Source organism: Bradyrhizobium sp. UFLA05-112 (assembly GCF_053572325.1).
The window spans coordinates 1-57,671 of sequence record NZ_JBANBK010000021.1 but is presented as its reverse complement, the minus strand read 5'-3'; the positions used below and the strand labels follow the sequence as shown (position 1 = coordinate 57,671).

48 protein-coding genes (1 of these 48 running past the window's edge) are annotated in these 57,671 nt (G+C 63.9%); 28 read left to right on the top strand and 20 right to left on the bottom strand.

The window, feature by feature from the left end; genetic code table 11:
- The 5 genes from SO180_RS14925 to SO180_RS14905 form a co-directional block, all read left to right on the top strand.
- Window positions 1-536 carry the 3' portion of an alpha/beta fold hydrolase gene (locus tag SO180_RS14925; RefSeq protein ID WP_449379586.1) on the top strand. The gene continues 358 nt to the left of window position 1, outside the view, so the window shows 536 of its 894 coding nt (coding positions 359-894); the start codon falls outside the window, past its left edge; the stop codon is at window positions 534-536.
- 116 nt (window positions 537-652) lie between these two features.
- Window positions 653-1,279: a GTP cyclohydrolase I FolE gene (gene folE, locus SO180_RS14920; RefSeq protein WP_449379585.1), complete on the top strand. Its 627-nt coding sequence runs from the start codon at window positions 653-655 to the stop codon at window positions 1,277-1,279.
- 25 nt (window positions 1,280-1,304) lie between these two features.
- Window positions 1,305-2,828 (top strand): FAD-dependent oxidoreductase, encoded by a 1,524-nt coding sequence (locus SO180_RS14915; RefSeq protein ID WP_449379584.1) that lies wholly within the window; start codon window positions 1,305-1,307, stop codon window positions 2,826-2,828.
- A 130-nt stretch (window positions 2,829-2,958) separates the two neighbouring features.
- A complete protein-coding gene (locus SO180_RS14910; RefSeq protein WP_449379583.1) occupies window positions 2,959-3,534 on the top strand; it encodes an HdeD family acid-resistance protein in 576 nt (191 codons plus the stop codon).
- Between the two features lie 74 nt (window positions 3,535-3,608).
- Entirely contained in the window at window positions 3,609-3,833 is a 225-nt protein-coding gene (locus SO180_RS14905) for a LapA family protein (protein WP_449379582.1), read from the top strand.
- A 9-nt stretch (window positions 3,834-3,842) separates the two neighbouring features.
- Here SO180_RS14905 and SO180_RS14900 read toward each other — a convergent pair whose 3' ends face one another.
- Window positions 3,843-5,582, bottom strand: coding sequence for a methyl-accepting chemotaxis protein (locus SO180_RS14900; protein WP_449379581.1), 1,740 nt, complete (start codon window positions 5,580-5,582; stop codon window positions 3,843-3,845).
- Between the two features lie 304 nt (window positions 5,583-5,886).
- On the opposite strand from SO180_RS14900, the gene SO180_RS14895 reads away from it, so the two are divergent.
- The 4 genes from SO180_RS14895 to SO180_RS14880 all read left to right on the top strand — a co-directional run bounded on the left by SO180_RS14895 (window position 5,887) and on the right by SO180_RS14880 (window position 12,389).
- Window positions 5,887-7,269, top strand: coding sequence for an ethanolamine ammonia-lyase subunit EutB (locus SO180_RS14895; protein WP_449379632.1), 1,383 nt, complete (start codon window positions 5,887-5,889; stop codon window positions 7,267-7,269).
- Window positions 7,270-7,442: 173 nt separating this feature from the next.
- Window positions 7,443-9,029 (top strand): B12-binding domain-containing radical SAM protein, encoded by a 1,587-nt coding sequence (locus tag SO180_RS14890; protein ID WP_449379580.1) that lies wholly within the window; start codon window positions 7,443-7,445, stop codon window positions 9,027-9,029.
- A gap of 6 nt (window positions 9,030-9,035) precedes the next feature.
- Entirely contained in the window at window positions 9,036-9,818 is a 783-nt protein-coding gene (gene eutC, locus SO180_RS14885; protein WP_449379579.1) for an ethanolamine ammonia-lyase subunit EutC, read from the top strand.
- A gap of 204 nt (window positions 9,819-10,022) precedes the next feature.
- The gene (locus SO180_RS14880; protein WP_449379578.1) at window positions 10,023-12,389 is read left to right on the top strand and encodes an efflux RND transporter permease subunit; all 2,367 of its coding nucleotides are present in this window, start codon (window positions 10,023-10,025) and stop codon (window positions 12,387-12,389) included.
- A gap of 305 nt (window positions 12,390-12,694) precedes the next feature.
- Here the strand turns inward: SO180_RS14880 and SO180_RS14875 are convergent, their stop codons facing one another.
- Window positions 12,695-13,192: a hypothetical protein gene (locus SO180_RS14875; protein WP_027528199.1), complete on the bottom strand. Its 498-nt coding sequence runs from the start codon at window positions 13,190-13,192 to the stop codon at window positions 12,695-12,697.
- A 460-nt stretch (window positions 13,193-13,652) separates the two neighbouring features.
- Between SO180_RS14875 and SO180_RS14870 the strand changes: the two genes are divergently transcribed.
- The 6 genes from SO180_RS14870 (at window position 13,653) to SO180_RS14845 (ending at window position 19,790) form a co-directional block, all read left to right on the top strand.
- Complete coding sequence (locus SO180_RS14870) at window positions 13,653-13,895, top strand: hypothetical protein (RefSeq protein WP_027528198.1); 243 nt, start codon at window positions 13,653-13,655, stop codon at window positions 13,893-13,895.
- Window positions 13,896-14,077: 182 nt separating this feature from the next.
- A complete protein-coding gene (gene hpnC / locus SO180_RS14865; protein ID WP_449379577.1) occupies window positions 14,078-14,962 on the top strand; it encodes a squalene synthase HpnC in 885 nt (294 codons plus the stop codon).
- Window positions 14,952-15,791: a presqualene diphosphate synthase HpnD gene (gene hpnD, locus SO180_RS14860; RefSeq protein ID WP_449379576.1), complete on the top strand. Its 840-nt coding sequence runs from the start codon at window positions 14,952-14,954 to the stop codon at window positions 15,789-15,791. Before hpnC ends, hpnD begins: the two co-directional genes overlap by 11 nt.
- On the top strand, window positions 15,791-17,047 hold the full coding sequence (gene hpnE, locus SO180_RS14855; RefSeq protein WP_449379575.1) for a hydroxysqualene dehydroxylase HpnE: 1,257 nt from the start codon (window positions 15,791-15,793) through the stop codon (window positions 17,045-17,047). The genes hpnD and hpnE overlap by 1 nt, the downstream gene beginning before the upstream one ends.
- 53 nt (window positions 17,048-17,100) lie before the next feature.
- A complete protein-coding gene (gene shc / locus SO180_RS14850) occupies window positions 17,101-19,059 on the top strand; it encodes a squalene--hopene cyclase (RefSeq protein ID WP_449379574.1) in 1,959 nt (652 codons plus the stop codon).
- Entirely contained in the window at window positions 19,056-19,790 is a 735-nt protein-coding gene (locus tag SO180_RS14845) for a phosphorylase (RefSeq protein ID WP_449379573.1), read from the top strand. Before shc ends, SO180_RS14845 begins: the two co-directional genes overlap by 4 nt.
- Window positions 19,791-19,876: 86 nt before the next feature.
- Here the strand turns inward: SO180_RS14845 and hpnH are convergent, their stop codons facing one another.
- Window positions 19,877-21,025, bottom strand: a complete 1,149-nt coding sequence (gene hpnH / locus SO180_RS14840) for an adenosyl-hopene transferase HpnH (protein ID WP_449379572.1) — start codon at window positions 21,023-21,025, stop codon at window positions 19,877-19,879.
- A gap of 35 nt (window positions 21,026-21,060) precedes the next feature.
- Window positions 21,061-21,987: a 4-hydroxy-3-methylbut-2-enyl diphosphate reductase gene (gene ispH / locus SO180_RS14835; RefSeq protein WP_449379631.1), complete on the bottom strand. Its 927-nt coding sequence runs from the start codon at window positions 21,985-21,987 to the stop codon at window positions 21,061-21,063.
- Window positions 21,988-22,417: 430 nt separating this feature from the next.
- Here ispH and hpnN point away from each other — a divergent pair, with 430 nt between their 5' ends.
- Window positions 22,418-25,006, top strand: coding sequence for a hopanoid transporter HpnN (gene hpnN, locus SO180_RS14830; RefSeq protein ID WP_449379571.1), 2,589 nt, complete (start codon window positions 22,418-22,420; stop codon window positions 25,004-25,006).
- Here hpnN and SO180_RS14825 read toward each other — a convergent pair.
- Window positions 24,974-25,588, bottom strand: coding sequence for a DUF2147 domain-containing protein (locus tag SO180_RS14825; protein ID WP_449379570.1), 615 nt, complete (start codon window positions 25,586-25,588; stop codon window positions 24,974-24,976). The genes hpnN and SO180_RS14825 overlap by 33 nt on opposite strands.
- 124 nt (window positions 25,589-25,712) lie before the next feature.
- Here SO180_RS14825 and hpnO point away from each other — a divergent pair, with 124 nt between their 5' ends.
- Together hpnO and SO180_RS14815 are read left to right on the top strand one after the other, a co-directional pair.
- A complete protein-coding gene (gene hpnO / locus SO180_RS14820) occupies window positions 25,713-27,104 on the top strand; it encodes an aminobacteriohopanetriol synthase HpnO (RefSeq protein WP_449379569.1) in 1,392 nt (463 codons plus the stop codon).
- A 30-nt stretch (window positions 27,105-27,134) separates the two neighbouring features.
- Entirely contained in the window at window positions 27,135-27,869 is a 735-nt protein-coding gene (locus SO180_RS14815) for a DUF1444 domain-containing protein (RefSeq protein ID WP_449379568.1), read from the top strand.
- Between the two features lie 69 nt (window positions 27,870-27,938).
- On the opposite strand, the gene SO180_RS14810 is transcribed toward SO180_RS14815, so the two are convergent.
- From SO180_RS14810 to SO180_RS14775, 8 genes are all read right to left on the bottom strand, one after another.
- Entirely contained in the window at window positions 27,939-28,244 is a 306-nt protein-coding gene (locus SO180_RS14810; RefSeq protein ID WP_449379567.1) for a HigA family addiction module antitoxin, read from the bottom strand.
- A gap of 10 nt (window positions 28,245-28,254) precedes the next feature.
- The gene (locus tag SO180_RS14805) at window positions 28,255-28,536 is read right to left on the bottom strand and encodes a type II toxin-antitoxin system RelE/ParE family toxin (protein WP_449379566.1); all 282 of its coding nucleotides are present in this window, start codon (window positions 28,534-28,536) and stop codon (window positions 28,255-28,257) included.
- 58 nt (window positions 28,537-28,594) lie between these two features.
- Window positions 28,595-29,356 carry an anti-sigma factor family protein gene (locus SO180_RS14800; RefSeq protein WP_449379565.1) on the bottom strand — a complete coding sequence of 254 codons (762 nt, stop codon included), beginning with the start codon at window positions 29,354-29,356 and terminating at the stop codon, window positions 28,595-28,597.
- Window positions 29,353-29,904 (bottom strand): sigma-70 family RNA polymerase sigma factor, encoded by a 552-nt coding sequence (locus tag SO180_RS14795; RefSeq protein WP_449379630.1) that lies wholly within the window; start codon window positions 29,902-29,904, stop codon window positions 29,353-29,355. Before SO180_RS14795 ends, SO180_RS14800 begins: the two co-directional genes overlap by 4 nt.
- Before the next feature lie 103 nt (window positions 29,905-30,007).
- Window positions 30,008-30,331, bottom strand: a complete 324-nt coding sequence (locus SO180_RS14790) for a cupredoxin domain-containing protein (protein WP_449379564.1) — start codon at window positions 30,329-30,331, stop codon at window positions 30,008-30,010.
- A 13-nt stretch (window positions 30,332-30,344) separates the two neighbouring features.
- A complete protein-coding gene (locus tag SO180_RS14785; protein ID WP_449379563.1) occupies window positions 30,345-31,283 on the bottom strand; it encodes a metallophosphoesterase family protein in 939 nt (312 codons plus the stop codon).
- A 127-nt stretch (window positions 31,284-31,410) separates the two neighbouring features.
- The gene (locus SO180_RS14780) at window positions 31,411-32,100 is read right to left on the bottom strand and encodes a DUF4336 domain-containing protein (protein WP_449379629.1); all 690 of its coding nucleotides are present in this window, start codon (window positions 32,098-32,100) and stop codon (window positions 31,411-31,413) included.
- A gap of 8 nt (window positions 32,101-32,108) precedes the next feature.
- Complete coding sequence (locus SO180_RS14775) at window positions 32,109-33,728, bottom strand: GMC family oxidoreductase (protein ID WP_449379562.1); 1,620 nt, start codon at window positions 33,726-33,728, stop codon at window positions 32,109-32,111.
- Window positions 33,729-33,884: 156 nt separating this feature from the next.
- On the opposite strand from SO180_RS14775, the gene SO180_RS14770 reads away from it, so the two are divergent.
- The gene (locus tag SO180_RS14770) at window positions 33,885-35,057 is read left to right on the top strand and encodes a M20 aminoacylase family protein (protein WP_449379561.1); all 1,173 of its coding nucleotides are present in this window, start codon (window positions 33,885-33,887) and stop codon (window positions 35,055-35,057) included.
- A 72-nt stretch (window positions 35,058-35,129) separates the two neighbouring features.
- Here the strand turns inward: SO180_RS14770 and SO180_RS14765 are convergent, their stop codons facing one another.
- Both SO180_RS14765 and SO180_RS14760 read right to left on the bottom strand, forming a co-directional pair.
- A complete protein-coding gene (locus SO180_RS14765) occupies window positions 35,130-36,752 on the bottom strand; it encodes an inorganic phosphate transporter (RefSeq protein WP_449379560.1) in 1,623 nt (540 codons plus the stop codon).
- A gap of 108 nt (window positions 36,753-36,860) precedes the next feature.
- Window positions 36,861-38,258, bottom strand: coding sequence for a UdgX family uracil-DNA binding protein (locus tag SO180_RS14760; protein WP_449379559.1), 1,398 nt, complete (start codon window positions 38,256-38,258; stop codon window positions 36,861-36,863).
- A gap of 166 nt (window positions 38,259-38,424) precedes the next feature.
- Between SO180_RS14760 and SO180_RS14755 the strand changes: the two genes are divergently transcribed.
- From SO180_RS14755 to SO180_RS14745, 3 genes are read left to right on the top strand one after another with little or no spacing between them, the layout of a single operon-like run.
- A complete protein-coding gene (locus SO180_RS14755; protein ID WP_449379558.1) occupies window positions 38,425-39,216 on the top strand; it encodes an ImuA family protein in 792 nt (263 codons plus the stop codon).
- Entirely contained in the window at window positions 39,107-40,759 is a 1,653-nt protein-coding gene (locus SO180_RS14750; RefSeq protein WP_449379557.1) for a Y-family DNA polymerase, read from the top strand. Before SO180_RS14755 ends, SO180_RS14750 begins: the two co-directional genes overlap by 110 nt.
- On the top strand, window positions 40,756-44,268 hold the full coding sequence (locus SO180_RS14745; protein WP_449379556.1) for an error-prone DNA polymerase: 3,513 nt from the start codon (window positions 40,756-40,758) through the stop codon (window positions 44,266-44,268). The genes SO180_RS14750 and SO180_RS14745 overlap by 4 nt, the downstream gene beginning before the upstream one ends.
- 154 nt (window positions 44,269-44,422) lie before the next feature.
- On the opposite strand, the gene SO180_RS14740 is transcribed toward SO180_RS14745, so the two are convergent.
- A complete protein-coding gene (locus SO180_RS14740) occupies window positions 44,423-45,193 on the bottom strand; it encodes an SDR family NAD(P)-dependent oxidoreductase (protein ID WP_449379555.1) in 771 nt (256 codons plus the stop codon).
- 204 nt (window positions 45,194-45,397) lie between these two features.
- Window positions 45,398-45,685, bottom strand: coding sequence for a hypothetical protein (locus SO180_RS14735; RefSeq protein ID WP_449379628.1), 288 nt, complete (start codon window positions 45,683-45,685; stop codon window positions 45,398-45,400).
- Between the two features lie 56 nt (window positions 45,686-45,741).
- Between SO180_RS14735 and SO180_RS14730 the strand changes: the two genes are divergently transcribed.
- The 5 genes from SO180_RS14730 (at window position 45,742) to SO180_RS14710 (ending at window position 54,154) form a co-directional block, all read left to right on the top strand.
- The gene (locus tag SO180_RS14730; protein ID WP_449379554.1) at window positions 45,742-47,154 is read left to right on the top strand and encodes a CoA transferase; all 1,413 of its coding nucleotides are present in this window, start codon (window positions 45,742-45,744) and stop codon (window positions 47,152-47,154) included.
- Between the two features lie 155 nt (window positions 47,155-47,309).
- On the top strand, window positions 47,310-48,551 hold the full coding sequence (locus SO180_RS14725; RefSeq protein WP_449379553.1) for an efflux RND transporter periplasmic adaptor subunit: 1,242 nt from the start codon (window positions 47,310-47,312) through the stop codon (window positions 48,549-48,551).
- 57 nt (window positions 48,552-48,608) lie between these two features.
- Entirely contained in the window at window positions 48,609-51,725 is a 3,117-nt protein-coding gene (locus SO180_RS14720) for an efflux RND transporter permease subunit (protein ID WP_449379552.1), read from the top strand.
- A 106-nt stretch (window positions 51,726-51,831) separates the two neighbouring features.
- Window positions 51,832-53,244, top strand: coding sequence for a hypothetical protein (locus SO180_RS14715; RefSeq protein WP_449379551.1), 1,413 nt, complete (start codon window positions 51,832-51,834; stop codon window positions 53,242-53,244).
- A gap of 16 nt (window positions 53,245-53,260) precedes the next feature.
- Window positions 53,261-54,154, top strand: coding sequence for a methylenetetrahydrofolate reductase (locus tag SO180_RS14710; RefSeq protein ID WP_449379550.1), 894 nt, complete (start codon window positions 53,261-53,263; stop codon window positions 54,152-54,154).
- Here the strand turns inward: SO180_RS14710 and SO180_RS14705 are convergent.
- A complete protein-coding gene (locus tag SO180_RS14705) occupies window positions 54,142-55,104 on the bottom strand; it encodes an amidohydrolase family protein (RefSeq protein WP_449379549.1) in 963 nt (320 codons plus the stop codon). The genes SO180_RS14710 and SO180_RS14705 overlap by 13 nt on opposite strands.
- Window positions 55,105-55,153: 49 nt before the next feature.
- On the bottom strand, window positions 55,154-55,711 hold the full coding sequence (locus tag SO180_RS14700; RefSeq protein ID WP_449379548.1) for a P-loop NTPase family protein: 558 nt from the start codon (window positions 55,709-55,711) through the stop codon (window positions 55,154-55,156).
- Between the two features lie 93 nt (window positions 55,712-55,804).
- Here SO180_RS14700 and SO180_RS14695 point away from each other — a divergent pair, with 93 nt between their 5' ends.
- On the top strand, window positions 55,805-57,403 hold the full coding sequence (locus tag SO180_RS14695; RefSeq protein WP_449379547.1) for an FAD-binding oxidoreductase: 1,599 nt from the start codon (window positions 55,805-55,807) through the stop codon (window positions 57,401-57,403).
- Window positions 57,404-57,490: 87 nt separating this feature from the next.
- Here SO180_RS14695 and SO180_RS14690 read toward each other — a convergent pair.
- A partial coding sequence (locus SO180_RS14690) for a hypothetical protein (RefSeq protein ID WP_449379546.1) occupies window positions 57,491-57,671 on the bottom strand: 181 nt, incomplete at its 5' end.

Sequence of the window (57,671 nt, the reverse complement as noted above, 5' to 3'; positions counted from 1 at the left end):
TCGGGCTCGTCTCCGGCAATTCGTACAACATCCAGAACATCGCGCGGTCGATGGAGCCGGCGTCGCCGCCGGAAGAAGCCGCGCTCTGGTATCAATATCTCTTTCACAACGAGCGCGGGCGCCGCGCGCTCGAGCGCAACCGGCGCGGCTTTACCCGCCAGCTCTGGTCGATGTGGTCGCCGACCTGGGCGTTCGATGATGCGACGTTCGACAGAAGTGCAGCCGCCTTCGACAATCCGGACTTCGTCGACGTCGTGATCCACTCCTACCGGCATCGCTATGCGCTGGTGGAAGGCGATCCCGCCTATGCGGCAATCGAGGCACAGCTTGCCGCGCAGCCGCCGATCCGCGTGCCGACGATCGCGATCGACGGTGATCACGACGGCGTCATTCGTGGCACCGCGCATCACGCGCGCAAGTTCGAGGGCTTTTTCGAGCGGCGCGTGTTCAACGGGGCAGGTCACAATCTGCCGCAGGAGCGGCCCGCCGAATGGACGCAGGCCGTCCTCGACCTCTGCAGGGCCGCAGACGGTTAAGTCTGGTTCCGAGCCGTTCTGATTTTTCCTCGTCCCGGGAACCTTTTTCCGTTGGCGCCGTCCAAGCCTTGGTACCGCGACGCGATTGTTGCGGCTGGTCAGGGGGAGGAGTTCACATGGAACGACAGGCGCGACGGCTGGAACGCGTTGCACTCGCGCAGGCGCCGGCGGGCATGCCAAGCCAGGCGGAGGTCGAGGATGCGGTTCGCACCATGATCCGCTGGGCGGGCGATGATCCCGCACGCGACGGTTTGCGCGAGACGCCGGACCGGGTGGCGCGCGCGTTCCGGGAGTATTTTACTGGCTACACGCAGGACCCGACCGAAATCCTGCAAAAGACTTTTGAGGAGATCGAGGGCTATGACGAGATGATCGTGCTGCGCGGCGTTCGCTTCGAGAGCCATTGCGAGCACCACATGGCGCCGATCGTCGGACGTGCCTGGGTCGCCTATATCCCGCAGGGTCGTGTCGTCGGCATCTCCAAGCTCGCGCGGGTCGTCGACATCTACGCCAGGCGTCTCCAGATCCAGGAGAAGATGACGGCGCAGATCGCCAACTCGATCAATGACGTGCTCAGGCCGCAAGGCGTCGGTGTGATCATCAAGGCGACGCACCATTGCATGACCACGCGCGGTGCGCACAAGCCGGGCACCGATCTCGTCACCAGCCGCATGCTCGGCGTGTTTCGCGACAACGCGTTGACGCGGCAGGAACTGCTTGGCCTCGCCAACTCGGACGATTGAGACGCAAAGCCACGGGAGACGGCGCATGAACGACGAGAAGAAGCCGAGCGGACCCGATCTGAGCAAGGGCGTGAACCTCGCCGATTTCAACGACGGCAAGCTGCTCGGTCATGTCGGTGACGAAGATGTTCTCCTCGTCCAGCTCGGCGCCGAGGTCGTGGCGATCGAGCCCGCTTGCACGCACTATCACGGTCCGCTCGCCGAAGGGCTCGTGGTCGACGACACCATCCGCTGTCCCTGGCACCACGCCTGCTTCTCGCTGCGCACCGGCGAGGCGGTCGCGGCGCCGGCGCTGAATGCGCTGGCGGTCTGGGAGGTCGAACGCGAGAAGGACAGGATCGTCGTGCGCCGCAAGCGAGAGGCGCCACCACAAGCCGTGCCGCACCGCACCGCGCCGACGCCGGACCGGTTCGTCATCGTCGGTGGCGGCGCGGCAGGATTTGCCGCGGCCGAAATGCTCCGCCGTGAAGGATTTGCCGGCGGCATCACCATGCTGAGCAACGACAGTGCGTTGCCGGTCGACCGGCCGAACCTGTCCAAGGACTATCTGGCCGGCAATGCGCCGGAGGATTGGCTGCCGCTCCGGCCGGAGGATTACTATGCAGACGCAGGCATCGATCTCAGGCTCGACACGTCAGTCGCCGCGCTCGATACGAAGCAACGTCATGTGACATTGAGCAACGGCGACAAGATGCCGTTCGACCGGCTGCTGCTGGCGACCGGCGCCGAGCCCGTTAAGTTGAAAATTCCGGGCAGCGACCAGCCGCATGTCCACACCCTGCGATCGGTCGCCGACAGTCGTGCCATCATCACGGCAGCCGGCAGCACGAAACGCGCGCTGGTGATCGGGGCGAGCTTCATTGGCCTCGAAGTCGCGGCCTCCCTGCGGGCGCGCAAGCTCGAGGTTCATGTCGTCGCGCCGGAGGAGCTGCCGATGGAGCGCATCCTGGGGCGTGAGATGGGCGATTTCGTTCGCGCGCTTCATGAAGAGAACGGCGTCCATTTCCACCTCAAGGACGGCGTGGAGAAGCTCGACGGCCGCCGCGCCCACCTAAAAAGTGGCAGCGTGATCGAGGCGGACCTCGTGGTGGTCGGCATCGGCGTCAAGCCGCGCCTAGAACTGGCCGAGGGGGCCGGGCTTGCGATCGATCGTGGTGTGAAGGTCGATGCTTACCTCGAAACCAGTGCGCCCGGCATCTTTGCGGCCGGCGACATCGCGCGCTGGCCGGATCCGCATTCGCAAGCCAGCATCCGCGTCGAACATTGGGTGGTTGCCGAGCGGCAGGGCCAGACCGCGGCGCGCAACATGCTCGGCGCGCGCGAGCGCCACGACGCCGTGCCGTTCTTCTGGAGCCAGCACTATGACGTGCCGATCAACTATGTCGGCCACGCCGAAGGTTGGGATGACATCAAGATCGACGGTAGCATCACGGGCAGGGACTGCCTGCTCCGGTATCGGAAAGGGGGGCGCGTGCTGGCGGTCGCTTCAATTTATCGCGACCTCGATAGTTTGAAGGCCGAGCTTGAAATGGAGCGGCCGCGCGCGTGAAGCGTGCCCTGGCGGCCTTGACCTGCATCAACGGCGGCGCCGGGGGCGGCTGCTCTTCTGGCTGTCGTCCCCGCCTGGCCCATGCTATCCTGACGTGTGCCGTGGGGGTTCGCTTGTAGGAGTAACCGTCATGACAACTGCTTCGGATATGTCTCACAGCCTAGGCTTGGGCTCCGGCATCGCGGCGCTGCGCCCGAAATGGGGCTGGATCGTCGCGCTCGGCGTCGTCTACCTCATTGCCGGCTTCATTGCGCTCGGCAGCGTGGTGATGGCGACGGTCGCAAGCGTCCTCGTGGTCGGCGTGATGATGATCGTGGCCGGCGTGACCGAGGTCATCGGCGCGTTCCAGATGAAGAGCTGGGGCAAGTTTCTGATCTGGGCGCTGCTCGGCGTGCTCTACGTCATCGCGGGCTTTTTGACCTTCGAGAACCCGCTGTTCGCCGCGGTCCTGCTGACCCTGTTCCTGGGCGCCTCGCTGATCGCTTCCGGCGTCGTCAGGCTGTTTCTCGCCTTCAGCATGAAGCGGGAGAGCCCCTGGATCTGGGTCGCGATCTCGGCCGTCATCACCCTGTTGCTCGGCCTGTTGATCCTGGCGCGCTGGCCGGTCAACAGCGTCTATATCCTCGGCCTGTTCCTCGGCATCGACCTGATCTTTGCCGGCGCGGGCTGGCTGAGCCTCGGCTTCAGCCTGCGGCGCAGCACTTAAGGCGCGCGAGAACGGGTCGATTTTAGGTCGCGGTTGACCGCGCGATTCTCCGCGCGGTCAAAGGGGAGCGTTTCATGCGCTGGGTCTATCTCGCCATCATCATCCTGTTCGCGGTCGCGATCGTGGTGTTCGCCGCGCAGAATTTCGAGACCGTGACCGTCTCGTTCTTCAGGCTGAACCTCAGCCTGCCGCTCGCGCTGCTCTCCGTCGTCGTCTACCTGCTTGGAGCTGCGACCGGTGGCAGCCTGTTCGCGCTGCTGCGACGCTCCTACAAGGGCTCGTGGCGCAGCGTCGGCTGATGCGAAGAGCTAGCTCGCCTTGGCGATGTGGCGCTCAGCGGGTCCCGAGCGCAAATTCTGGAAGAACTTCTCCACCTCGCGCGACAACGTTTCAGCCGTTGCGGTCAGGCCGCTGGCCGCGGTCAGGACGGAGGTTGCTGCGGCGTCCGTCTCGCCGATGGCGTCGCGGAGCGAGGTGATGTTGGCGACCAGCGTCTCGTTGCCTTGCGCAGCGGACTGCGCGTTGGCGGAGATTTCGCGGGTCGCGGCATCCTGCTGGCCGACCGCACCGGCAATCGCCGAGGTCACGTCGTTGATCTCGCGTACCGCGCCGCCAATCTCACGCACGGCCTCGACCGCGTTTCGGGTCGAGGATTGGATCATGCCGACGTTCTCGCTGATCTCGGCGGTCGCCTTCGCGGTCTGCCCGGCGAGCGCCTTGACTTCATGGGCGACAACGGCAAAGCCGCGGCCGGCGTCGCCGGCGCGCGCCGCTTCGATGGTAGCGTTGAGCGCGAGGAGGTTGGTCTGCTCGGCGATCGCCTGGATCAAATTGAGCACGCCGTCGATGCGCTGTGTGGCGGCAGCCAGGCTCTCGATCTCGGAGATCGATTTCTCGGTGCGCTGGCCGGTCTGCTCGACGGCGCTCGCCGATTGCCGCACCTGACGGCCGATCTCCTCGACCGAGGCCGACAGCTCTTCTGCCGCACCCGCCACCGCCGTGACGTTGTGCGAGGCCTGCTCGGTGGCGCTCGCCGCCGTGCCGGCGCGTGTGCTCGCATCTGCCGTGACGCGGGTGATGGTCTGCGCGGTCTCGCGCATGGCGGACGCGTTGTCGGCGAGGCCCCGCATGACCGCGCCGATCGCTTCGCGGAAGGTCTCGACCGAGGTCTCGATATGGCGGGCGCGCTCGTCGCGTGCCGCGGAGTCCTGGGAGACCTGAGAGGCGAGGTTGCGATTGCTGTCCATTGCCTCCTGGAAGATCCGGATCGCGCGCGCCAGCGCGCCGATTTCGTCCGCACGCTCGGTATGCGGCACCACGACGTTCTCTTCGCCGTCGGCGACCTGCTTGATGGTCGCGGTGATCGTCGAGAGCGGTCGCGCGATCGAGCGCGCGATGATGACGATGCCGATCACGACGAGCGCCAGCGCGACGCCGCCAAGGCACGTCAGCACGAAGGAGAGCATGCGAGTGGTCTCGGTCTCCTGCGCAATCTGCTTGGCGCGCTGGGCATAGACTTTGGACAGCGCCTCGAGATCCTTGTTCAACGCCGACCGCACGCTGCGATTTGCGTCGTTGTCACCCCATTCGCGACCAGCAGCCGGACCGATCTCATAGGCGCGGCGAACCAGTTCTTTCCGGAAATCGATGAATTGCTCGATGCGCTTCTTGAACGTTGCGAACTGTTCGGCATCGTCGGTCCTGACGATGGCTTCCCAGCCCTTCACCACGCCGAGGATCTCGTCGTTGAACTTGAGCAGGCCGTCCCCGAACTTCTTCACGGCCTTTGGATCCGTCGACATGTAGACGCCGCGGGATTCCATCACCACGGCGTATACTAGTGAGTTGACGCGCTCGACGTTCAGCGCCGCCGCATTCGCGGTCTCAATCGCGGCGGTGAGCTCGGCGCCGCGGCGGCTGTTGTAATCTGACAGCAGAGCGATTGCGGCGGTGAGCAGCGCGAACAGCGCGAAGATCGAATAGAGCCTAGTGGCGAGCGTGAAACGGCCTGCCAGGCCGGCAGCATTCCCAGTTCGGTCGATTATCATGGCTTCCAGAGACCCGAATGGCCTACGTGCGATCAGTAAGCACGAACGGTAAAATTGATACAAAACTATGCAGAATGAAGGTGGACGCAGCGTTAACGCGCAAGGGTTGCACCTCAGACCTTGGTCGTAGAAAATATAAGGAATATCAGTCTCTTGCCGGAGTCGTCGATTTTCGGCAAGGCGCCTTCCGGGATTGGCATGCCATGCTGCAAAGATCGGCATGCACCAATGCCGCCGGGCTCGTACACCTTGGGGCAAGATGGATCCTGCGTCGGCCATTGGCCGACTGACGCCGGAGGAGCTTTTGGTCTACCGCCACACCATCGATGCGACGAGCTATGTCTTCGCTGATCTGCGTGACCTGCTGGCCAAGGCGACCCCGCCGCGCTCCGGTGACCGGCTGGCCGGGATCGCGGCTGCCAGCGCCGAAGAGATGATCGCGGCGCGGATGGCGCTTGCCGACGTTCCGCTGAGCCAATTCCTACGGGAGGCCGTGATCCCCTATGAGGCCGACGAGGTCACGCGCCTCGTCATCGACACCCACGATGCAAAGGCCTTCGCGCCGGTGGCCGCGCTCACCGTTGGCGGTTTCCGCGACTGGCTGCTGTCCGACGCCGCGACGACGGAAGGTTTGCGAAAGCTGGCCCACGGCATCACGCCGGAGATGGCGGCCGCGGTGTCGAAGCTCATGCGTAACCAGGACCTGATCCTGGCGGCGCGCAAATGCGAGGTGATCACATCGTTCCGCAACACCATCGGCCTGAAGGGGCGGATGAGCACACGCCTCCAGCCCAACCATCCCTTCGACGACGCCAAGGGCATCACGGCCTCGATCCTCGACGGCATCCTGCTCGGCGCGGGCGATGCCTGCATCGGCATCAACCCGGCGAGCGACGACCCTGCGACCATCGGCCAGTTGCTGCGGCTGCTGGACGAGATCATCGCGCGGCTGAACGTCCCGACCCAGGGCTGCGTGCTCACCCATGTGACGACGACGTTGTCGCTGATCGGGCAGGGCGTACCGGTCGACCTGGTGTTCCAGTCGGTCGCCGGGACTGAGGCTGCCAACCGCAGCTTCGGTATCGATCTCGCTTTGCTCCGGGAAGCGAACGAGGCAGGGCTGTCACTGAGGCGCGGCACAGTCGGGCAGAACGTGATGTATTTCGAGACTGGCCAGGGCTCGGCGTTGTCGGCCAATGCCCATCACGGCGTCGACCAGCAGACCTGCGAGGCGCGCGCCTATGCGGTCGCCCGCGCGTATCGCCCTCTGCTGGTCAACAGCGTGGTCGGCTTCATTGGTCCGGAATATCTCTATGACGGCAAGGAGATCATCCGCGCTGGGCTGGAGGATCATTTCTGCGGCAAGCTGCTCGGCCTGCCGCTCGGGGTCGACATCTGCTACACCAACCATGCCGAGGCGGACCAGGACGACATGGACAATCTCCTGACGCTGCTCGCTGCCGCCGGCGTCACCTTCATCATGGGGGTGCCGGGCGCCGACGACGTCATGCTGAACTACCAGTCGACCTCCTTCCATGACGCGCTCTATGTCCGCGACGTCTTCGGCCTGCACCGCGCGCCGGAATTCGACGATTGGCTGGCGAAGAGCGGGATTGCGGGTGCCGATTTCCGGCTTGCTCGCGATGCGGGGCTGCTACCCGATTTTGCCTCGCGGTTGATCGCCTGAGCCGGCCCAAATTTCGCATGGTCACAGACAATCGGCATGAACCGAGGAAACCATTGGTGCGTCTCATGAATTAGGCCCATGCCACAATATTGAGGAATTTCGGGCCCAGCGTTACGTTATGTGTCTTGATGTCTATTCTGCACGGTTTGTAGGAAGTCGTTGGGGGAAGCTCGATGCGCGCTGAAAGCAACGGAACGATCCGGCATATTCTCTGTGTCTTCCCGCGTTACACCTCGTCCTTCGGTACATTCGAACATGCCTATCCCCTGACCGACGGCGTCAGGGCCTTCATGCCGCCGCAGGGGCTATTGCTCATCTCCGCTTATCTGCCCAGGGAATGGCAGGTGAAGTTCGTCGACGAGAACCTGCGTCCGACGACGGAGGAAGAGTTCGAATGGGCGGAAGCGGTCTTCGTCAGCGGCATGCACATCCAGCGCCAGCAGATGAACGATATCTGCCGCCGCGCCCATGAGCACGATTTGCCCGTCGCGCTCGGCGGCCCCTCGGTCAGCGCCTGCCCGGATTACTATCCGTCTTTCGACTATCTCCATGTCGGCGAGCTCGGCGATGCCACCAATGAGCTGATCGCGATCTTGTCGCGCGAGACCGCGCGCCCGGCGCAGCAGGTGGTGCTGACGACCAACGATCGCGTCCCGATGACGGAATTTCCGATCCCCGCCTACGAGCTTGCGGAGGTGAAGAAGTATTTCCTCGGCAGCATCCAGTATTCCAGCGGCTGTCCCTATCAGTGCGAGTTCTGCGACATCCCCGGCCTCTATGGCCGCAATCCGCGCATCAAGACGCCGCAGCAGATCATCGCCGAGCTCGACCGCCTGCGCGAATGCGGCATGACCGACACGGTCTATTTCGTCGACGACAATTTCATCGGCAACCGCAAGGCGGCGATGGACCTGCTGCCGCACCTGATCGAGTGGCAGAAGAAGACCGGCTACGTGATGCGGCTCGCCTGCGAGGCGACGCTCAACATCGCCAAGCGCCCCGAGATCCTCGAGAAGATGCGCGAGGCCTATTTCATCACCATCTTCTGCGGCATCGAAACGCCCGATCCCGATGCGCTGCACGCGATGCAGAAGGACCACAACATGATGGTCCCGATCCTGGAGGGCGTGCGCACCATCAACTCCTACGGGATGGAAGTGGTGTCCGGCATCATCATGGGGCTCGACACCGACAAGCCGAATACGTCGGATGCGCTGCTTTCCTTTGTCGATGAATCCCGCATCCCGCTGCTCACCATCAATCTGCTTCAGGCGCTGCCCAAGACGCCGCTGTGGGACCGGCTCGAGCGCGAGGGCCGATTGATCAACGACGAGGGCCGCGATTCCAACGTCAACTTCCTGTTGCCTTATGATGATGTCGTGGCGTCCTGGAAGTTCTGCATGGAGCGGGCCTACGCGCCCGAGAAGGTCTATGCGCGCTATCAGCACCAGTGCGACTACACCTATGCCAACCGCCTCAGGGTGCCGGTGCCTGCGGAGATGAAGACCTGGCCCAATATCAGGCGCGGTCTCGTCATGCTGCGCAACATCTTCTGGAAGGTCGGCGTGCTCGGCGACTACAAACGCGTATTCTGGAAGTTTGCGCTGGGCCGGATCAGGCGCGGCGATCTCGAAGGCCTGATCGGCTGCACCATGATCGCGCATCATCTCATCACCTTCGCGCGCGCGGCATCGAGCGGCCAGCAGAACGCGTCGAACTACTCGCTGCGGCTGCGCGAGGCATCCGTTCCCGCCGAATGACGCGACATGTCTAGCCCATCCGTCCCGAACCGCCCGACCCTGGACCTGCGGACGCTAACACCCGCGCGTGTGGCGCTCGGGCGCAGTGGGGCGAGCCTGCCGACCAAGCCGCTGCTCGACTTCACGCTCGATCACGCGCGCGCCCGCGACGCCGTGCATGCCGTCTTCGACGTCGAGCGGATGATCGCGGAGCTAGCCGAGTTCGGCGTTCCCATCCTTGCGACGAGGAGCCGCGCCGCCGATCGCGGCGACTATCTGCGGCGTCCGGACCTCGGACGCCAGCTCGATCCGACCTGCGCCGAGCATCTCGCGGTGCGCGCCGCGGACCGCGGCCGGATTGCGATCGTGATCGGCGATGGATTGTCGCCAACGGCGGTGCATGCGCACGCGGTTGGGTTGTTGCGCGCGCTGCTGCCGGCCCTCGCCGATGCGCCGCCTGTCGCGGTCGGCCACATCATTGTCGCCTCAGGCACCCGTGTCGCGCTGGGCGACGAGATCGGCGCCATTCTCGGTGCATCCATGGTCGTGATGCTGATTGGCGAGCGACCGGGATTGTCGGCTCCTGACAGCCTCGGGGCTTACCTGACCTTTGCGCCCAAGCCTGGCCGTAGCGATGCCGAGCGCAATTGCGTCTCCAACATCCATCAGGCTGGGCTCAGTTATGGCGAGGCGGCCTTCAAGATCGCCTGGCTGGTCCGCGCAGGCCTGTCGCGGGGCGTGACCGGCGTGGCGCTGAAGGACGAGAGTGGCGATCCCCCGGCGCGAATCGGCGCAGCGCTGCCGGAATGAGCCATCAAGAGCCGAAATTGCCGCATCTTGATCGATTTTGTTGCCCAGCGTGTGCTTGCGAGGGGCCGTGCCGACCTGCTAAACCCCTCGCGGCGATTTCCCGCGCATTTTCAAAGGGCAAGCCTCCCATCTGTATGGCGTTTCAGGCCGATATGCGGGACGCATAAGCTCACCGACCGAGCCGATTTAGGAACTGGACAAGGCATGCTCGAAAAGCACAGCGAGAGTGAGGTTCATGTCGACAAGGTCGAGCAGGGACCTTCGTCCTCCATCGCTTTTGGACTCGAACGCATCGGACTGATCGCCGTCCGCGCGCCGGTCCTGTCCTGCCTGATCCTCATCGCACTGATCGTCGGGGCCGTCTTCGGCATCGAGCGGATCAAGATCGACGATTCGCTGTCGCAGCTGTTCCGGTCCAACAGCCGCGAATTCCACCAGTACGAGGAAGTGACCAAGAAGTTCCCGGCCGAGGAGTTCGACGTCCTCGTGGTCATCGAGGGCAAGAACCTACTGGCGCGCGAGAATCTCATGAAGCTGCGCGACTTCATCACCGACATGCAGCTCGTCGAAGGCACGCGTGGCCTCGTTTCGCTGTTCTCCGCGCGCCAGGCGCCGGCGCCAGGCAAGCTGCCCGCCGCGCTGTTCCCGGCCGAGCTGCCCGAAGGCGCCGCCTACGACAAGTTCATCGAGACCGTCAAAAGCAACGAGATCATCCGCGGCAAGCTGTTGTCGGAGGACGGCACCCTCGCGCTGGTCGTGCTCTCCCTCGATCCGGAGGTGGTTGCCTCGAGCAAGCTCGGCAAGGTCGTCGGCGACATCCGCGCGCTGATGAAGGAGGATCTCGGCGACACCGGGCTCAGCGTGCAGCTCTCCGGCGTGCCGGTGATGCAGCTCGAGATCCGCAACGCGGTCGAGCGCGACGGCTTGACCTACAACATCCTCGGCATTCTCGCCGGCTGCATCATCGCCATCATCTTCTTCCGAAAAATCTCCTTCATGGTGGTGGCGGCGTTCCCGCCGATGATCGCGATCCTCCTGGCGCTGGGCGCGCTCGGCTGGGCCAACTTCAATCTCAACATGTTCCTGAACGTGATGACGCCGCTCATCATGGTCATCAGCTTCTCGGACTCGATGCAGCTCACCTTCGCCGCGCGCGACCGGTTGATCGCAGGGCAGGACAAGTTCACCGCGTTCAAGAATGCGGTGCTGGTGGTCGGACCTGCCTGCGTGCTGACGCACGGCACCGCCGGCATTTCCTTTATCGCGCTGCAATTCTCCGACTCCGACCTGATCCGCAAATTCGGCGAGGCGGGATTGGCTGCGACCATCATCGCGCTGGTTACGGTGCTGTCGCTGGTGCCGGTGTTCGGCGTTCTGTTCGTGCGCAACGAAAAGATCTTTGCCGTCAAATTCCAGAGCGCGGACGCCGGCGTGCAGGCGCTGCGCAACTTCTGCTACTGGATCGCGGTGCGCATGGTGGGTCGGCCCGGACTGTTCAGCCTGATCGCGGTGCTGTTCGTAGCGAGCCTCGGCGTCATCTACGCCAACCTCCAGCCACGCTACCGCCTTGCCGATCAGGTGCCGGACAAGCGCCAGGCCGTGGCCGCCAGCAACCGGCTCGACGCCAAGCTGACCGGCGCCAATCCCGTCAACGTCCTGATCACGTTCCCCAAGGGTGAAACGCTCTATTCGGCAGAGACGCTGGAAACCATTGCCGACGTGCACGCGACCGTGGAGAAGGCGGCCGGCGTCGGTAACGTCTGGTCGCTGGAGACGCTGCGCCGCTGGCTGTCGGAAAAGGCGGGCAGCTCGGACGTCGCGACGCTGAAGGAATATGTGAACGTCATTCCCGAGCATCTGGTGCGACGGTTCATCGATGCCGAGCAGGACGCAGTCGTGGTCGCAGGCCGCGTGCCGGACAAGGATTCCAGTCAGCTCCTGCCTATCGTCGACAAGCTCGACCAGGAGCTCGATGCCGTCCGCAAGAAGCATCCCGGCTACGAGGTCGCGGTGACCGGCCTTGCGGCTATCGCCGCGCGCAACTCGGCCAGCATGATCGAGAAGCTGAACCGCGGGCTCACCGTCGAGTTCGCGCTCGTCGCGATCTTCATTGGCCTCGCCTTCCGCTCCTGGGTGGTGATGTTCGCCTGCATCCTGCCGGGCATCTTCCCGGTGGTGATGTCGGGAACGGTGCTGTGGGCGATGGGCGAGGGGCTGCAATTCGCCAGCGTCGTGGCGCTGACCGTCTCGTTCGGCCTGGGCCTTTCCGCGACCATCCACTTCCTCAATCGCCTGCGGCTGGAGAGCAAGCCCGGGGTCTCCTCGGCGCTTGCGGTGGAGCGCGCCACCGTGCTGGTCGGCCCCGCGCTGATCTTGACCACCGTGGTGCTCGCCTGCGGTCTCGTCGTCACCGTATTCTCCGATCTGCCGTCGCTGCGGCTATTCGGTTGGCTCAGCGCGTTCTCGATGGTGGCAGCGCTGGTCGCCGACCTCTTCATCCTGCGCCCGACGGCGATGTGGCTGATCAACCTGCACGAGAAGATTCACGGGGCTGACAAACGCGCGATCTGAGCCGGAGCGGCTCGCGCCGCCTCTTGCTCACGCCTCGATACGGACGATCCCGTACGGATTGGAATTTGAAGTCGTCCTCACGGTACCGCGTCTCGTGCGAGACCGTGAGTTTGCGCGCTAGAAGCGTCGCCTCGATGCCGCGGTGGTAGCCGACCGTCTCGTCGTAGTGCTTGCCGCTAAGTGGGCGCTTGGTTGAGCAGGGGTTCTGCGAATGGGTCCATGTTGAAGAATTCATGTCATGAAAAACCCCCGGCTCGCGAGAACCAGGGGCCATATTGTCTGCTCGTCGGGTGAGGCGAAGCGCTTCAGCTCTTCACCATGGTGATGTTGACGCCGCGGATCTCGCCCTTGGAGCTGATCTGCACCGTCTGCTTGTTGCCGTTGGTGCGCAGCGTCAGGTTGGCGGCAAAACCGTTGGCCTCGACGAACACGTCGATCTGGCCGCCGCCGGCGGTGCCCTGCAGATTGCCGAAGATGTTGCGGCTGGCTTCGCTCCAATTGCCCGAAATGCGGTCGCCCTGGCTCGTCACGTCGCTGGTGAGGTCGAACTTGTAGCTGTCGCTGGCGCAGTGCAGCGCCTGCTTCAGGCCGAGACCGCTGGCCGCGACCTTGTAGTCCGCCTTGCAGCGGATGCGCTCGGTGGAGCCGTCGGACAGCGCCACCGTGCCGGTGCCCGACCACGCGCCGTCGAAGCCAGCAAAGGGGCCGGACGACTGAGCGTGGCTCGCCGAAACCGAGAACAGCAGCGCGGCGCCAATGCCTGCCGCCTTGATCGCGAGTCCAGACCGTCCAAAGAATTTCATGTTCGAATATCCCGTTTTCTGAATGACGTTCGCTCCTAATAGAACGTCTCGCCGCATCGAAGGTTTAGTGTCCCCATCCGCTGGCAGGTTCAAACCATAACCACCCGAGGTGTCAGAACGGCGAACCCTTGCGGCTGCTTTTTCGCTGTTCCGCGCGCGGTTTCACTTGTGTCTTTTCGACGCCGTTGCAAGGGTTTGCGATGCATGTCTGCAACAGGTCCATGGCAAAACACCGCCTGCCTAAATAATCTCATAGTATCAATCTGTTACATCTGCCAATGAAAGCCGTGCGAAGGCGCGATGTGGTGGATTCGGTGCCAATTTGGCCGCATTTGCCAGTGCTTGTGCTGTCTCCACTGCTGCGCGCTCCGCGGCAACGCCATCAGAACAATCCGTTCCGGTCGTCCGCCCTGTGCTGTCCGGGAACGGAGAGATTCTGCCGTCAGAATGAAGGACTACAATGCGTAAATATCTCCTCGCTCTCACCCTGCTGTCGGCATCCCTTTCGACCGCGGCGTTCGCCCAGCAGCCCCAGCAGGGGCGCGGCACGGCCGAAGAGCAGAAGGCCTGCACGCGCGACGTGCAGAAGTTCTGCCGTCCGGTCATCGATCAGGGCGATTTCACGATTCTGGCCTGCCTGAAGGAGAATCGGGCCAAGATCTCGCAGGCTTGCGATCAGGTCCTGAAGACCCACAACCAATAAGCTTTCGCGTGGCCCGTGGAGCGTTCACGGGCCCGCCTTTGCGGCGACCTCGATTCGCGAGGGCAGGGGACCCCGCGAGACAGGTTGGTTTTGCGGGCATATTCCCCTATATGGGGGCCGCGACGGCTTGGCCGGGCGCCTAAAAAAGCCTTCCTGTTCAGACGATTGTTAACCAGTCCTCGATGACCACTGCGAGCGAATTGCGATCCGGCAAGGGTGACCGCGACGAGAATTTTCCCGTCGCGTCGTGGATCATTCATCCGCGTCACCGCGCGCTGATCCTCGCCTTCTACAATTTCGTTCGCACCGCCGACGACATCGCCGACCATGCGACGTTGCCGGCTGAAGAGAAGCTCGCCTATCTCGACCTGCTCGAGGCCGAGCTCAACGGCAACGGCAACTCGCAGGCCGAGGCCGTCAATCTCCGCCGAGCGCTGGCCGAGCGCGGCATGCCGCCGCGCCATGCGCTCGACGTGCTGATCGCGTTCCGCATGGACGTGACGAAGCTGCGCTACGAGACCTGGGATGAGGTCATCCACTATTGCCGCTACTCGGCGATGCCGGTCGGCCGCTTCATGCTCGACGTGCACGGCGAGGCGACCTCGACCTGGGTTGCTTCGGATGCACTCTGCGCCGCCTTGCAGATCAATAATCACCTCCAGGATTGCGGCAAGGACTTTCGCGCGCTCAACCGCGTCTACCTGCCGCGCGATGCGCTGGCCGCAAGCGGCGCGTCGGTCGAGCAGCTCGGCGGCGATCATTCGCCGCCGCAGATGCTGGCCTGTCTCCAGGCGCTCGCCGCGCGCAACGAAGAGCTCCTGAACGAGAGCAAGTCTCTTTCCGCCGAGGTGCGGGACTTCCGCCTCGGCCTCGATATCTCGGTGATCCAGGCCTATGCCGACCGCATCGTGCGCCTGCTCAAGGTGCGCGATCCCCTGCGCGAACGCGTGCATCTGAACAAGGCCGAGCTCCTCACCTTCAGCCTCGCCGGCATCGCCGGCGAAATCGGTCGTCGCGCCTTCGGGCGCAAGCCAATCTCCAATCCGGGGCCGGCCCATGACGCTTGAGGCGACCTCGCCCGGCGCCAATTATGGCTCGACCGCATCCGGCAGCTCATTCTACGCTGCGATGCGGATCCTGCCGCGCCACCAGCGCGAGGCGATGTTCCAGATCTACAGCTTCTGCCGCCAGGTCGACGACATCGCCGATTCCAACGGTCCGCGCGATGAGCGCCTCGCCGCGCTCCAGGAATGGCGCAACGACATCGATGCGCTCTATCAGGGCCACCCGCCGCCACGGCTCGCCGACTACGTCGCCTCGGTGAAGACCTTCGGATTGAAGCGGGAGGATTTCCTCGCCATCGTCGATGGCATGGAGATGGACGTGCCGCAGGACATCCGCGCGCCTGACATGGCGATCCTCGATCTCTACTGCGATCGCGTCGCGAGTGCCGTGGGACGCCTGTCGGTGCGGGTGTTCGGCATGCCCGAAGAGGATGGCATCCTGCTCGCCCATCATCTGGGCCGCGCGCTCCAGCTCACCAACATCCTGCGTGACATCGACGAGGACGCTGGCCTCGGCCGGCTCTATCTGCCGCGCGAGGGCTTGCTGCATGCCGGCATCACCTCCAGCGATCCGCAGCGCGTGATCGCAGAACGCGCGCTGCCGAAGGTCTGCCTGCCGCTCGCCCAGCGCGCGCAGGCGCATTTCGAGAAGTCGGATGAGATCATGGCGCGCAACAAGCGCCGCGCGGTGCGTGCGCCACGGATCATGTCGAAATATTATCACGCCATTCTGGACCTCTTGCTGGAACGCGGCTTTGCCGCGCCCCGCGCGCCCGTGCGCGTGTCCAAGGCCGCACGTATCGCCATCCTTCTCCGCTACGCTTTTTTCTGATGCAAAAGACAGCTCACATCATCGGTGCCGGCATTTCCGGCCTCTCAGCCGCGGTGCGGCTCGCCAATGCCGGCTTCCAGGTCGCCGTGCACGAGGCGACGCAGCAGGCCGGCGGTCGCTGCCGCTCCTATTTCGACGGCGCGACCAATCTCGTCATCGACAACGGCAACCATCTCCTGTTGTCGGGCAACCGCCACGCGCTCGCCTATGCACGCTCGATCGGCACCGAGGCGGGGCTGGTGGGCCCGGCGCGCGCGCAGTTTCCCTTCGTTGATCTGAAGACGGGGCAGCGCTGGCAGCTCGATCTCGGCGACAGCCGTCTGCCGGGCTGGGTATTCGACGAGAGCCGTCGTGTCCCCGACACCGGACTGACCGACTATCTCAAGCTCGCGCCGCTGATCTGGGCGTCGGAGGAGACGCTGGTCGGCAAGTCGATCCCCTGCGAGGGCGTGCTGTATCAGCGTCTGGTGCAGCCGCTGTTGCTCGCGGCGCTCAACGTCGATCCGCCCGAGGGTTCGGCGGGCCTTGCTGGCGCGATCGTGCGGGAGACGCTGCTCGCCGGCGGCCAGGCCTGCCGGCCGCTGATTGCGCGCGACGGCTTAAGCGCGGTGCTGATCGAGCCCGCGGTGAAGTTCCTGGCCGAGCGCGGCCATTCCGTGCAGCTCGGCCATGAGCTGCGCTCATACGCGACCACGGACGGCAAGGTCAGCGCGCTCAATTTCGGCGGCGAGGATGTCGTCGCGATCGGGCCCGACGATATGATCGTGATGGCGGTGCCGCCGCGTGCCGCCGCCTCGTTGCTGCCCGGCTTGAAGACGCCGACGCAATTCCGCGCCATCGTGAATGCGCATTTCCGCTTTGAGCCGCCGCCGGGCTCGGCCCCCATCCTGGGCGTGATCGGCGGTGTCGTCGAATGGCTGTTCGCCTTCCCGAACCGGTTGTCAGTCACCATCAGCAATGGCGATCGGCTGGTCGAGATGCCGCGCGAAGAACTCGCGCAGACGATCTGGAACGAGGTCTGCGACGCGGGCGGCGTTGCCGGCGAATTGCCCCCTTGGCAGATCGTGCGCGAGCGCCGCGCCACTTTTGCCGCCACGCCCGAGCAGAATGCCTTGCGTCCCGGGCCGGTCACCGCGCTGAAAAACCTGTTTCTTGCGGGCGACTGGACTGCTACGGGATTGCCAGCAACCATTGAGGGATCGGTCCGGTCCGGCGATCGCGCCGCCGATTTGGTCCTGGCCGCACGGCGGACCTGACGGGCTTTGGTCCCGGTCAATTATCCCAGCAACTATCGGAGATATCGAGCGAGATGCATTCCGTGAACAAGAGCGCGACCGACCGCGAAGTCTTGGAAACGAGCATTGCGTCGGCCACGCAAGGATTGCTCGGCTTCCAGCAATCCGACGGCCATTGGGTGTTCGAGCTCGAGGCCGACTGCACGATTCCGGCGGAGTACATCCTGCTGCGGCACCATCTCGCCGAGCCGGTCGACGCCGGGCTCGAGGCCAAGATCGGCAACTATCTGCGCCGTGTGCAGGGCGCCCATGGTGGCTGGCCCCTGGTGCATGACGGCGAGTTCGACATGAGCGCGAGCGTGAAGGCTTACTTCGCGCTCAAGATGATCGGCGATTCCATCGATGCGCCGCACATGGTGCGGGCGCGCGAGGCGATCCGTTCGCGCGGCGGCGCGATTCATAGCAACGTCTTCACCCGCTTCACGCTTGCGATGTTCGGCGTCGTGACGTGGCGCGCGGTGCCGGTGCTGCCGGTCGAGATCGTGCTGTTGCCGTTCTGGTCGCCGTTCCATCTCAACAAGATCTCCTATTGGGCGCGCACCACCATGGTGCCGCTGATGGTGCTCGCGGCGCTCAAGCCGCGCGCGCGCAATCCAAAGGCCGTCGGCATCGACGAGCTATTCCTCCAGGATCCGCGGTCGATCGGCATGACCGCCAAGGCGCCGCACCAGAGCATGGCCTGGTTCGTGCTGTTCCGCTCGCTCGATGCCATCTTGCGTGTCATCGAGCCGCTGTTTCCCAAGAGCTTGCGCAAGCGCGCGATCGACGCTGCGCTCGCCTTCACGGAGGAACGGCTGAACGGCGAGGACGGCATGGGCGCGATCTATCCGCCGATGGCCAACATCGTCATGATGTACGACGCGCTCGGCAAGGACGAGAGCTATCCGCCCCGCGCGACCACGCGCCGGGGCATCGACAAGCTGCTCGTGATCAGGGACGACGAAGCCTATTGCCAGCCCTGCGTCTCGCCGATCTGGGACACGACGCTGACGGCCCATGCGCTGCTCGAGGCTGGCGGCACGCAAGCCGTACCGGCTGCGAAGCAGGGCCTCGACTGGCTGATTCCGAAGCAGGAGCTGGAGGTGAAGGGCGACTGGGCGGTGAAGCGGCCCGAGACGCGCCCCGGCGGCTGGGCCTTCCAGTACAACAACGCCCACTATCCCGATCTCGACGACACCGCCGTCGTGGTGATGTCGATGGACCGCATGCGGCGCGAGCACGGCACGGCCGGCTACGACGCCGCGATCGATCGTGGCCGGGAATGGATCGAGGGCATGCAGAGCGACGACGGCGGCTGGGCTGCCTTCGACGTGAACAACCTCGAATATTATTTGAACAACATACCGTTCTCCGACCATGGCGCGCTGCTCGATCCGCCGACCGAGGACGTCACCGCGCGCTGCATCTCGATGCTGGCCCAGCTGGGCGAGACCGAGAAGACCAGCAAGCACCTGGCCGATGGCGTCGCCTATCTCCGGCGGACCCAGCACCCGGAGGGCTCCTGGTATGGCCGCTGGGGCATGAATTTCATCTACGGAACCTGGTCGGTGCTGTGTGCGCTGAATGCGGCCGGCCTCGGTCACGCCGACCCGATGATTCGCAAGGCGGCCGACTGGCTGGTCTCGATCCAGAACAAGGACGGCGGCTGGGGCGAGGACGCCGTCAGCTACCGGCTCGACTACAAGGGTTGGGAGGCGGCGCCCTCGACCGCCTCGCAAACGGCATGGGCCTTGCTTGCCCTTATGGCGGCCGGTGAGGTCGATCATCCGGCCGTCGCCCGCGGGGTGGAGTACCTGATTGCAACACAGAACCAAAAAGGGCTGTGGGACGAGCAGCGCTACACGGCGACAGGCTTCCCCCGCGTATTCTATCTACGGTATCATGGTTACTCGAAGTTCTTCCCGCTGTGGGCGCTGGCGCGGTATCGGAACTTGCGGAACACCAACAGCAGGGTGGTAGGGGTCGGAATGTGACTTTGGGGACGGGGGACGGGGGCTCCGCGGGTAATGCAATAGACCTGCGGCCGATACTAATTGTGACCGGTCTGGTTCAGGAGGCCCGCATCGCGGCAGGGCCCGGGATGGCCGTTATTTGCTCTTCCAGCAGCCCGACGCAGCTGCGGGCGCTTCTGACGGTGGTGGATCCCGAGAGCATCCGGGGCGTGATCTCCTTCGGTGTGGCAGGCGGGCTCGATCCCACGCTCCGGTCGGGCGACGTCGTGGTCGCGACCGAGGTGCTCGCGGGCGACGCCCGCTGGGCCGCCGGCCTGTCGCTCAGCGACGACCTCATTGACAGGCTGACCTCCGGACGCCGCCGCGTCGTGCGTGGCAGTCTCGCCGGTGCCGAACAGGTGGTCACCGGCCGGTCGTGCAAGGCGGCGCTCCATTCCGAAACAGGCGCAGCCGCCGTCGACATGGAGAGCCATATCGCGGCTGCCTACGCCGCCGAGGCAGACCTGCCGTTCGCCGCGCTCCGGGTCATCAGCGACCCCGCCCACCGCGCCTTGCCGGCGCTGGCGCGCGAGGCGATCAAGCCGAATGGCCAGATCGACGTGGCGACGATCTTGCGCGGCGTCGTGCGCAATCCAGGGACGCTGCGCGCGCTGGTCTCCACCGGCATCGACTTCAACCGCGCACTGCGCTCCTTGCGCGTCAGCCGCGACTTCCTGATCGGCAGCGACGGGCCTGTTCCCGAGACGATTTGAGGGGTTTCGAACCGGATAAGCGAGACATACAAAAAGGCCCGATCGAAACGCGATCGGGCCTTTTGCTATCATCGATGTTCCGCCGCTTACGCCGCGGTCGAGGCCTTCTGCTCGGCAGCGAGCGCCTCGTCGCGGCGGATCTCGGAAAGCTTCTTCTGGACCTGCTCCGAGAAGATGTACTGCGCCGGGCGCTGCTTGGAGAGGTCGATCTCCGGCGCCATCGGACCCGAGGTCTTGACGCCGCGCATCGCGACCCAGGCCGCCTTGATCGGGTTCGTCAGCGCAGCGGTGGCCGCCGTCGGCTCGTAGCCGCAATGCGCCATACAGTCGGCGCACTTCTCATACTTGCCGGTGCCGTAGGTTTCCCAATCGGTGGTCTCCATCAGCTCCTTGAAGGTCTTGGCATAGCCTTCGCCGAGCAGATAGCAGGGCTTCTGCCAGCCGAAGATGTTGCGCGCGGGCATGCCCCAAGGCGTGCACTCGTATTCCTGGTTGCCGGCGAGGAAGTCCAGGAACAGGCCAGAATGCATGAAGTTCCACTTCTTGCCCTTGCCCATCGCGAAGACGTCGCGGAACAACTTCTTGGTCTTGGTGCGATTGAGGAAGTGCTCCTGGTCCGGCGCACGCTCATAGGCGTAGCCCGGCGACATCGAAACACCGACGCCGAGCTCGGTGGTGAAGTCCAGGAACTTTGCGATCTCTTCCGCCGGATGGCCATCGAAGATGGTGGCATTGACGTTGACCGTGAAGCCGCGCGCCTTCGCCGCCTTGATCGCGGACACGGCGCGGTCGAACACGCCCTTCTGCGACACTGCCTTGTCGTGGTGATCCTTCAAGCCGTCCAGATGCACCGAGAAGAACAGGTACGGGGAGGGCTCGAACAGGTCGAGCTTCTTCTCGAGCAGAAGCGCGTTGGTGCAGAGCGAGACGAATTTCTTGCGCGCCACGAGGCCGCGCACGATCTCGCCGATCTCCTTGTGGATGAGCGGCTCGCCGCCGGGAATCGCCACCATCGGCGCGCCGCACTCGTCGGCGGCGTCCCAACACTCCTGCGCCGTCATGCGGCGGTTGAGGATCGCGTCCGGGTAGTCGATCTTGCCGCAACCGACGCAGGCGAGGTTGCAGCGGAACAGCGGCTCCAGCATCAGCACGAGCGGATAGCGTTTGCGGCCAAGCAGTTTCTGCTTGAGCAAATAGCCGCCGATACGCATTTCCTTGAAGAAGGGTATTGCCATCACACGTTTCTTTCTGGGCTTGGAATTCAGGTAGGTCAGCTTGCGGCGAGTTCCGCCGGAAGCCGGAATTCGATGTTTTCCTCGCGACCCGGGAGCACCGAGACCGAGACCGGTCCGATCCGTCGCAGGGCTTCGATCACGTCATCCACGAGAACCTCAGGTGCCGAGGCGCCGGCTGTGATGCCGACGGTCTTGGCGTCTTTCAACCATTCCGGATTTAGCACGCTGCCATCGGCGACCAGATAACTCGCCACGCCGGCCTCAGTGCCGATTTCGCGGAGCCGGTTCGAGTTGGAACTGTTGGCAGCGCCCACCACCAAGATCACGTCGACCAGCTTACTCAAGTCCCTTACCGCAGATTGGCGGTTCTGTGTCGCATAGCAGATATCCCGGATGTCGGGGCCTTGAATATCTGTAAAACGGGCCTGGAGGGCCGCGATAATGTCCCTGGTGTCGTCCACCGAGAGCGTGGTCTGGGTGATGTAGGCCACCGGCCGATCCGCCGGCAGGGTCAGGGCCTTAACCTCCTCGACGCTCTGGACCAGCAAAACGGGGCCTGGAACCTGACCCATGGTTCCCTCGACCTCGGGATGGCCGGCATGGCCGATCAGTATCAGGGTACGGCCCTTGGAGATGTAGCGCTTCCCCTGGTTGTGAACTTTCGTGACCAAGGGACAGGTCGCATTCAGCACAGGAAGGTCGCGCGCGGCAGCCTCTTCCTCGACGCTGCGGGCCACGCCATGGGCGCTGAAAACGGTCATCGATTTCGCCGGAACCTCGGACAGCTCCTCGACGAAGATTGCGCCCTTCTTCTTCAAGCTCTCGACGACGTATTTGTTGTGCACGATCTCGTGGCGCACATAGACGGGCGGGCCGTACTTCTCGAGCGCCCGCTCCACGATCTCGATGGCACGCACCACGCCGGCACAAAAGCCGCGCGGCTGCGCTAGATAAACTTCCATAGGACGCCCATTACGCAAGTTGCACCAAATCCGTTCAGTTGTCCCCGGCGGCCCCCGATACATGCCAATAGTGCAATATCCGCACCATTGGTTCCGCATCAGCGGTAGCAGCCCACCCGTCCGTTTGGCCCCAAGCGCATGGAGGCACATAGGCCTTGTGTCAAAAAAACGGGCGCGAGGAAAGGTGGATCGCGTGCTCAGTTCCATTAACGGTATTATGATGCTGCAAGGTTAAGGCAACGGTCTCACCCCTTCGTCACTTTACCGCCTCAACTGGCCGTCTATACCGCCCGCGCGACCATTGACTTCCGTCAATTCCTCGAACCTCCCGACGGGTCAAACCGCCCAAAACAGCGATAGGTTTCGCGGGGGAACTCCGATAAACAGCGGGCGTTTCCGGCAAGCTGTTTTAAAGCCAGAAAGAGAAGATGTGCTGCAAAGTATAGTCGTTGCGATCGTCCGAGCCTGCACCCGATTTGCCACCCTCGTCGTCGTCGCCGGGCTCCTGCTGGCGGTCGGCGCGGGCTACTACGCGGCGCGCCATTTCGCCATCAACACCGATATCAACTCGCTGATCGCGCAAAATCTCGACTGGCGGCAACGCGACCAGGCCTTCGACCGTGCCTTCGACCGTGACGCGACCATTCTGGCCGTCGTCGAGGCGGCAACGCCCGAGATGACGACGGCTGCGGCCGACTCGCTCTACGCCAAGCTGAGGGACGACAGGACCAATTTCGTGTCGATGCAGCAGCTCGGCACCGGCGAATTCTTCGAGAAGAACGGGCTGCTGTTCCTGCCGACCGAAGAGGTCGGCAAGATCACCGGGCAGTTCGAATCCGCGGCGCCCCTGATCGAGATCATGGCCGGCGATCCCTCGATCCGCGGTCTCACCGGCGCGCTGGAGACCGGGCTTGCCGGCGTCAAGCGGGGCCAGGTGAAGCTCGACAATACCGAACGTCCCTTCAACCTGATCGCGCAGACGGTCGAGACTGTCCTGGGCAAGGGCAACGCGATTTTCTCCTGGCGCGAGCTCGTCAGCGACAAGCCGCTTTCCGACTCGGACAAGCGCGCCTTCATCGAGTTCAAGCCGGTCCTCGACTACAACGCGCTCGAGCCTGGCAAGGGCGCAACGGATGCGATCCGCAAGGCCGCGGCCGATCTGGATTTCCCGACCAAATACCAGGCGCGGGTGCGCCTGACAGGTCCGGTCCCGATCGCAAACGAGGAATATGCCACGGTGCAGGAAGGCGCCGTCGTCAACGGCATCGGCACCGTCCTGGTGGTGTTGCTGATCCTGTGGCTCGCGCTGCATTCGGCGAAGATCATCTTCGCCGTGTTCGTCAACCTGTTCGTCGGGCTTGCGATCACGACGGCCGCGGGCCTGATGATGGTCGGCTCGCTCAACCTGCTGTCGATCGCCTTCGCCGTGCTGTTCGTCGGTCTCGGCGTCGATTTCGGCATTCAGTACAGCGTCCGTTATCGCTCGGAGCGCTACAAGGTCAATGATCTCACGTCTGCGCTTGTGCTGGGCGCCAAGCGCTCGGCGATCCCGCTGTCGCTGGCCGCGATGGCGACGGCAGCGGGCTTCCTCTGCTTCATGCCGACCGACTACAAGGGCATCTCCGAGCTCGGGCAGATCGCCGGCGTCGGCATGCTGGTGGCATTCCTCTCCTCGATCACCGTGCTGCCTGCGCTCTTGAAGCTGCTCAACCCGCCCGGCGAGAAGGAGCCGGTCGGCTACGCCTTCCTGGCGCCGCTCGATCACTTCCTGGAGAAGCACCGCGTGGTGATCGTGGGCGGCACGCTGCTGCTCGCCGTCGGCGGCCTGCCGCTGCTCTACTACATGAAGTTCGACTTCAACCCGATGAACCTGCGCAACCCCAGGGCGGAGTCGATCGCGACCTTCCTTGACCTGCGCAAGGATCCGAACACCGGCGCCAACGCCATCAACGTGCTGACCAATTCGGAAGAGCAGGCGAGGCAGATCGAGGCGAGGCTCGAGAAGCTGCCGGAGGTGCTGCGGGTGATGTCCCTCGACAGCTTCGTGCCATCGGATCAGGCACCGAAGCTGAAGCTGATTGCGCAGGGTGCCAAGGTGATCAACCCCGCGCTCAACCCGGACCAGGTCGACGCTGCGCCTTCCGACCAGGAAAACGTCGACGCGCTGAAATCCTCGGTCGAGGCCTTGCGCAGGACTGCAGGCAACGACAAGGGACCCGGCGCTACCGCCTCGCGGCGGCTTGCGGATGGGCTCGAGAAGCTCGCCAACGCGGACGAGGCGACCCGCAACAAGGCGCAGGAGGTCTTCATCACGCCGATGAAGATCGTGTTCGATCAGCTCAGGAACGCGATGCAGGCCGAGCCGGTCACGCTGAAGTCGCTGCCGCCTGATCTGGTCAATGCCTGGAAGAGCAAGGACGGCGTGATCCGCGTCGAGGCGCTGCCGCGCGGCGATCCCAACGACAACGACACCTTGCGCAAGTTCGCCGCGGCCGTGCTCGCGGCCGAGCCGGCCGCGATCGGCGGTCCGGTCTCGATCCTGAAATCGGGCGATACCGTCGTGCGCGCCTTCATCATGGCCGGCATCTATGCGCTGGTCGTCATCAGCCTGCTGTTGTGGGTCACGTTGCGGCGATTCACCGATGTGCTGATGACCTTGGTGCCGCTCCTGGTTGCGGGCGCAGTGACGCTCGAGATCTGCGTGTTGATTGGGTTGCCGCTCAACTTCGCCAATATCGTCGCCTTCCCGTTGCTGCTCGGCGTCGGCGTCGCCTTCAAGATCTACTATGTCGTGGCCTGGCGCTCCGGCAGGACAAATCTGCTGCAGACCAGCCTGACGCGGGCGATCTTTTTCAGCGCGCTGACGACGGCCACCGCGTTCGGCAGCCTGTGGCTGTCGAGCCATCCCGGCACGTCCAGCATGGGCAAGCTGCTCGCGCTGTCGCTGGTGACCACGCTCGCCGCCGTGCTGCTGTTTCAGCCGGCCCTAATGGGCAAACCCCGCAATCTCAGGGAGTAGGCAGATGTCGCCGACGGGATCGGCGGCACCCTTCTGGGCGGGTTTTGCGCTCGCGGCGGCGCTCTTTGGAGCGGCGGGCGCTGCGGTCGCGGCCGTCTTGGGCGCCGCGCCGGTGGTCTTCGGTGAGCCCTTGGCCATGCTGTTGGCGGGGCTCGACGGAATCGGCGGTCCGACTCGGGTCCAGGTCTCGCCGCCGCAGAGAAAGCCGAGCACGCAGCCCTTGATCTCGAGCTGGTCCGTTCCAGCGGGTGTGATGGTCGACGCGTAAAGCTGGCCGTCCTTGGCGTTGTAGACTTGGCCCTCCCACTGGTCGGCACCGGCCTTCTTCTTCATGTCGATCAGAATCGCCATGCCCAGGGTCGGCCTGTTCTTTTTCGAGACATCCGGGTTGTTCTCGTCGCGGCCGCCGGGGGTCTTTTCCCAGGACACCGCGCCCCACATGCTGCCATTGCATTGCGCCACGCGGATGTTGGCGACGCCGTCGGCGACCCGCCAATCGCCGGTGGGATCGGCGGCGAGCGCCGGCGTCAGGCAGGTGTAACCGCAAGCCAGTATTATTCCGGAGTAAAGGGCCAAACGCATGAAAGTTCCTTGGCAGTGCAACATGACCTAAAGCTGTGCTTGCGAAGATGGTCCGAAAAAGGGCAAAAGGCCGCAACGACCGTTTTCTGTTGACGACACAGCCATCAACCGAAGTATGTAGCGGATGCACACTCCAAATCCAAACATGGCTCAGCTCTTTGCTGACCGCGAGGCGCAACGCAGCTCCCTGCATACGCGTCACCTGAACGAGCAGTTCGTTCGGGTGCTCAAGACCATCGGTTACGATGTCGGCTTTCAGAAGGGGCAGGGACAGTACCTCTACGACCGCGATGGCGCGCGCTATCTCGACCTGCTGTCCGGCTTTGGTGTGTTCGCGATCGGCCGCAACCATCCGGTGATGCGCGAGGCGCTGAAGAGCGTGCTCGATGCCGATCTGCCCAATCTCGTTCAGTTCGACGTCTCGACGCTCGCCGGCGTGCTCGCCGAGCGGCTGCTCAAATACGTGCCCTATCTCGACAAGGCGTTCTTTGCCAATTCGGGCGCGGAGAGTGTCGAAGCCGCGATCAAGTTCGCGCGTGGTGCCACGGGGCGCCCGGGCATCGTCTATTGCGCTCACGCCTATCACGGCCTGACCTACGGCGCGCTGTCGCTGACGGGGGACTCGAATTTCCGCAGCGGCTTCGAGCCGCTCCTGCCCGGCTGCACTTCGGTTCCGTTCAACGATCTCGCTGCGTTGGAAAAGGCACTGTCCTCGCGCGAGGTCGCAGGCTTCATCGTCGAGCCGATCCAGGGCAAGGGCGTCAACATGCCCACCGACGAGTTCCTGCCGGGCGCGGCTGCGCTCTGCAAGAAATACGGCACGCTGTTCATCGCCGATGAGATCCAGACCGGCATGGGCCGCACCGGCCGCTTCCTTGCGGTGGAACACTGGAACGTCGAGCCCGACATGGTGCTGCTGTCGAAGTCGCTCTCGGGCGGCCACGTGCCGGTCGGCGCGGTGCTGACGCGGAAAAGCATCTTCGACAAGATCTTCAACCAGATGGATCGTGCGGTGGTGCACGGCTCGACCTTCTCCAAGAACGATCTCGCGATGGCCGCCGGCATCGCCACGCTGGACGTGATGGAATCCGAGAAGCTGATCGAGGCTGCCGCCAAGCGCGGTGCCGAGCTGCGCCTCGCGCTGACGCGCATGGTTCCCGGCTACGAACTGATGAAGGAAGTGCGCGGCAAGGGTCTGATGATCGGCGTCGAGTTCGGCCCGCCGAAATCGCTGCGGCTCCGCGCCTCCTGGAACGTGCTGGAGACTGCCAACAAGGGCCTGTTCTGCCAGCTCATCACCGTGCCGCTGTTCAAGGACCACAAGATCCTGACCCAAGTCGCCGGCCACGGCAGCCACACCATCAAGCTTCTGCCGCCGCTCACCATCACCGAAGAAGACTGCAACTGGATCGAGAAGGCGTTCGACGACGTCATCGCCGGCAGCCACAAGGTCCCCGGCGCGATCTGGTCGCTCGGCAAGACGCTGGTAGACAACGCGGTGAGAAGGTCGGCGTAGGCAGGCGGCTTCCAATCAAGTGACATAGCCATGTCCTTGCATTCGGCTCTTCGTTCAAAGCAGCGTCGGGCCCTGACGGCCTATCTCTGTCTGTGCGCCGTCGCGCTATTGGGTGGATCGCTCGCGCCAAGGGGCGCCGCAGCGCAGACAAGCCAAGCCGTCAACAAGGATGCTGATAATCTGATGGTTGTCATCAGGGAGACGCCCGGTGCCAACAAGCAGGACGAGGCGTTGGAGCCGTTCGGCAAACTGCGTGCCCGACTGGCCGATGGCAAGGAGGTCGAATTTGAATTGGCGGCGTTCAAATTGCTGGGTGACACGCATTTGCGGTTCGTCTTTGACGGATCGATTTCCATGCTGAATGCGACACCACAGGATCTCGCTCGACTGCACCTGAATCCAGCGCAAGTGCTTCGCCTTGCGGTAGGCAACGTCAAGCGGGTTTATGGTGATCCCGTCGCAACGCCCTGGACCGGTGGATTGATGCAGGTCCGTGGAAAATCTCCCGACCTCAACAGCAGCTATTTCCTCGACCAGGATTTCTGGCGAGGTCTTCTTCGCGACCATCCCGAAGGCATCTTGGTCGCCGTCCCAAAGCGCGGTGGACTGTTGTTCGCACCCGTGGGCGACAGCAAAGCGGTGGATGGATTGCGTAAGGGTGTTTCGTATCTCTATTCAAGCAGTGGACAGATGCGCGTGTCGTCAGCCTTGTATTTGTTCAAGGATGACCACTGGACGGTCTTTCAGCCGCCGCAGGCCCAATGAGATCGCGCTGGCGGCATGCAGGCTTGATCTGAATTTTCTTGGACGCGGTGGATGACGGCCGTCCACCGGTTATGCTGCCTTCGGCTTGTTCACCGTCTCGATGCGATCGAGAACCTTGCCTAGATCGCGCTTGGCGATCTGGATGTCGTAGTCGTTCTGAAGATTGAGCCAAAGCTGCGCCGTGGTGCCGAGCGCCTTGGCGAGCCGAAGGGCGGTGTCCGCGGTAACGCCTGTCTGCTCGCCTGCAATGCGCTCAATTCGCGTGCGAGGCAGGCCGCATGCCTTGGCAAGCGCGCCGGCGGACATGTTCAAGGGAACGAGGAATTCCTCCCGTAGCACTTCACCAGGATGCAGGGGTTTGAGCTTCTTGGCCATCGTCGTTCTCCTAGTGATAGTCCACAATCTCGACCTCGGCGGACCCTTCCAGCGTCCAGATGAAGCATATTCGAAACTGGTCGTTGATCCTGATGGAGTGTTGTCCTTTACGGTCGCCCATGAGCGCCTCGAGGCGGTTGCCCGGAGGCGACCTCAAGTCACCTAGATTGTCGGCGGCATGGAGATAGCGCAATTTCCGGCGCGCAACCTTGATCAAGTCGGCAGGAAAGCCCTTGGGATTCTCGCCGTTGAAGACGGCCTCGGTCGTCCTGTCCCGGAAATTTCTAATCACATGGTGAATGTATCATCAAATGATACATAGATCAAGATGACATATTGCGGACGGTTGGCTACCCCTCCACATTCGCCTTCATCGCCGTCTCGAACTTGTCGACGAATTCGGCGAGCTCGTCGGCGCCGATGTCGCTGACGGCCCAGAAGTTAAGGCCGCGATCGCCCCAGCGGCGGCAGTTGAAGCCCTGCATGGTCTGGGTTTTCGGCGGGCGGTGCTCGGCGCTTGCGGTCTGCGACACGAACAGGTTGATGATGTGCTGGCGGCGCCGGTAGACCACCGCGCCGATCGCGCGGGCGTCGATATAATCGAGCCGGCCGCCGACCAGCGTAAAGCCCTGCGCGGTGAGGTCGATCACGGGCGGGGCGACGTCGAGCTTGCCGTTGAACCACGGTTTTACCGTGTGCTGGTCGGTGGAGACGACGTCGGTCAGATGACCGGCCTGAAGCGAGCGCAGATGCGCGGAGACGACTTCGGACAGGATGCGCTGCTGGTCGTCCTGGCGCAGCACGATGGCAACGAGGCCGGTGGCGGCGAGCGCCGACACCGCCGAGCCCATCGCAAAGCCGCGCAGCACCGCGCGGCGGCTCTGCAGGCGCGGCTGCGGCAGCGAGGCCTCGATGCGGGCACGCAAGCTTGCCGGCGCGGTGTAACGCAAATCGGTATCGGCGAGCACGCGCTTCATCTCGCGCTGCGCGGCGAGCTCGGCTGCACAAGCCGGGCAGGTCGCGATGTGTGCCTCGACCTCGCTGGTATGACCGGCGTCGAGCTCGCCGTCGATCAGTGCGTGAAGCAGAAGCTTTGCCTCGTCGCAGGTCATTTCGGTTGCTCCTCTTCCGCCATCCAGGCTGCGCGCAGCATGGCGCGGGCCCGGGCAAGGCGGGACATCACTGTGCCGATCGGCGCGCCGACAGCGTCTGCGATTTCGCGATAGGACAGGTTGTTGATCTCCCGCAGCACAAAGGTCTCCCTGAATGGCTCGGCCAGAGCCTCGATGAGTTTTCTGATCGCCGTCGCATCGCGCGTTCGCAGCATGTCAGCTTCGGGATTTGCTTCGGTCTCGCGCCAGATCGGCGGCTGCTCGGCCGCTTCGGGAATATCCTCGATCGCCGCGGGCGAATGCGCCCGACGCGCATATTCGGCATTGCAGACGTTACGCAGGATCGCGAATAGCCACGGCTTCATCGCCGGGCCGCGATAGCTGTCGAAATGTTTTAGCGCGCGCAGGTAGCACTCCTGCACGGCATCCTCCGCATCCGAGGCGTCACGCAGCAGATAGCGCGCGAGCGTGTAGACGTCGTCCAGATGCGGCAGCGCCGCTTCACGGAAGCGACGCGCCTTGTCGGGATCATCGCTGGTGGAGGACATCGCCGCTCGCTTTGCCTTATCGCCGGTGCCGGCTTTCGACGTGCGTGCCCGGCCAGCGTCAACCCACTGGCCGGGCAGGATGGTGATGCCTTGGTTTGAGCCGTTACTCAACCTTGATCAACCCCGTCATGTGCGGATGCAGCGAACAAAAATATTTGTAATCGCCGGCCGCCGTGAAGGTGAACGAGAACTTGTCCTCGGTGTCGAGTGTCTTCGACCTGAACTTGCCGGCCGAGACGATGGTGTGAGGGATATCGTCCCGATTGGTCCAGGTGATCGTGGTGCCGGTCTTCACTGTGAGCTCGGCCGGCTGGAAGGTGAAATTGTCGATATGCACCTCCACGTCGTCGGCGCGGGCAGTGGTGATGGGCAGCAGCACGGCCGCGGCCACGGCGAGACCGAAGTCGCGGCGATTGAGAGTCTTCATGGTCAGCTTCCGTTCAACCCTGGAGCGGCGTGTCGATGATCGCAAGCGGCTGGTTGCCTTGCTTGAAGTTGACGCTGGCGACCCCGAGCATGGAGCGGAGCTTTGCGTCCTCGACTTTCATCGGGCCGGGTGAGGGGGCAGCTCCGGGCGCGGGCTGCGGGAAGGCGGTGGAGCGCGCGGTGTGGAAGGTGACGTTGCCCTCCACCTTCTGCATCACCTGGTGGATGTGGCCGTTGAGCACGGTGACCGAGCCGAAGCCTTTGACGTATTCAAGCGCGCGCGCGCCGTCCTCGGTGCCCCAGCCCCATTGCGGATAGACGGTCCAGAGCGGGATGTGGGCGAACAGCACCACCGGGGTGGATTTCGATTTGCCGCGCAGATCATCCTCCAGCCATGCGAGCTGCTCGGCGCCGAGATTGCCGAGTCCACCGGCCTTGAGATCGACGACGTTGACGAGGCCGACGAAATGCACACCGCCGGCATCGAACGAATACCAGCCCTGGCCCTTGGTGCCGCGGCCGTAGCGGTCGCGATAGAACTTCACCTCCTCGTCGAGGAAATCATGTTCGCCCGGCACGTAGTGCACGTCGAGCTTGGTCTGCGAGATGATGCGCTCGGCATTGTCGAACTCGGCGGCCTTCGACAGGTGGGTGATGTCGCCGGTGTGGATCATGAAGGACGGCTTGGCCGGCATCGCGTTGATCTTGTTGACCGCCTCCTCCAGCGTGCCGAGCGCGTTGGGATTGGCCGGCTTGTCGAAGCCGACATGGCTGTCGCTGATCTGGAGGAAAGTCATGCCGGGCGCTTCGGCCGCCTGCACGGAATCGACGATGCCGAGCGAGCGCGGCACGCCACCCGTGATGGTCCAGAGCACCCCGGTGCCGGCCCAGGTCATGCATTCGAGCACCTTGCGGCGGTTGACGCCGTCGTCCCCGTGGTCGTGTCCGCTCATCACGCCTCTCCTTGCGCCCGGAATTGGGCTTCGGAGGAGGTGATCGGGGGAGCGGCTGGTTTATTCCGGGAAGTGATGACGATTTCGTGAGGGAGTGGCGCAAGTCCAGCGGCCTCAGATCTGCCGCTTAAGGGCTAAGCCACGCAAATGCGCGGCGCAGAAATGCCGATGCATCCGTCTCGACCGGTGTTCCGTGGGCCATCAGTACCTTTTCTGCAGGCCACGCGAGAACGCGCGTGAGAGCTTCTCGCGCCACGCGTCGGTTGGCAAACGCAATCCGGAACTTGTGCGGCACCGACGGTTCGGGCCCAACCATGCGATCCAGCTTCGCAACGGTTGCCCGCCACCCCGACAGCAGATGAGACGGAATTTGCTGGAGGAGATCTGTGAAGAGCACCGTCCTGCTGCTGGCATGAAAGAACACCACTTCCGTCGTGATTAGGTTGCCACGCACCGCGACTTGGTCGATCACCTCGGCCCAATCGGGGGCCGGTGTATCTTCGACGTCGGCATCGAAGCTGATATCGATGCGCTTCTTGCGCAGGCCGGGAGGCGCGTGGAGCTTGGCTCCCGGGTAGGCCCGCTTCCACTCAGGCAGGAAGAGGTGATGAAGTGAGTTGGGCGCGACGATGTGGCGGACTTCGCCGACGGTATCGACTGCTTCTCGCAGAGCCTCGGTGATTTTCGTGGGCGACCAGACAAACAGACTTCCGTCCGGTAACCTGATGACAGCCATTCGGGTAGGATAGTGAAATCCAGCGACCGCGACGTTGGGCCCATCTGCGATCCAGATGTCGCGGCCGAACTCCTGCAGCATCGTCAAAGCTACCTCGCATCTTCCAAAATCATCATTGCCCCTTTCTCGGCGATCATCGCGGTCGGCGTATTGGTGTTGCCCGACGTGATCGTCGGCATGATCGAGGCGTCGATGATGCGGAGGCCACTGAGGCCGTAGAAGCGCAGGCGCTCGTCGACGACCGCCATCGGATCGTTGGCCGCGCCCATCTTCGCCGTGCCGACGGGATGGAAGATGGTGGTGCCGATATCGCCGGCGGCTTTGGCGAGCGAGGCGTCGTCGTCGCCGACGGAGGGGCCGGGCAGGTATTCGCTGGGGCGATACTTTGCCAGCGCCTTCTGCTGCATCAGGCGGCGCGTGGTGCGGATGGCGTCGGCGGCGACCTGGCGGTCGTCGGCGGTCGAGAGGTAATTCGGCGCGATGATCGGCTTCTCGTCCGGCGTCGCGGCGCGTAAGCGCACGTTGCCGCGCGAGGTCGGCTGGAGATTGCAGGCGCTCACCGTGATCGCGGGGAAGCGATGCAGAGGATCGCCGAACTTGTCGAGCGAGAGCGGCTGCACGTGGAACTGGATGTTGGCGCGCGCGCGCGTCGCGTCGGAGCGGGTGAAGATGCCAAGCTGAGACGGCGCCATGGTGAGGGGACCTCGGCGGCGGAAGGCATAATCGAGCCCCATGAGGCCGCGGCGGAACAGATTGTAGTAGGTCTCGTTCAGTGTGCGTACGCCCTCGACCTTGTAGATCGCGCGTTGTTGCAGATGGTCCTGCAAATTGCGTCCCACGCCGGGCCGGTCCATCACGATGTCGATGCCGAGCGGCGTGAGCCAGTCGGCAGGTCCGATGCCGGTGCGATGCAGGACCTGGATCGAGCCGATCGCGCCCGCCGAGAGGATCACCTCGCGCTTGGCGCGCGCCTCGATGGTCTCGCCGTTCTGGATGAAGCGCACGCCGACGGCGCGGCCATGCTCGATGATGAGGCGGTCCACCAGCACGTGCTTCTCGAGCCGCAGATTGGGACGCTTCAGCGCGGGCTTGAGGAAGCCGCGCGCCGAGGACCAGCGGCGGCCGCGCTTCTGGTTGACGTGGAAATAGCTCGTGCCCTCGTTGTCACCGGTGTTGAAATCCGGGATGCGCTTGATGCCCATCTCCTCTGCGGCATCGCCCACGGCGTCAAGAATAGTCCAGGAGAGCCGCGGCGCCTCGATGCGCCAGCCGCCACCGACGCCGTGATGCTCGCTTTCGCCCAGGAAATGATCCTCCAGCCGCCTGAACAGCGGCCGCACATCATCATAGCCCCAGCCGGCGAGCCCGAGCTGGCGCCAATGGTCGTAGTCGGCGGCTTGTCCCCGCATCGAGATCATGGCGTTGATCGCCGAGCAGCCGCCGATCACCTTGCCGCGGGGGTAAGCGAGCGCGCGGCCGTTCAGTCGCGGCTCGGCCTCGGTCTTGAACATCCAGTCCGAGCGCGGGTTGCCGATGGCAAAGAGATAACCGACGGGGATGTGAAACCAGATCCAGTTGTCGTCGCCGCCGGCCTCGAGAATGAGGACGCGGTTGTTCGGATCAGCCGAGAGCCGGTTGGCGACGATGCAGCCCGCCGTGCCGGCCCCGACGACGATGTAATCGAACTCACCCTCAAGCCGTCTCGGCATTCTGCTTCCGCCCGCTCGTCCTATTTAGTCGGACGTGGATGGCCAAGACAAGCCAGCGGCCAGCCATGACGGCGAGGCAGGGCTACCTCGACTAGGTAGACGGCAGCTTGCATGGTAGACAATGCTGTATTCCCAACTGAAGGCTTGAGATCCTCCATGCCCATCGTGAACCGTGTCGCCGATCTTCAACCTGACATCCAGGCCTGGCGGCGGGACATCCATCAGCACCCGGAGCTGCTCTATGACGTTCACCGCACCGCAGCATTCGTCGCGGACCGTCTGCGCGAGTTCGGTTGCGATGAGGTCGTGACCGGCATGGGCCAGACCGGCGTGGTCGGGCTGATCAAGGGCAAGAAGCCGGCCGGCGAGGGCATCAAGACCATCGGCCTGCGCGCTGACATGGACGCGCTGCCGATCGAGGAACAGACCAACCTGCCTTACGCTTCGAAGAATCCGGGCAAGATGCACGCCTGCGGCCATGACGGTCACACCGCGATGCTGTTAGGGGCGGCCCGCTATCTCGCCGAGACCCGCAATTTCGCCGGCGATGCCGTCGTGATTTTCCAGCCGGCCGAGGAGGGTGGCGCCGGCGGCGCGGCCATGGTCAAGGACGGGCTGATGGAGCGTTTTTCCATCGACCAGGTCTACGGCATGCATAACGGCCCCGGCATTCCGATCGGCTCGTTCGCGATCCGGCAGGGGCCGATCATGGCGGCGACCGACGAGGTCGACATCAAAATCGAGGGTGTCGGCGGCCACGCCGCGCGTCCGCACAAATGCGTCGATTCCGTTCTGGTCGGCGCGCAGCTGATCACGGCGCTGCAGTCGATCGTCGCGCGTAGCATCGATCCCCTGGATTCGGCCGTGATCTCGATCTGCGAATTCCACGCCGGCAACGCCCGCAACGTCATTCCGCAGACCGCGGAGCTGAAGGGGACGATTCGCACGCTGACGCCGGAGGTGCGGGCCCTTGTCGAGAAGCGCGTGCGCGAGGTGGTGGCGGGCGTGGCGCAGATCACCGGCGCGAAAATCGATCTGCACTACAAGAGGAATTATCCTGTGGTGAACAATCATGCCGCGCAGACCGAGATCGCGCGGACAGTGGCCAAACAGGTCGCGGGCGATGCCAATGTGCACGAGATGCCGCCGCTTATGGGCGGCGAGGATTTTGCCTATATGTTGGAAGCGCGCCCCGGCGCCTTCATCTTCTGCGGCAATGGCGACAGCGCGGGTCTGCATCACCCCGCATATAATTTCAACGACGAGGCGATCGTCTACGGTACGTCCTATTGGATCAAGCTGGTGGAGAACTCTCTGGCGGCTTCGTAAGCACGCAAACCTGAGCCAAAATGAAAAGGGCCGCGCGATGCACGGGCCCTTTGTCGTTGAGTGGCGTAGAGCTCAGAACACGCGCGAGAACACGTAATAGAGCACGCCGGAGATGATCATCGCGGCCGGCAGCGTCAGCACCCAGGCCATCGCGATGTTGCGGATCGTCGCCCATTGCAGACCGGAGCCGTTCGCCGCCATGGTTCCGGCGATGCCTGACGACAGCACATGCGTGGTCGAGACCGGCAGGCCGTAGACGTCGGCGGCGGCAATGGTGGCGGCTGCGGTGATCTCGGCGCAGGCACCTTGCGCGTAGGTGAGGTGCGTCTTGCCGATCTTCTCGCCGACGGTGACGACGATGCGCTTCCAGCCGACCATGGTGCCGAGGCCAAGCGCGATGGCGACCGCGATCTTCACCCAACCGGGGATGAACTTCGTGGCGTTGTCGAGCGAGCCCTTATAGGCGGTGAGCACGGCGACGTCGTTGGCGCTGAGCTCGGCCTCCTTGTCCTTCATCAGGAAGCGGATCGCTTCGGAGACGAGGTACATGTCGTTGCGGGTGTTGCCGACGACTTCCGCCGGCACCTTCGCCAGCGAGCCGTAGGTGGTGACCTGCTTGGCGATGTCGCGCACCAGCACGGCGAGCGACGGGAATGTGCCGCCGTTGACCTCGTGTTGAGCGACGTAGTTGGTCACCGCGGGACGCGGGTTGCCGATGACGTTGTAACCGGCGGCCTTGGCCTCGATCACCTTGCTTGCGGCCTCCGAGTTCGCGACGAACTGCTCGATCTGGCTCGCCGGCAGGGCGCGGTTGAGCGCATAGGCCGTCGGCACGGTGCCGATCAGGATCAGCATGATCAGGCCCATGCCCTTCTGGCCGTCATTGGAGCCATGGAAGAAGCTCACCAGCGTGCAGGTGAGGATCAGGATGCCGCGGATCCACCACGGCGGCGGCTGGTCGCCCTTCGGCTCGCCGAACAGAGCGGGCGTGGCGCGCAGCAGCACGGCGCGCAGGATGAACAGCAGGCCGGCGGCGAGCACGAAGCCGAACAGCGGCGACAGCAGCAGTGCCTTGCCGATATTGGTGGCCTGGGTCCAGTCGACGCCCGAGGTGCCGCTGCGGCCGTGCAGGACCGCATTCATGATGCCGACGCCCATGATCGAGCCGATCAGCGTATGCGAGCTCGACGCCGGCAGGCCGAAATACCAGGTGCCGACGTTCCAGATGATCGCTGCGATCAGAAGTGCAAACACCATGGCGAAGCCGGCGCTGGAGCCGACCTGGAGGATCAACTCCACCGGCAGCAGCGAGACGATGCCGAATGCGACTGCGCCCGATGACAGCAGCACGCCGAACAGGTTGAACAGGCCGGACCAGACCACGGCGATATGGGCGGGCAGCGAGCGGGTGTAGATGACGGTTGCGACCGCATTGGCAGTGTCATGGAAGCCGTTCACGAACTCGAAGCCGAGCGCAATCAGCAGCGCGACGAACAGCATGAGGAAGGGCGCAATGCTCTTGACCTGCGTGCCGGTCGCATCGACGTCGACCCAAATGCTGTAGGCGACGAAGAGTAGCGCCGCGGCGATGATCCCCATGTAGATAATGCCGGTCAGCGGATGAAAACCGCGGTCGAGGTCTGGCCCTTTCCGCAACGCTGGCTCGATGGAGCCGGGTAAAGCAAGGTCACTCATTAAAAACTCTCCTGTCCCTGTGCTCCGATTTTGCGCGCGGCATGTGACAGGCAGTTGAAATGACGGTGCTTCTCCACCGGTATCTGCTGCGGCGCAGCGTGTGTTATATCACGCCGCCCGTGCTGATTTTTCCCGGAATCCGGCTGCGATCTTCAGATCATCCACAAAGCGCTGATATTCCAGCTCTTTTGCCTTGGGGTCAGGCAGCCGCAGCAGATAGGACGGATGCACGGTCACCAGTGCCTTGCGGCCGTCGGGCAGATCGATCAGCCGGCCACGGTTCTTGCCGATCGGCGTGATCTTGCCGAACACGCATTGCGCGGCGGTCGCCCCCATCGCCACGACGAGGCTGGGCCGAAGGGCCGCCAGTTCTCGCTCATACCATTGCCGGCAGGCACGGATCTCCGGTGTGTTCGGCTTCTGGTGCAGGCGGATTTTTCCGCGCGGCACGAATTTGAAGTGTTTCACGGCGTTGGTGACATAGACCTTCCTGCGGTCGACGCCGGCCTCTTCCAGCGCGCGGTCGAGCATCATGCCTGCAGGGCCTACGAAGGGATGACCGGCGATGTCTTCCTTGTCGCCGGGCTGTTCGCCGACCAGCATGATGGTGGCAGACTTCGGGCCTTCGCCGAACACGGTCTGCGTTGCATCCTTGTAGAGAGGGCAGGCGCGGCAGTGGGCGGCTTCCTCGCGCAGCGTTTCGAGATCATCGGCGGCGGGTTTGCGTGGCATGGGTGCCTCCGGGCGCGGGGTGATCCGTCCGCCGGTCCAGCGTTCGGCATCGGCGAGCAGAGGTTCAAGTATCGAGGCTTCCGCGAGGTTCCTCCCGCGCGGTTTGGGCGCTTCCGGTGCGATCGGCCGGTCCGGCTGGAAGTGGCGGCGCCAAGTCTCCTCCAATCGGTTTGCTGCAGGCATCTCCGTCTGGCTGATCCCCGGCGTGAACGAGATCACGTGGCCGTCCCAGTGGGCGCAGATGTCGGGCGTGAGGATCGACCAGGGCATGTCGGCATAACGGCGCGCGAAGAAAGATGCGGCGAATTCGACGATGTGATGCTCCGGCACGAACCAGGCGGCATAATGCGCCTTCTGCTCGCGTCCGATTTCGCGGAAACGGACGACATCGCGCATCCGCTGCACGTCGCGATGCACGCTATTCGCCATCGCCATGGCCAGCGCCACATCGGGATCGGTCATCGTTGCCAATAGGTCGTGATCGGCCTTCAACCGCCACAGCAGTCGATAGAGCAGCGCAAAGCGTTCGCCGTCGCGATTGAGGATCGCGACGCGTGCAATCTCGATGAAATTGGCCGGCACGTTGAAGGTGTTTTCGATCTCGATCGGCGGAAGGCTCGGCGCCTCGGACAGGCCGGGCGGAATCTGATCCTTGGTTTGGCCTGGCACGCCCCACGTCACGTCCGCGGGGGCGATGTGATGCAATGCCAGCGCGCGTGCGGCTTTGCGCCAGCCGTCGAAATCAGTCTCGCTATCGAGGGTGATGAGGTACATGGCACTTGAATCCTCTTGATTCCACTCATGAATTTGCGGGTGCGCCAATTCGATTGACTCCGGTGGCGCTGTTAGCTTTATATTAGAACATATCATGAACAAATGAGCCAGCCGATCGTTTGTCTTTCTGACGATCCTGGCGACCATCTCTGAAGGAGCGGCGAGCATGAGCGCACGCATAAGCGCGCTTGCGGCTTTGCGCGGCCAGATCGAGCGCATCGAGACGTCGGAAGCCGCGCATCATCGCGATCGCGTGGCGCTCGGCCACCCGGAAGCAGACGACGCGTTGCAGGGCGGGCTGGCGCGCGCGGCGATCCACGAAGTGTTTTGCGAGGGACGCCAGGGCACGGCCGCGACGGGCTTTGTCACCGGACTTGCGGGGCGCCTGATGGCGCATCGCCCGCTGCTGTGGGTGCGGCAGGATTTTTCGGAGGTCGAGGCGGGTACGCTGTCGATGAGCGGGCTTGCCGAGCTCGGCCTCGATCCGTGCCGCGTGGTGATGGTGCGCGCTGCCGATGTCGAGAGCGCGCTGCGCACCTCGGCCGATGCGCTTGCCTGCGATGCGCTGGGCGCCGTCGTGCTCGAGCTCTGGGGCGAGACGAAACAGTTCGATCTCGTGGCGAGCCGCAAGCTGACGCTTGCAGCCCAAGCCTCAGGAGGCACTGGGCTGCTGCTGCGGATGGCGGCAAACCCTCTGCCGTCGACCGCGGAAACCAGATGGATGTTGCGGGCGGCGCATTCGCCGCCTGGACCTGCGTGGAGCGCCTGGGGCGCGCCTCGCTTCGATGCCGAGCTCGTTCGCAATCGTCATGGCCCGGTCGGCCGGTGGATCATGGAATGGAAATGTGATGAGTGCCTGTTCAGTGAATCGTCGGCGTATCCTCAGCCTGTGGCTGCCGCGCCTGCCCATCGATCGCATCAAGCGGGTGCTTTCGCTCATCAGCGAAAAGCCGGATAAAGCGTTTCCAGGCGAAGTGGACATCGGTTCGGGTGGAGAAAACGCGTTAAAACGAAAAGATGAGCCGAGCATCGTCGTTGCCAAGGAAAACAACGCGCTTTCGATCTACGCGCTCGATGAAGCGGCCGGGCGCCTCGGCCTGCATATCGGCCAGCCGCTGGCGAATGCCCGCGCGATCTGTCCGGAATTAAAAGTGTTCGACGCCGATGTCGCGGCGGATGCCAGGACGCTCGAGGATATCGCCGACTGGTGCGACCGCTTCACCCCGCTGGTGGCGCTCGATCCCCCGCATGGCCTGTTTCTCGACATCACCGGTTGCGCGCATCTGTTCGGCGGCGAAGCCAACCTGTTGCAGGCGCTCGTTCGTGCGTTGGCACGGCAGGGTTTTGCGGTCAGCGCGGCGATCGCCTCGACCTCGATCTGCGCGCGCACGCTGACGCGGCAGGCACCTGGCACCATCGTTGCCGATGGCGCGGAGGCGGAAGCGATCAACCGCTTCCCGGTCTCGGCGCTCGTCGCGGATGACGCCATCACCACGGGTCTGCGTCGCGCCGGCCTGAAGACCATCGGTGATGTCGCTTCACGCAGTCCCCATGAAATCACAGCGCGCTTCGGCGCGCGCTTCTCGACGCTGCTCGCGCATGCGTTGGGGCAGGGCGATGCGCCGATCAGTCCGCGAAAATCGCCGCCTGACTACATCGTGGAAAAACGTTTCGCCGAGCCGATCGCGACCGACACCATGATCGCGATGACGCTGTCGCGGCTCGCGGATACGCTTGTTACCTCCATGGAGAAGCAGGGCAAGGGCGCGCGGCGACTGGAGGCGTCCTTCTTCCGTACCGACGGCGTGGTGCGTGCGATCATGGTCGAAACGGGACGTCCGGTGACGCGAAGCGCAGTCGTCGATCGTCTCTTTCGCGAGCGGCTGGATGCGCTCGCCGATCCCCTTGATCCCGGTTTCGGCTTCGACATGGTCCGTCTCTCGGCGAGTCGCACCGAGATCGTGGTGCAGGAGCAGCGCGATCTCGATGCGCGCGTCCATGACAATGACGAGCTCGCCGCGCTGATCGACCGCATCGCCGCGAGGATCGGCGGAAAACGCGTCGTCGTGCACCTGCCGCAGGATACGCATATCCCGGAGTGCGCCGTGCTGGGCGCGCCTGCGCAGCATCATCTCGCCGCCGCCGCGCAGGCTGAATGGCCATCGCGCGTTGAGAGCGAGCCGCCGCTGCGCCCGTTGCGGCTGTTCGACAAGCCAGAACCGATCAAGGTGCCGTTCGCGACCGTGCCGGACGGGCCGCCCCATCAATTCACCTGGCGGCGTGCGCTGCATGCGGTGGTGCGGGTGGAAGGGCCAGAACGCATCGCGATGGAATGGTGGCGGCAGGACGGCAAGCAGCTCACGCGGGATTATTTTCGCGTCGAGGATGCCGAAGGTCTGCGGTTCTGGATCTTTCGCGATGGTCTCTACGATGGCGAACTCGTGGACGAGGAGGGCAGGTCCGTTCCCGCCAACTGGTATGTGCACGGTCTCTTCGCATGAAGACGCCTGCTTACGCCGAGATCGGCATCACCACCAACTTCTCCTTCCTGCGCGGCGGCTCGGATCCGCGTGCCTATGTGCATCAGGCCAGTATTTTGGGCATTCCCGCGATCGGGATTGCCGATCACAACACGCTTGCCGGCGTGGTGCGTGCCTACAAGGAGCTCGATAATGCCGAGGTGCTGCACAAGCCAAAACTTCTGATCGGCACGCGCATCGTTTTCATCGACGGCACGCCCGACATCCTGGTCTATCCGCGCGACCGCGCGGCCTATGGCCGGCTCTGTCAGCTTCTCACCCGGGGCAAGCGCGGCAATGACATCACGCGGATCGAGAAGGGCGAATGCCACCTCAGCTTCGCTGATCTCCTGGAGTTTGCCGAAGGCCAGCTTCTGGTCCTGACACTGCCGCATCGCTTCGAGCCGGGACAAGCGCTGGATGTTCTCGGAAAACTGAAGGCAAGCCGTGCCGAGGGCGTGTGGCTGGCGGCGAGCCTGCTCTATCGCGGCGACGACCGGCGCCGCCTCGCGCGGCTCGACGATCTCGCGGTGAAGGCAAAAGTGCCGCTGCTCGCGACCAACGAGGTGCTCTATCACCATCCCGCGCGCCGGCCCTTGCAGGACGTGCTGACCTGCATCCGGGAAAAAACCACGATCGAGGCCGTCGGGAAGAAGCTGGAGGCCAATGCCGAACGTTTCCTGAAAACACCCCGGGAAATGGCGCGGCTGTTCCGCGATTTCCCTGCGGCAATCGCGGAGACCATGCGCTTTGCAGACGCAATCGACTTCTCGCTCGACCAGCTCAAATACCAATATCCGGACGAGCCGGTGCCGCCGGGCAAGACCGCGCAAGGGCACCTGGAGGATCTGACCTGGGCCGGCGTGCAGACTTATTTCGGCGGCAAGATCGACGACAAGCTCCGCGCCACCCTGCACAAGGAGCTCGCGCTGATCGCCGAGCTGAAATACGCGCATTATTTTCTCACCGTGCACGACATCGTGCACTATGCGCGCAGCCAGAGCATTCTGTGCCAGGGCCGCGGCTCGGCTGCGAATTCGGCCGTGTGCTACGTGCTCGGCATCACCTCGGTCGATCCGACCAAGGTCGATCTGTTGTTCGAGCGCTTCATCTCCAAGGAGCGGCTGGAGCCGCCTGATATCGACGTCGATTTCGAGCATTCGCGGCGCGAGGAGGTGATGCAATATGTCTATCGCCGCTACGGCCGCCATCGCGCCGCGATCATCGCGACCGTCATCCACTACCGCCCGCGCAGCGCCATCCGCGATGTCGGCAAGGCGCTGGGCCTGACGGAGGACGTCACCGCGGCGCTGGCCGACACGGTCTGGGGGAGCTGGGGCAAGGGCCTCAACGACATGCAGGTCAAGCAGGCCGGGCTTGATCCCAACAATCCCATGGTCAGCCTCGCGGTCGAACTTGCGACCGAGCTGATCGAATTCCCGCGCCATCTCTCGCAGCATGTCGGCGGCTATGTGCTGACCCAGGACCGGCTCGACACCTATGTGCCGATCGGTAATGCCGCGATGGACGACCGCACCTTCATCGAATGGGACAAGGATGACGTCGACGCGCTCAACATGATGAAGGTCGACGTGCTGGCGCTGGGCATGCTGACCTGCATCCGCAAGAGCTTCGACCTGATCGGCCAGCACAAGGGGAAGCGCTGGGTCCTGGCCAGCGTGCCGCAGGACGATCCCAGAGTTTACGACATGCTGTGTGACGGCGAGTCGCTCGGCGTGTTCCAGGTCGAGAGCCGCGCGCAGATGAACATGCTGCCGCGCCTGAGGCCGCGGACCTTCTACGATCTCGTCATCGAGGTCGCGATCGTGCGCCCGGGGCCGATCCAGGGCGACATGGTGCACCCTTATTTGCGGCGGCGGAACGGCCAGGAGCAGGTGAGCTATCCATCACCGTCACCGGAGTATGGCGACAAGGACGAGCTCTACAAGGTGCTGCATAAGACGATGGGCGTGCCCCTGTTCCAGGAGCAGGCGATGCGGATCGCGATCGAGGCGGCAAAATTCACCTCCGAGGAGGCCAACGGCCTGCGCCGCTCGATGGCGACTTTCCGCAATGTCGGCACCATCGGCAAGTACGAGGACAAGCTGATCGGCAATATGGTCGCGCGCGGCTACGACCCTGACTTTGCCCGGAGCTGTTTCGACCAGATCAAGGGATTTGGCTCCTACGGCTTTCCGGAGAGCCATGCCGCGAGCTTCGCCCAGCTCGTCTACATCTCGTCCTGGCTGAAGCATTATCATCCGGACGCGTTCTGTTGCGCACTATTGAACTCGCAGCCGATGGGCTTTTATGCGCCGGCGCAGATCGTCGGCGATGCCCGCAAGAACGGCGTCGAGGTGCGCGAGATCGACGTGTCCTACAGCTTTGCGCAGAACACGCTGGAGGAGGGAAACAACAAATACTGCGCCGTGCGGTTGGGCTTCCGCCAGATCGATGGGTTTCATTGGCTCGATGAGGATGAGGAGAGGCTGAAACAAATTCAGTCGTCATTCCGGGAAGCCAACCACAACGGGACTGCGCTCCCTCTCCCGCTTGCGGGGGAGGGCTGGGGTGGGGGTGTCTCCGCAATCGATGATCCCCAAGAGGAGAGAGCCCTCACCCGGATCACATCTAACGATGCGATCCGACCTCCCCCGCAAGCGGGGGAGGTGAAGGAAGACTGGGCCGACCGCATCGTCGCGGCGCGCAACCGCCGTCCCTTCACCTCGCTCGAAGACTTCGCCCGTGACACCGGCCTGCCCAAGCGCGCGCTGATCCTGCTGGCGGATGCCGACGCCTTCCGCTCGCTCGGGCTCGATCGCCGCGAGGCGCTGTGGCAGGTGCGGCGTCTGCCCGACGACGTGCCGCTGCCGCTGTTCGAAGCGGCGACCGCGCGCGAGCAGCCGGACGAGCACGCAAAACCGCTGCCGGTGATGCCACGCCCCGAGCAGGTCGTCGCTGACTATCAGACCATCCGCCTGTCGCTAAAGGGGCATCCGATGGAATTCCTGCGCGAGATGTTCACGCGCGAGCGGGTCATGGTCTGCAAGGACGTCAGTCATGAGAACGAGCGGCGCCGCGTTCGCTGTGCCGGCGTGGTTTTGGTGCGGCAGCGGCCGGGCAGCGCCAGTGGCGTCGTGTTCATGACGCTGGAGGACGAAACCGGCATCGCCAATGTCGTGGTGTGGCCCAAGATCATGGAGCAATACCGCAAGGAGGTAATGGGCGCGCGCCTCATCCTGGTCGAAGGCTATATCCAGAGCAGCCCCGAAAAGGTGACGCATCTCATCGCGCAACGCATGATCGACCGCTCGTACGATCTGGTCGGGCTCGCCAATGATGCGTTAAGCCGTAAGCACCCGGTGCCATCAGGCGCTGCCCTGATCGAACCCCTCAACGACGACCGCCGCGACCACCTTGATGCGCCCGCGCAAAAACTCCGCCACCCCCGCGACGTGAGGATTCTGCCGCCGTCACGGGATTTTCATTGAGGTGGAGTGCGCGTTATGGCGGAAAATGCTGCCACACCCTCAGTGTCATACCCCGCGAAAGCGGGGTATCCAGTACGCCGCAGCTTCTCTGCGAAGCGACCACTGTCTCTGGAATACTGGATCGCCCGGTCAAGCCGGGCGATGACAGTGTCCCTCAGAAATTCACCCGGTTCGAGATTCCGCCGTCCACGACGAGATTTGAGCCCGTCGTGAACGACGACACCGGGCTTGCCAGAAAAACCGCGGCGTTCGCGATTTCCTGCGGCGTGGCCATGCGTCCCGTCGGATTGCGGGCGAGCGTATCCTCGAAGAGTTTGGGCATATTCTGTTCGGCCATGTTCCAGACGCCGCCCTTGAAATAAACGGTGCCGGGCGACACCACGTTGACGCGGATCTTCTTCTTGGCGTGTTGCCGCGCCAATCCCTTGGCCATGTGGATCAGTGCCGCCTTGATCGGGCCGTAGGAGCTCGCCTGGTTGGCCTGCGCCGCCGACACCGACGAGATGATGACAAAGGCCGCATCGCCGCTTTTTTCGCTGCTCGCTTCGAGGAACGGTCGCGCGGCATCGAACGCATGCACGGCGCCAAGCACGTCGAGCCGGAAATTCTGCTCCCATGAGGCGATGTCGTTGCCTTGCGCCATGGCGCCGGCGTTGGAGAACAGCATGTCGATGCCGCCGAGTTCCCTGGCGACGCCGTCGATCCAGGATTTCAGGACCGCTCCATCGGTCACATCGACCGCGCTGCCTGTCGCGCGTACGCCGGTCGCTTTCAATTCGGCCACGGTGGCCGCGACCTGCTCGGCGTTGCGCGCGCACACCGCGACGTTGGCGCCTTCACCGGCCAGCGTCGTCGCAATCGCCCGCCCGATGCCGCGCGTGCCGCCCAGCACGACGGCGCTTTTTCCTTTGAGACCGAGATCCATTGTTGGCTCCTTTTTGTTGGTCGCATGGACTCTAGTCGTTCACGCGACAATGTTGAATTGGTTCTCGACGTCGTAACCCGCGAAAGCGAGGTATCCGGTGCGCCGCGACTTCGCAGTTCTATTACCGGCGTCTCTGGAATACTGGATCATCCGCTTTCGCGGATGATGACAGCGCGCAAGACGGCCGGAGCACAGCTTCACCTCTCACTCCGGCGACGCGCCCACCGGCGGGCCGCCGGGCGGGCGGTGCAGGAAGGTGAGCGATGCGTAGGCGCCGATCCATGAGCCGATGGCGGCGAAGGCGACGTAAGTCGCGTTTTCGGTGTAGCTGATCACGGCGTAGGAGGAGAGCAGGTACCAGATCGCGCTCCAGGTCGCCGCCGGCACGCGCTTGCGCGCCACGACCGCAGAGGTAAACATGACGTAGACCGCGTCGGTGGCGGCGGTCGCGAGCAGTACGGCACCCGCGGTGAGGGGATCGATGGCAGCCATTGCAGTCCTTTCCGTGCTCATGCGATGCTGCCGAAATTATCGGGAGAGCAATCGCCATGCAAAGCCCTGCCGACATTCTCAGGGACATCTGGACCTCCGCGGGCGGCGACGCCGCTGCGCTCGCGCGCGTGCGGCTGAGCGGCGAGGAGCCGCAAATCCCGTCCTCATTCCGCGTCGCGGCGGCAGGCCAGGTCAGCATCGCCGCGGCGGGCCTTGCAGCCGCCGAAATCTGGAGGCAGCGCACGGGCGAGGCGCAGGACGTCGCGGTGGACATGCGCCATGCCGTCGTCGAATGCCGCTCCGAACGTTATTTGCGTGTCGACGACAAGCCGCCGCCACCGGCCTGGGACGCGATCGCAGGAATCTACAAGACCGGCGACGGCCGCTTCGTCCGCTGTCACACCAACTTCCCGCACCATCGCGACGCCGTCTGCAAGGTGCTCGGCTGCGAGGCAGAGCGCGACAAGGTGCAGGCCGCGCTGATGCAATGGAAGGGCGAGGATTTTGAGACCGCGGCCTATGCTGCGGGCGGCGTCGTTGCGCTGATGCGTTCATATGACGAATGGTCTGCACTGCCGCACGCGCGAGCACTGGCCGAGCTGCCGCTCGTCTCGATCGAGAAGATCGGCGAAGCGCCGCCAAAGCCGTGGCCCAAGCTTCGGCCGAAAGGCGACCGCCCGCTCGCGGGCCTGCGCGTGCTCGATCTGTCCCGCGTCATCGCCGGGCCCGTTGCGGGCCGTACGCTCGCCGTCCACGGCGCCGATGTGCTGCTGGTGTCCGGCCCCGAGCTGCCTGGCATTCCATGGCTCACCATCGACACCGGGCGCGGCAAGCTCACGACCTTCATCGAGTTGAAAAGCGATGCGGGCCGCACGAAGCTCCGCGCGCTGCTTGCCGAGGCCGACATCTTTTCGCAAGGCTATCGCCCGCGCTCACTCGCCGCGCTCGGCTTCGCGCCGGAAGATGCCGCGCGCATCAATCCCGGCATCGTCTATGTGACGCTCTCGGCCTATGGTCATGCTGGTCCCTGGGCGGAGCGGCGCGGCTTCGACTCGCTGGTGCAGACCGCGACCGGCTTCAACCACGCGGAGGGGCAGGCCGCCGGCATCGACGGACCGAAGGAATTACCGGCGCAGATGCTCGACCACGCCACCGGCTATCTGATGGCCTTCGGCGCGATGATGGCGAAGGCACGTCAGGCCTGCGAGGGTGGTAGCTGGCACGTGCGCGTATCGCTGGCGCAAACCGGGCGCTGGTTGTGGAATCTCGGTCGGCTCGCGGACGGTTTGAAGACCCCGGATCTTCCGGGGGCGGCTGTACATCCTGCGTTCATAAAGGCCATGCCATCCGGTTTCGGAACGTTGAAAGCGGTCAGCCATTCGGCGATGCTGTCGAAAACCCCGGCCGATTGGCTGCGTCCGGCAATGCCGCTCGGCAGCCATACGCCGGAATGGCCGAGCCGTGGCTGACACGAAGCTGACACAGAACTGACGTCGCAAAATTTTAACGCAAACCGAAAGGCGACCCGCGTTTTTTAGGTTGTCTGAAATCTCAATTCGGCACTATTAGCGCGATCGATGAGGCAGTCATTTTGCTGAAATCATCGCGAGAATGACCAGGCCCCATGTTAGTCAAAAATACCAAGCAATTGCAGGTATTTACCAAGCAACGGCTGATTGCGTCCGTAGTTTTACTGACGCTCGCCGGCGGCGCCTATGCCTACCTCTATGCCGGGGGCAAGGAAAAGAACCATTCGGAAGTCTCCAGCCAATCGCGCAAGAACGCGCAGAACTTCACGCCGACGCCGTCCGAATGGGCGACGCTGTCGATCGAGCCCGTGAAGCAAAAGACCTTCCGCGCCGAATATGTCACCGAGGGCAAGGTCGCGGTCGACGAGGACCGCTCGACGCCGGTGTTCTCGCCCTATGCCGGGCGGGTGACCAAGCTGCTCGTGAAGCCCGGCGAGAGCGTCAAGCAGGGCCAACCGCTGTTTATGATCGAGGCCGCCGACACCGTGCAGGCCCAGAACGATTTCATCACGGCGATCACCTCGCAGAACAAGGCAAAATCGGCGCTCGAGCTCGCTGACATCCAGTTCAAGCGCGCCAAGGATCTCTATGAGGGCCACGCCGTTCCGCTGAAGGACTATCAGCAGGCGGAAGCGACGCAAGTGCAGGCGCAGAACGACATGCGCTCGTCGGTGACCGCGCTGGAAGCCGCGCGCAACAAGCTGCACATCCTCGGTTTCACCGACGAATCGATCAAGGCCTTCCAGGACAAGGGCAGCATCAATCCGGAGATCACGATCTACGCGCCGATCTCGGGCACGGTCGTGCAGCGCAAGATCGGCCCCGGCCAGTATGTCAGCGCGGGCGCCAGTGATCCGGTGTTCGTGATCGGCGATCTCTCGACCGTCTGGCTCACGGCCTTCGTGCGCGAGAGCGATGCCGCCTCCGTCTGCGTCGACCAGGACATTACCGTGAACGTGATGGCGCTGCCGGGCCGTCCCTTCACCGCCAAGATCAATTACGTCGCCGCTGCGATCGACCCCAACACCCGCCGCCTTCTGGTCCGCGCCACCATCGACAACAAGGAAGGCCTGCTCAAGCCGGAGATGTTCGCCAACGTGACGATCTATTCGGCTGGCGGTCGCGGGGCGCCAGCCGTGCCGAAGCAGGCACTGATTTATGAAGGTGACCAGGTCCGCATCTGGGTCGCGCGCGAGGACAAGTCGGTCGAGTTGCGCCAGATCAAGATCGGCCTCGTCAACGGCGATCTCGTCGAAGTCACAAGCAATCTGAAACCGGGCGAACAGATTGTAACCAAGGGCAGCCTGTTCATCGATCGCGCGGCCTCTGGCAGCTAGCGCATGATCATGCGCCGTCAAAACTGCCGCTAGCGCACAGCGAAAAACTGACCTGTAATGGATCGTCTCGTCGCCCTTGCCGTCAATCGCCGCTACCTGATGGTCGGCATGTTCGTCGCCGTACTGATCGGCGGCCTGATCGCGTTCAACCAGCTCAATATTGAGGCCTATCCCGATCCGACGCCGCCGATGGTCGACATCGTGACGCAGAGCCCGGGCCTGTCGGCCGAGGAGATCGAGCGCTACATCACGATCCCGATCGAGACCCAGGTCGCGGGCCTGAAGAACCTGACGACCATCCGCACCATCTCGCTCTACGGACTGTCCGACGTCAAACTCCAGTTTTCCTTTGCCTACACCTATGACGAGGCGCTCCAGCAGGTCTTGAACCGCCTGGCGCAGCTCGCGCCGCTCCCCGGCAACGTGCAGCCGCAGATCTCGCCGCTGAGCCCGATCGGCGAAATCTTCCGCTACCGCCTGGTCGGCCCGCCGAACTACAGCGTGCTCGACCTGAAGACGATCCAGGACTGGATCCTCCAGCGCCGCTTCCGCGCCGTGCCCGGCGTGATCGACGTCACCGGGTGGGGTGGCAAGACCAAGACCTACGAGCTCCAGGTCGACTTCAACAAGCTGATGGCCAATGGCCTGACGCTGCCGCAGCTGCTCCAGGCAGTGAGCAATTCCAACGTCAATGTCGGCGGCAACACCGTCAACATAGGCTCGCAATCCGCCGTGGTGCGCGGCGTCGGCCTGATCCGCTCGATCGATGACCTCGCCAACACCATGGTGGCGCAGACCGGTGGCAACCCGGTGCTGGTCAAGGACGTCGCGACCGTCACCGTCGGCGAGAAGCCGCGGCTCGGCATCGCCGGCCTCGACGATAGCGACGACATCGTGCAGGGCATCGTGCTGATGCGCCGCGGCGAGCAGAGCACGCCGACCATCAAGCGCGTCGAGCAGCTCGTTGCCCAGATCAACAATTCAACCATCCTGCCGCCCGGGGTGCGCATCGAGCGCATCTACGACCGCAAGGACCTGATCGACCTCACCACTCACACCGTGCTGCACAACATGGTGGTCGGCATTTTGCTGATCGTGCTGTTGCAGTGGATCTTCCTGGGGGATTTGCGCAGCGCATTGATCGTCGGCGCCACCATTCCGTTCGCGCTGTTCTTCGCCGTGATCATTCTGGTGCTGCGCGGAGAGTCGGCCAACCTGCTATCGGTCGGCGCGATCGATTTCGGCCTGATCGTGGACGCGACCGTCATCATGGTGGAGGCGATCTTCCGCCGCCTGACCCAGACCACGCCGCTTTCCGAACTCGAACATGCCTCGCCCGAGACGCTGTTTGGCATGAAGAGCCATGCCATCCTGTCGGCCGCCGCCGACGTGTCGCGCTCGATCTTCTTTGCCGCCGCGATCATCATCGCGGCCTTCCTGCCGCTGTTCACGCTCTCCGGCGTCGAGGGCAACATTTTCGGCCCGATGGCGCGCACCTATGCCTATGCGCTCGCCGGCGGCCTGCTTGCGACCTTTACCGTTACTCCCGCGCTCTCCGCGATCATCCTTCCCGCGCATGTCGAGGAAACCGAGACCAGAGTCATGCTGCTCCTGCACCGGATCTACACGCCGGTGCTGCATTGGGCGGTCAGCAACCGCAATATCGTGCTGGGCGGCGCCATCGGCCTCGTCGTCATGACGCTCGCGCTCGGGCGGCTGCTCGGTCTCGAATTCCTGCCTAAGCTGGAAGAGGGCAATCTCTGGATCCGCGCGACGCTGCCGCCGACCATCTCGCTCCAGGAGGGCAATACCTACGTCAACGAGATGCGCAAGCTGATCCGCGCCCGTCCGGAGGTCGAGTCCGTGGTGTCGCAGCACGGCCGTCCCGACGACGGCACCGACGCGGCCGGCTTCTTCAACGCCGAGTTCTTCGCACCGCTCAAGCCCGCGAGCGAGTGGCCGGGCACTCACGACAAGGAAGAGCTGACCGCGCAGCTCCTCAAGCAGCTCGACGACCACTTCCCGGGCGTCGAGTTCAACTTCTCGCAATATCTCCAGGACAACGTCTCCGAAGCCGTCTCGGGCGTGAAGGGCGAGAACTCGATCAAGCTATTCGGTAGCGACCTCAAGGCGCTGACTGACACTGCCAACAAGATCAAGTCGGTGCTGTCGACGGTGCAGGGCGTCACCGACCTTGCGGTGTTCACCTCGCTCGGACAGCCGACGATCCAGATCGATATCGATCGCGCCAAGGCCGCGCGTTACGGCTTGGCGCCCGGCGACATCAATGCCACCATCAAGGTCGCGATCGGCGGCGACACTGCGGGCGACCTGTACGAGCCGGGCTCGGACCGCCATTTTCCGATCATCGTTCGCCTGGCGCCGGAATACCGCAAAAGCGCCGAGGCGATCCAGAATCTGCGCATCGGCGCGCCCGGACCGAACGGCACTGTCACGCAGATTCCCCTGAGCGAGGTCGCCACGATCAGCCTCGTCTCGGGCGCGGCCTATATCTATCGCGAGCAGCAGGAGCGCTATTTGCCGATCAAGTTCTCGGTGCGCGAGCGCGACCTCGGCAGCGCGATCCGCGAGGCGCAGCAGAAGATCGCCGAGCAGGTGCAGTTGCCGCCGGGCTCGCACATGGAGTGGGTCGGCGAGTACGGCAACCTCCAGGATGCGATCCGGCGGCTGTCGATCGTGGTGCCGATTTCGCTGGCGCTGATCGGCATCCTGCTCTGGTTCAATTTCGGCTCGATGACCGACACGCTGCTCGCCATGAGCGTGATCCCGATGGCGATCTTCGGCGGCGTGCTGGGTCTCTTGATCTCCGGCACGGCGTTCAGCGTCTCGGCGGCGATCGGCTTCATCGCGCTATTCGGCATCGCCGTGATGGATGGCATCATCATCATCTCGCAGTTCAACCAGCTCATCGAGGAAGGCCTTGACCGCATGACGGCGGTGGTGCGCACCGGCGAGTTGCAGCTCCGCCCGGTGCTGATGACCTGCGTGGTCGCCGGCGTCGGGCTGCTGCCGGCCGCGCTATCCGAGGGCATCGGCTCGCAGGTGCAAAAGCCGCTCGCGGTCGTCGTCGTCACCGGCATGATGCTGGCGCCGGTGGTGATCCTGGTGACGCTTCCGGTCCTGATCTCGTTCTTCTCGCGTCGCGCCCGCTGATCCCTGTGGGCATGTGCCCACAAATCCTGCCCACTCGGTTTGTGGTTGACGAAATCGCCCGGCGTTCCTTGATTAGAGGCAAGGGCAACCGCGGGAGAGACGAGCCATGCGGATGGAGGAACACGCGGGCAGGGGAGCCGCCACGGCGGAGCAGATCCTGGGCGAGATCCGGGATTACTGCCGCGCGACCAGAACGGCGGAATCGACCTTCGGCAGGCTCGTCGTCAACGACGGCAAGCTGGTGTCGCGCCTGCGCGACGGCGCCAGGATCACGACCGGCACGCTCGACAAGGTGCGCGCCTATCTCAGCGAGCACCGGCCGGAACGGTCGGGCAGCGCCGCGACCGTCGCGGTGAAGGCGACCAATGGCGTGGCTCCCGTGCTCGAGGTCGCGCCGCCCGGCTTCCGCTTCTTCGACAATAGGCAGAAATATCTGCTGTTCGTCTCCACCTGTAGCGAGAAGACGGAGGTCGCCAACCGGATCTCGCTGGAAATCTCCAATCTCCAGCCGGCACCGCCGGCGCTCAGGCTGTTCGACGCCGGTTCCGGCGATGGCACCGTGCTGTCGCGGGTGATGCGCGCGCTGCATGCGCGCTTTCCGGCGATGCCGCTCTATGTCGTGGCCAAGGAGATCTCCTACGAAGACGTTCGCATGATGCTGGAGAAGATGGCCGACCGCCTGTTCGAGCATCCAGCGACCGTGCTTGTCGTGACCAACCTTTATTACGGTGAAGCGCCCTGGCTGACGCCGCGCTCGGCGACCGCGGCGCAAGGCTTGCTCTGGAAGGACGCCGCGCTCCAAGGCAACACCGCGCACGGCTTTGCCGAGCAGATCAGCGAGCTCGAGCCCTTCCTCGCCGAGAACTGGCGCGCCGGGATCAGCCCGAAGACCGGCAATCCTGTCTATGTGCGTCCGGTGATTCTGACGCTCAGGCGCGAGGATCATTCCTTCCTGCTCGATCCGATCATGCCGCGTCCCGGCCGCGTGATGGCGGACTACGATCTCGTCATCGCCTCGCAGCCCTATCGTGCCCGCGCCAGCGTCGCGTTCAAGGCCTCGAAGGTCGTAACGCCGCTGGTGCGGTCATTACGTCCCGGCGGCCGTCTGATCGGCATCCATTCCCACGGCCGCGATCCCGGGATGGAGATCATCGACCAGGTCTGGCCCGGCGATGATCCCTTTGACACGGATCGTTACGCGATCCTGCGCCAGGTCAAGCACGAACTCGGCTCGGCGGCGCGGCACTTCAATTTCAATGCTTCGTCGGATGCGCGCGCGATCTTCCGCTACCGCATGCACACGCTGCCGGATGAAGTCTCGGGCCCGATCGGGACCTCGACACTGTTCGCGGCCTGGAACGCGGCGATCTATGTCGCGCAGATCGAGGACGACAGGCTGTCCGAGGTCGTGCGCGACGGCCGCTATCTCGAGGCCACCGATCGCGTGGTGAGAAAACATGGCGGACTCTGGTTCAACGACGAGACCTATGTGATCTCGCGCCGTCGGGCGCCTGCGTGAACGATCGGAGCACGCGATGACGATGACGCTTGAACAGCTCGAACAGTCCCTATCCGGCGATCTCGCCGTGCTGCTGCCGAAGGCGTCGGTGGAAATCTCCTCGCGCGGACACCAACTCGACGAGCTGCGCCAGCAATTTGCGCCGGGCATCGATGTCAGCATCACCTTCCTGCCGGGGGACCACTACCAGCACAATGTCGAGACCGCAGCCAGGCTGCGCCGCGCCGGATTCAACCCGGTGCCGCACATCGCCGCGCGCGAGATCGCCTCGCGCGAAGCGCTGGACGATTTCTTCCGCCGGCTGCGCGGCGAGACGGATGTCCACCGCATCCTCCTGATCGCCGGCGATCTCGCCACCGCCAAAGGGCCGTTCAGGTCGAGCCGTGATGTCGCCGCAAGCGGCCTGATAGAGACGCACGGCTTCTCGCGCGTCAGCGTCGCGGGCCACCCCGAAGGACATCCTTACCTCGACACGGCGCAGACGACGAGATCGCTTGCGGCGTGGCGCGAGTGGGGCAGGGAGCGGCAGATCGCGCTCGATATCGTCACGCAATTCTGCTTCGAGGCCGCGCCGATCCTGAATTGGCTGGGCGAGCTTCGCATCGCGGCCATCGATCTTCCCGTGGTGATCGGCCTCGCAGGTCCCGCGAGCCCCGGCACGCTGATGAAATTTGCGCTCCGTTGCGGTGTCGGCAATTCGATCCGTGCGGTTCGCAACCAGATCGGCCGCCACGGCCGGCTGCTCACCGAGACCGGGCCGGACGAGGTCGTGCGTGGGCTCGAGACAGCACCGAAGGCCGTGACGTCGCCGGTCAGCGGCTTCCATTTGTTCCCGTTCGGCGGTCTTCGCAAGTCAGCGCGCTGGCTGAACGAGCACGCCAGCGTGTCCGACGCCTGTCAGAACCGGTAAAGCTGCGCCGGATTGTCGACCAGGATCTTCCTGCGGATGCCTGCATCCGGCACCCAGACCGGCAGCTGGTTCAGCAGGCGGCCATCGTCGATCTGATAGAGCGGCGCGATGTCGGTGGCCTTTCGTCCCTCCACATGGCTGGAGTCCGGATGCGGCCAGTCGGTGCCCCACACGATGCGATCGGCATTGGCCGCGATCAGTGCGCGGGCGAACGGCACCATGTCCTGGTAATCCGGCGTGAGCTTCGACGAGCGATAGGCGCCGGAGATTTTCACATAGGCCTTGCCGGATTTCACGAGTTCGAGGAGGTCGGAAAATCCGGGCTGCTCCAGCCCTAGCGATGCCTCCAGGCCGCCGAAATGATCGAACACCGCCGGCACGGGCGCAGCCGACACGAGGTCCTTGATCGCGGAGATCATCGGCAGTGTGGTGTAGAGCTGGACATGCCAGCCGCGCGACTTCATGCGTTCGACGGCGGCCGTGAAGCGTGCGCGCCCGACATTGGGATCGCTGATGCCGCCGGTTGCCAGATTAATGCGGATGCCGCGGAAGCCGTCCTCTCCCATCGCATCGAGCTGGGCTTCCGTCGTCTTGTCGTCGATCACGGCCACCCCCCGTGCGGTCGCGCCGCGGGCCTTCATGCCGAACAGGGTGGACGAGTTGTCGGTGCCGTAGACGCTCGGCGTCACGATCACCACGCGCTCGATATGCAGCGCCTTGTGCAGCGCCGCCATCTCCTCTGGCGACGCCGGCTCCGGCGTATAGACGCGACCCGCGAAGAAGGGAAATTTCGCGGGATCGCCGTGGATGTGGGTGTGGCAGTCGCAGGCATGGGCCGGGACGTCGAAATTGACTGATGTCGACGGCTGCGACGCCCGGGCATGGGCTTTGCTGGTCATGGTGACTCCGGCAGCCAGGGAGGCGAGCACAACGCTTCGTCGGGTGAGCATGGTTGTCTCCTTGCTTCGTTGTTCCGAGAACGTCGGTGACGATATCACATCAGCCCGGCGATCGCCGCGCGTCGCTGCATAGCTGCTCGACGAGTTCTGCAATCGGCCGCGCGCCATCGACGCGCAAGACCGGGCAGGGCAAGCCCGCAAGCCACGCTTCATGCTTCGCGAGACTGCGGCCTTCACGCTCGCCCGTCTCGTAGTGCGCGGCCCATTCGATAAAGGCTTCGGTTTCCTCGTGGCGCCAGCCATCGGGCGCCACCGCATCAGCGCCGAAATGCGCGGCCTCGCGGGCGCGCAGGCGCGTCAGCCGCACCTCGCGCGGCGTGATCACGAACACGACGAGATCAAAGAACGGGATGAGCGCGTCGCCCCAACCGGTGACGGATCCGCTCAGCACCCAATCAAGACGTGGCAGGAACATTTCGCGCATGAGACGCAGGCGCTCGGGCATGGGGCGAAGCGTCTGGTAGGGCGGTGCCGTCGGCAGCCAGAAATAATCGTCGCTGTCATGATGCGGAAGCGCAAGCCGATCGGCAAGCGCCCGGCCGAGCGTCGTCACGCCGGAGCCTGACGCTCCCGTCAGATGAACGCGGCAGCTTTTCATGGTCACGTCCCGATAACGGCTTGAACCAGGTGGCCAGCGGTTTGACTAATGATCCGCGCTCCCGGATCATCTGTCTCCCACCGGAATCACTTTATGCAAAAATCCTTTGGCAAATTCAAAGCGGGCGTCTCGGCCGCCGCTGTCCTCGTCGCGCTGTTCGGTGTCTATGGCTTCCGCAAGATTCAGGCGCTGGCGGCCGATCCAGCCGGTCCAAAGGACTGCCGTGCCGCGGATGACATCGGCGAGCGAGGCAGGATCGACCTTGAAAAGGTGAGGGCGATCGCGCCGCTTCAGGGCGTGAAGTGGTCCCAGCTCGGCGGCAGCCTCAATGATGCGAGCTGCCTCAACCGCACCGAAATCTACGGCATGGTTGAGGTGCATACCGTCGATGATATTACAAAAACTCTCGCCTTCGCGCGCGAAAACAAGCTGCCGGTGACGACGGCTGGCGTGCGCCACTCCATGGGCGGCCAGGCCTTTCGCAGGGGAGGCATCGTGCTGGACATGCGCAATTTCAACCGCATCACGCTCAACGAAGCGGCGCGCAGCGTCACCGTGCAGCCGGGCGCGACATGGCATGACATCCAGATCGCGCTGCATCCGCGCTTTGCGGTGCGCGCGATGCAGTCGACCGACATCTTCAGTGTCGGCGGTTCGATCTCGGTCAATGCCCACGGCATGGACCATCAAGCCGGCGCGCTGGCCCGCTCGATCAAGACGATGAAGGTGATGCTGGCCGACGGCTCGATCCAAAGCGTCTCGCCGACCGAGAACCAGGAGCTGTTCAACCTCGTCGTCGGCGGTTATGGCCTGTTCGGCGTCATCGTCGAGGCCGAGCTCGATATCGCCGACAACACGGTCTACCAGACCGGACGGCGCGTGCTCGACTACAAGGCCTTCCCGGCGCTGTTCGCGGGCGAGATCGAGAAGGACACCAATGTCGGCCTGATGTACGGCCACCTCTCGACCGCGCCGAGCAGCTTCTTGCAGGAGATGCTGCTCTACACCTACACCAAGGTCGACGGCAGCGATTTCGCGATCGAGGAGCTCGGCGAGGTCACCAGCACGAAGCTCAGGCGGCTCACGATCAACCTCTCCAAGCAGGGGCCGTTCTTCCAGGAGCTGAAATGGCTCTCGGAGAAGCACATCGAGCACCGGATGGAGACCTGCACGGTCACCCGCGCCAAGGCGATCGCCTCGGGCGAAGCCTGTCTCGTCAGCCGCAACAATCCCATGCACGACTCCGTGCCGTACCTGCGCAATGCCTTGCAGGACGAGACCGACATCCTCCACGAATACTTCATCCCGCGCAAAAACTTCGTCGCCTTTGTCGACGGCATGCGCAGGATCATGCTCGACAACAAGACCAATCTCCTGAACGCCTCCGTCCGCGTGGTGCACAAGGAGGAGAACTTCCTCACCTATTCGCCGGAGCCGGCGTTCTCATTGGTGCTCTACATCAACCAGCCGACGGACGATGAGGGCAACCGCCGCATGAAGAAGGTGACGGAAGAGCTGATCGACCTCACCATCGCCAACCAGGGGCGCTTCTTCCTGCCGTACCAGCTCTATTATTCACGCGACCAGCTCGAGAAATCCTACCCGCAGATCGACGACTTCTTCGCCGCCAAGCGCAAGTACGACCCGGCCGGTCTCTTCACCAACACGATGTATCAGAAATACGGCTCGTAAGGCACGATCCGGACAAGTGTTCAGCAGTCTTCCCTCGCGACAAACGCGGAACACGTTTGCGCGGAGATCGTGCTCCGCAAATAAAGCCTACCAGGCCGTGTACTCATAACCGTCGGTGAAACCAACGAAGGCTACGTCCGCTTTCGCGCGGTTAGCGACCAAGTTCGTGCGGCCGCGCAACATGTCGCAAAGGGCCGATTCCGTTGAAAAAGGGCGGCAGTAATCCGATGTATTGGCGTCAGCGGCGATGCGGCCGAGCGGCTGTGTC

What these genes read in the sequence shown, in the direction of transcription:
- folE (WP_449379585.1), top strand. Translation starts at nt 653, where the DNA reads ATGGAACGACAGGCGCGACGGCTGGAACGCGTTGCACTCGCGCAGGCG.
- SO180_RS14915 (WP_449379584.1), top strand. Translation starts at nt 1,305, where the DNA reads ATGAACGACGAGAAGAAGCCGAGCGGACCCGATCTGAGCAAGGGCGTG.
- SO180_RS14910 (WP_449379583.1), top strand. Translation starts at nt 2,959, where the DNA reads ATGACAACTGCTTCGGATATGTCTCACAGCCTAGGCTTGGGCTCCGGC.
- SO180_RS14905 (WP_449379582.1), top strand. Translation starts at nt 3,609, where the DNA reads ATGCGCTGGGTCTATCTCGCCATCATCATCCTGTTCGCGGTCGCGATC.
- SO180_RS14900 (WP_449379581.1), bottom strand. Translation starts at nt 5,582, where the DNA reads ATGATAATCGACCGAACTGGGAATGCTGCCGGCCTGGCAGGCCGTTTC.
- SO180_RS14890 (WP_449379580.1), top strand. Translation starts at nt 7,443, where the DNA reads ATGCGCGCTGAAAGCAACGGAACGATCCGGCATATTCTCTGTGTCTTC.
- eutC (WP_449379579.1), top strand. Translation starts at nt 9,036, where the DNA reads ATGTCTAGCCCATCCGTCCCGAACCGCCCGACCCTGGACCTGCGGACG.
- SO180_RS14880 (WP_449379578.1), top strand. Translation starts at nt 10,023, where the DNA reads ATGCTCGAAAAGCACAGCGAGAGTGAGGTTCATGTCGACAAGGTCGAG.
- SO180_RS14875 (WP_027528199.1), bottom strand. Translation starts at nt 13,192, where the DNA reads ATGAAATTCTTTGGACGGTCTGGACTCGCGATCAAGGCGGCAGGCATT.
- SO180_RS14870 (WP_027528198.1), top strand. Translation starts at nt 13,653, where the DNA reads ATGCGTAAATATCTCCTCGCTCTCACCCTGCTGTCGGCATCCCTTTCG.
- hpnC (WP_449379577.1), top strand. Translation starts at nt 14,078, where the DNA reads ATGACCACTGCGAGCGAATTGCGATCCGGCAAGGGTGACCGCGACGAG.
- hpnD (WP_449379576.1), top strand. Translation starts at nt 14,952, where the DNA reads ATGACGCTTGAGGCGACCTCGCCCGGCGCCAATTATGGCTCGACCGCA.
- hpnE (WP_449379575.1), top strand. Translation starts at nt 15,791, where the DNA reads ATGCAAAAGACAGCTCACATCATCGGTGCCGGCATTTCCGGCCTCTCA.
- shc (WP_449379574.1), top strand. Translation starts at nt 17,101, where the DNA reads ATGCATTCCGTGAACAAGAGCGCGACCGACCGCGAAGTCTTGGAAACG.
- hpnH (WP_449379572.1), bottom strand. Translation starts at nt 21,025, where the DNA reads ATGGCAATACCCTTCTTCAAGGAAATGCGTATCGGCGGCTATTTGCTC.
- ispH (WP_449379631.1), bottom strand. Translation starts at nt 21,987, where the DNA reads ATGGAAGTTTATCTAGCGCAGCCGCGCGGCTTTTGTGCCGGCGTGGTG.
- SO180_RS14825 (WP_449379570.1), bottom strand. Translation starts at nt 25,588, where the DNA reads ATGCGTTTGGCCCTTTACTCCGGAATAATACTGGCTTGCGGTTACACC.
- hpnO (WP_449379569.1), top strand. Translation starts at nt 25,713, where the DNA reads ATGCACACTCCAAATCCAAACATGGCTCAGCTCTTTGCTGACCGCGAG.
- SO180_RS14815 (WP_449379568.1), top strand. Translation starts at nt 27,135, where the DNA reads ATGTCCTTGCATTCGGCTCTTCGTTCAAAGCAGCGTCGGGCCCTGACG.
- SO180_RS14810 (WP_449379567.1), bottom strand. Translation starts at nt 28,244, where the DNA reads ATGGCCAAGAAGCTCAAACCCCTGCATCCTGGTGAAGTGCTACGGGAG.
- SO180_RS14800 (WP_449379565.1), bottom strand. Translation starts at nt 29,356, where the DNA reads ATGACCTGCGACGAGGCAAAGCTTCTGCTTCACGCACTGATCGACGGC.
- SO180_RS14795 (WP_449379630.1), bottom strand. Translation starts at nt 29,904, where the DNA reads ATGTCCTCCACCAGCGATGATCCCGACAAGGCGCGTCGCTTCCGTGAA.
- SO180_RS14790 (WP_449379564.1), bottom strand. Translation starts at nt 30,331, where the DNA reads ATGAAGACTCTCAATCGCCGCGACTTCGGTCTCGCCGTGGCCGCGGCC.
- SO180_RS14785 (WP_449379563.1), bottom strand. Translation starts at nt 31,283, where the DNA reads ATGAGCGGACACGACCACGGGGACGACGGCGTCAACCGCCGCAAGGTG.
- SO180_RS14780 (WP_449379629.1), bottom strand. Translation starts at nt 32,100, where the DNA reads ATGCTGCAGGAGTTCGGCCGCGACATCTGGATCGCAGATGGGCCCAAC.
- SO180_RS14775 (WP_449379562.1), bottom strand. Translation starts at nt 33,728, where the DNA reads ATGCCGAGACGGCTTGAGGGTGAGTTCGATTACATCGTCGTCGGGGCC.
- SO180_RS14770 (WP_449379561.1), top strand. Translation starts at nt 33,885, where the DNA reads ATGCCCATCGTGAACCGTGTCGCCGATCTTCAACCTGACATCCAGGCC.
- SO180_RS14765 (WP_449379560.1), bottom strand. Translation starts at nt 36,752, where the DNA reads ATGAGTGACCTTGCTTTACCCGGCTCCATCGAGCCAGCGTTGCGGAAA.
- SO180_RS14760 (WP_449379559.1), bottom strand. Translation starts at nt 38,258, where the DNA reads ATGTACCTCATCACCCTCGATAGCGAGACTGATTTCGACGGCTGGCGC.
- SO180_RS14755 (WP_449379558.1), top strand. Translation starts at nt 38,425, where the DNA reads ATGAGCGCACGCATAAGCGCGCTTGCGGCTTTGCGCGGCCAGATCGAG.
- SO180_RS14750 (WP_449379557.1), top strand. Translation starts at nt 39,107, where the DNA reads ATGAGTGCCTGTTCAGTGAATCGTCGGCGTATCCTCAGCCTGTGGCTG.
- SO180_RS14745 (WP_449379556.1), top strand. Translation starts at nt 40,756, where the DNA reads ATGAAGACGCCTGCTTACGCCGAGATCGGCATCACCACCAACTTCTCC.
- SO180_RS14740 (WP_449379555.1), bottom strand. Translation starts at nt 45,193, where the DNA reads ATGGATCTCGGTCTCAAAGGAAAAAGCGCCGTCGTGCTGGGCGGCACG.
- SO180_RS14735 (WP_449379628.1), bottom strand. Translation starts at nt 45,685, where the DNA reads ATGGCTGCCATCGATCCCCTCACCGCGGGTGCCGTACTGCTCGCGACC.
- SO180_RS14730 (WP_449379554.1), top strand. Translation starts at nt 45,742, where the DNA reads ATGCAAAGCCCTGCCGACATTCTCAGGGACATCTGGACCTCCGCGGGC.
- SO180_RS14725 (WP_449379553.1), top strand. Translation starts at nt 47,310, where the DNA reads ATGTTAGTCAAAAATACCAAGCAATTGCAGGTATTTACCAAGCAACGG.
- SO180_RS14720 (WP_449379552.1), top strand. Translation starts at nt 48,609, where the DNA reads ATGGATCGTCTCGTCGCCCTTGCCGTCAATCGCCGCTACCTGATGGTC.
- SO180_RS14715 (WP_449379551.1), top strand. Translation starts at nt 51,832, where the DNA reads ATGCGGATGGAGGAACACGCGGGCAGGGGAGCCGCCACGGCGGAGCAG.
- SO180_RS14710 (WP_449379550.1), top strand. Translation starts at nt 53,261, where the DNA reads ATGACGATGACGCTTGAACAGCTCGAACAGTCCCTATCCGGCGATCTC.
- SO180_RS14705 (WP_449379549.1), bottom strand. Translation starts at nt 55,104, where the DNA reads ATGCTCACCCGACGAAGCGTTGTGCTCGCCTCCCTGGCTGCCGGAGTC.
- SO180_RS14700 (WP_449379548.1), bottom strand. Translation starts at nt 55,711, where the DNA reads ATGAAAAGCTGCCGCGTTCATCTGACGGGAGCGTCAGGCTCCGGCGTG.
- SO180_RS14695 (WP_449379547.1), top strand. Translation starts at nt 55,805, where the DNA reads ATGCAAAAATCCTTTGGCAAATTCAAAGCGGGCGTCTCGGCCGCCGCT.